This window comes from Pseudomonas sp. FG35, from assembly GCF_057809295.1.
Map to the genome: position 1 here is coordinate 805,541 of NZ_JBMDJR010000001.1, position 53,959 is coordinate 859,499.

Sequence of the window (53,959 nt, forward strand, 5' to 3'; positions counted from 1 at the left end):
GATACAACGCCAGCATCCCGTCGAGCTTCAACGGATCGACCCCGCTCAACTCGGCAATCCGCTCCATCCGGTAACGCAGACTGTTGCGGTGAATCCCCAAGGCATCGGCGCAGGCCTGGCTCTGCCCGTCGTGATCGCACCAGCTGCGCAAGGTCGCGAGCAACTGGCCGTTGCTGTCCTTGGCGATCACTTTGCGTAACGGTTTGAGCAGTTCATCCAGCGCATCGTCGTTGCGATGGCGCCAGAGCATCACCGGCAAGCGATAGCGATTGAGGGTCAGCAGCCGTGAGCGCGGCAGCACTTCGCGGCCATAGGCGAGCAGATCGCCGACCCGTCGATAACAACGGCGCAGCCCGGCCAGCCCATCGGCCTGCCCGCCGACCGCAATGCGCAGGATGTTCCAGCCCAGGCCATCGAGTTTTTCCAGCAGTCGATCATGCTCGACGTTCTGACTCGCCGGCCGGCACCACAGCAGTGACGACTTGGCCGAACTCACGCACCAACTGTCCGGATAACGCGACATCAGCCAGGCACTCAGCGCCTCGACGGTTTGCCCCGGCCCATGTTCCAGGCCCAACTCGAACAGATACGGCACCCGCGTCAGTTGCGGTTTGAGCCCGAGTTGCTGGGCCTCATCGACCAGCCTTGGCGAATCCCCCGCCTCGCTCAGCAGCAAGGCCAGCAAATCATCGCAACGCTGCCGCCGCCATTGCTGTTCGGATTGCTGGTTGCGCTGGCCGACCAGCATTTCAGCCGTCATGCGCACCAGTTCGGCGTAAGTGCGCAATTGCTCCGGCTCGCCGGTGATACCGAGTACACCGATCAAACGCTGATCGAGCAATAGCGGCAGGTTGATCCCCGGTTGCACGCCTTTCAAATGCACGGCGGTCTGCGCATCTATCTCCACCACCCTTCCGTTGGCCAGCACCAGTTGCGCGCCTTCATGGCGGGTGTTGATCCGCTCCGGCTCGCCACTGCCGAGGATCAACCCCTGGCTGTCCATGACGTTGACGTTGTACGGCAAAATGGCCATGGCCCGGTCGACGATGTCCTGGGCGAGGTCGTGATCGAGTTCGAACATAAGGGCTGGAATCCTTGAAAACAGGCGCGGACGGTTGTTCACCCGCACAGGGTCTGGCAGCAAACCCTGTGCTCAGGCACAAAGACAATCCGGCCAAAGGTGGCCGAGACTCTCAGGGCGATCAACGTTACCCTTTGCATCGCAAAAAATCATAATAAAGAGAGAGCCGCCATGTCGCAGAGCGCCGCTGCCGCCCAGACCATCGCTGACGATAAAAATGCCGTCTACAAACGCATCACCCTGCGTTTGATCCCCTTCATCTTCATCTGCTACCTGTTCAACTACCTCGACCGGGTCAACGTTGGATTCGCCAAACTGCAGATGCTCGACGCGCTGAAATTCAGCGAAACCGTGTACGGCCTCGGTGCCGGGATCTTCTTCATCGGCTACGTGCTGTGCGGCGTACCGAGCAACCTGGCGCTGACCAAATTCGGTCCGCGGCGCTGGATCGCGCTGATGATGATCACCTGGGGCACGCTGTCGACCTGCCTGCTGTTCGTCACCACGCCAACCCAGTTCTACACTCTGCGCCTGTTCACCGGCGCCGCCGAAGCCGGATTCTTCCCAGGTGTTGTGCTGTATCTCTCGCAGTGGTTCCCGACCTTCCGCCGTGGCCGGATCATGGCGTTGTTCATGTCGGCGATTCCGGTGTCGGGCCTGCTCGGCAGCCCGTTTTCCGGCTGGATCCTCAATCACTTCGCCGCCGGCCAGGGTGGTCTGGCCGGTTGGCAGTGGATGTTCCTGCTGCAAGGCATTCCAACCGTGGTGCTGGGCGCACTCGCCTACTTCCTGTTGAGCGACAACTTCGCCGCTGCCAAATGGCTGACCCCGCACGAGCGTTCGGTGCTGGAAGCCGATCAGGCAGAGGACCTGGCGAACAAACCGAAAACCACTTCCGATTCGCTGATTGCCGTATTCAAGAACCCGGCCATCTGGGCCTTCGGCCTGATCTACTTCTGCATCCAGAGCGGCGTGTACGCGATCAACTTCTGGCTGCCGTCGATCATCAAGAACCTCGGCTTCAGCGACAACCTGGTGATTGGCTGGTTGAGTGCGATTCCGTATCTGCTGGCGGCGGTGTTCATGCTGGTAGTTGGTCGCTCGGCGGACTTGCGCAAAGAGCGTCGCTGGCATTTGGTGGTGCCGATGTTGATGGGCGCTGTCGGCCTGCTGATCGCGGTGAACTTCGCGGCGAATCCGGCGATTGCGATTCTCGGTCTGACCATTGCGACCATGGGCGCGCTGACCGGTCTGCCGATGTTCTGGCCGGTGCCGACTGCCATGTTGAGCGCGGGTGCTGCGGCGGGTGGGCTGGCGTTGATCAACTCCATGGGACAGATGGCCGGGTTCCTCAGCCCTTACCTCGTGGGTTGGGTGAAGGACAGCACCGGGTCGACCGACGCGGCGCTTTATCTGCTGGCGGGTGTGATTGTTGGCGGGAGTCTGCTGGCGTTGCGGATGACGCGGACGTTGCGGGCTTAAGCCTTAGTCGAAATACAGAAACGGCCCTTTTCGGGCCGTTTTTTTTTGGATCTAGCTACAGCGGTGCTTCAGTCTTGAGTTCCAGATTATCCAGCGCCCGGTTCACCGCCAGTTCACTCAGCATGATCAGTTGCGCAATGCCCAGCAGCACATGCCTCTGCGAGCCGTCCACCAGTCCGGCGAAGTCGGTCGCCATGACTTTGGCAGAGGTCAGCGTCTCGCAGGCATCGGCCAGCAGTTCTTCGCTGTCGATGCCGGGGGCGATGAGGTAGCGGGCGTTGGGTTTGAGCAGCGGTTTTCTGGGGAGCAGCGGATTGAGGTAGTGATCGAGGGCGCGTTCGGCGGCTTCGTGGAATTTCTTTGAATCGAGGGTTTCGTAGGGAGACGTTGAATCGGCTTCGGGTGGGTTGGGTGTTGGTTTGATCACGTTTGAATCTCCAAATCAGAAAAATGGAGCCATCAAACTTCGCTACCAAACGAAGAGGTGGTGGCCATGCACGGGTTGGTAGACCGGTGACTTGGAGAACCGGCGCGCTCGAAAGCGCCCCACGCATGGCCACCATAAAAGCACGAACGGATAAGCGTCCGAATACGGTGAATTGCGCAACAAGTCAGAACCGGGCTACCAAACCCCATCGCTGTTTTTCAGCGACGGGACAACGATAAAACCCGGCCCCCAAGCGCACAAGCCGGCGGATTCTGGCGCAGTCGTAGGCAACGGCGCAAGGTTGTGTAGCCTGGGGTGCGTGTCTGAACGTGTCCTTTAAACGCCACGATTAAACACTCACAAAATCCCCGTTTTTGCATCCAGCTCAAGCACCAACCCGCCCGGCATCTGCACAAAAATCTGCCAGATCCCGTCCTCCGGCACCTGCGCCACCTGATACGGCAACCCACTGCCCTGCACCCGCTTCAAAACCACCGCCGCGTCTTCATCCGTACGAAACGCAATATGACTCAAACCAGCGTCCTCAAACGAAGGCTGCTCAATCACATGCACCAACGCCTCCCCATTCTGATACAACCACCGCCCGGGAAACGGAAACGGCGGCCGCCGCCCCGGCGTCAATCCCAGCAATACATTGAAGGCGTCCTGAATCGGCTGCCCGTCCGGCGCATTGAACGCCAGGTGATCGAAGTGCCAGGTCATAACAATCCACCTCCGTCGACATCGATGATGCTGCCGCTGATAAAGCCGTTTTCCATGACCAGCATAAAAGCGGCGGCCAGGTCCTGCGGCTTGCCGACCCGACCCACCGGCAGCGCCGCCGAGGTACGGACGAACATTGCATTGCGCTGACTTTCGTCCATGCCTGCGTAAGCGTCGGTGTCAGTCACACCGGGGCTGATCACGTTGACCCGGCGCGGCGCCAACTCCTTCGCCAGTTGTTTGGCGAGCGATTCAAGCGCGGCGTTCAAAGTGGTCTTGATGAACTGCCCAGCGACAAATTTGCGCGACAACAAACCCGACGTCAGGGTGATGCTGCCCCGCTCGCTCAGGTACGGCAGCGCCGCTTGAATCGCGCGCAAGGTGCCCCAGAATTTCACGTCGAAGGCCTGCTGCGCCTGAAGCAGATCGCTGTCGGCCAACAGCTTGGCGCTGACGCTCGGCCCGGCGGTAATCACCAGATGATCGAGGGCGCCAATGCGTTCGAACAGTTGACGCAGCGAGGCGTCATCGGTGACATCGGCGGATTCGTGGCGGACACCGTCATGGGTTTCTGACGTTTCAACACGGCGCCCAACCGAATAAACACGGGCGCCTCGTTCAGCGGCGTTCGACGCGACGGCGGCGCCAATGCCGCTGCTGCCGCCGATGACCACAACAGTCTGGTTGTCGAATGGTTTCATGAGAGTTCTCCGGTGGGCTTGAGGAGATTGCATCTTCCCCGGTTGCCAATCGCAGAAAAATCCCGGTAAATCGGAAGGATCTTTAAAGGATTTTTACCAATGAGCTCGATTCTCGATCTTGAGATCTTCGTCCGTACCGCCGACTCCGGCAGCATTTCCGCCGCCGCCCGGGCGCTGGAGTTGACACCGGCCGCCGCCAGCATCGCGCTGAAACGCCTGGAAACCCGCCTCGGCATTCGCCTGTTCGCCCGCTCGACGCGCAGCATGCGCCTGACCGAAGAAGGTCGGCGCTATCTGGAAAGCGTGCGCCTGGCACTGGCCACATTGGCCGAGGGCGAACAGGCGCTGAAGCAACAGACCGAAGGCCTGAGCGGCGTGTTGCAACTGGCGGCGCCGTCGGACTTCGGGCGCAACGTGCTGCTGCCGTGGCTGGACGATTTCAAGCGCGAGCACCCGCACATTCAACTGCAATTGCTGCTCAACGACCGGCATGCGGATCTGTTTCGCGAGACGGTGGATGTGGCGCTGCGCTTTGGCGTGCCGAGTGATTCGACGCTGGTGGCGTTGCCGATTCTGCCTGAGCATCGCCGCGTGGCCTGCGCCAGTCCTGCGTATCTGGAACGCCACGGTACACCGCAAAATCCTGCCGAATTGAGCGAGCACAGTGCCCTGCTCTACCTACGTAACGGTCGGCCCTATAACACCTGGCGCTTCCATCGCGAGGACGAAACGGTCGAGGTCGAAGTGCGCGGCGACTACCTCAGCGACGACGGCGAAGTCGCCCGCCGCTGGGCGCTGGCCGGGCACGGCATCGCCTACAAGGCCTGGCTCGACGTGGCCGAAGACGTGCGTGCCGGGCGGCTGCTGACGCTATTCGATGACTGGCTGGGCGAGAGCGTGCCGTTCAATCTGCTGTGCCCGCACCGGGTGCAGGTGTCGGAGCGGGTCAAGGTGTTGCAGGCGTTTTTGCGCGAGCGCTGCGAGGCGTTGCGGCGATAAATTCACTTTGCCGCGCCGGGCGCTTCTGGTATTTGATGGAAGCTTTCCCACCGACAAAAGGATTTCGGCATGAGCTATCGCACACTGGGTCACTCGGGGTTGCAAGTGTCCACCCTCACCCTCGGCACGATGATGTTCGGCGAACAGACCAGCGCGGAAGACTCGCTGCGCATCATCGACAAGGCCTGGGATCAGGGCATCAACTTCATCGACACCGCCGACGTCTATACCAACGGCCGCTCGGAAGAGATCGTCGGCGAAGCCATCGCCCGTCATCGGCATGAATGGGTGCTGGCGACCAAAGTCGGTTTCGGCCCCGTGGATGGCGTGCCGAACCGCAGCGGCTTGAGCCGCAAGCACATCTTCAATGGTCTGGAGGCCAGCCTGACCCGGCTCGGCACCGACTACCTCGACATCTATTACCTGCACCGCGAAGACCACAACACCCCGCTGGAAGTGACGATCTCGGCGATTGGCGATCTGATTCGCCAGGGCAAGATCCGTTATTGGGGCCTGTCGAACTATCGCGGCTGGCGGATTGCCGAGGTGATCCGCGTGGCGGACAAACTCGGCGTCGATCGCCCGGTGATCAGCCAGCCGCTGTACAACATCGTCAACCGTCAGGCCGAGACCGAGCAGATCACCGCCGCCCAGACTTACGGCCTCGGCGTCGTGCCTTACAGCCCGCTGGCCCGTGGCGTGCTCAGCGGCAAGTACGCACCGGACGTGACCCCGGACGCCAACAGCCGGGCTGGGCGCCAGGACAAACGGATTCTGGAGACTGAATGGCGCGTGGAATCGTTGCGCATTGCCCAGCAGATTCAGCAATACACCCGGGAGCGTGGGGTCGGGATTGTCGAGTTTGCGATTGCCTGGGTGCTGAACAACGGCGCGGTGACCTCGGCGATTGTCGGGCCGCGTACGGAAGAACAGTGGGATGCGTACACCAAGGCGCAGGCGGTGAAGATTACGGCGGAGGATGAGGCGTTTATCGATTCGCTGGTGACGCCGGGGCATGCGTCTACGCCGGGGTTTAATGATGTGAGCCATTTTGTGTCGGGCCGCAAACCGCGTTCGGCTTGAGACCGCTGCCCTCACCCTAGCCCTCTCCCGGAGGGAGAGGGAACCGATTGGGGGATATTGAAGCTAAGCTTTTGCCTGAAGCTCTCGTGGTGAATCCACAATCGACTCGGACTTTCACGTCGCTGAAACTCCTGAGACACCTCGGTCAGTCCCCTCTCCCTTCGGGAGAGGGTTAGGGTGAGGGGCTTTTGGATCTGTTGAAAATAATGACCATCTGGCCAATATTCACCACAAAAACCACGTATCCTGCGCGCCCCGTTTCACCATCCCCCCCCGCGAGGACAGTTTGTCTAAAGGCATTGCTCTATCGGTGACAGCATCGACGCTGTTTGCCGTCATGTATTACTACACCTCGCTGCTCACCCCTTTGAGCGGCGTGGAAATCTTCGGTTGGCGGATGCTGCTGACCGTGCCCTGCATGACCGTGTTCATGCTGGTTTCCGGCGAATGGCGGCGGGTGCTGGAGCTGCTGCGCGGGCTCCCTGCACTGCCGAAGTTGATCGGTGGTCTGATCCTCTCGTCAGCGTTGCTCGGCGTGCAGTTGTGGCTGTTCATGTGGGCGCCGCTCAACGGCTACAGCCTCGATGTGTCGCTGGGCTACTTCCTGCTACCGTTGTCCATGGTCCTGACCGGACGCATCGCTTATGGCGAAAACCTGTCATACCTGCAAAAAGTCGCGGTGTTTTTTGCCAGCCTCGGGGTGTTGAACGAGTTGTATCAGGTCGGCGGGTTTTCCTGGGCGACGCTGGTGGTGGTCGTCGGTTACCCGTTGTATTTCGTGCTGCGCAAATACCTCAAGACCGACAACCTCAGCGGTTTGTGGGTCGACATGACTTTGATGCTGCCGGTGGCGTACTGGTTTGTGCGCGGCGGCGAACAGGGTTTCGGCGTGTTCGATCAGTACCCGGCGCTGACGTGGCTGATTCCGCTGCTCGGCCTGATCAGTGCGTCGGCGCTGGTGGTGTACATCATTGCCAGCCGCTTGCTGCCGTTCAGCCTGTTCGGTTTGTTGAGTTACGTGGAACCGGTGTTGCTGCTCGGTGTGGCGCTGCTGCTCGGCGAGAGCATCAAACCCGGCGAATGGCTGACCTACATCCCGATCTGGCTCGCGGTGGTGGTGCTGGTGTTTGAAGGGTTCAAGCATTTGATGCGCCAACGGCGCCCTTAAGACGCGCAATAAAAAGCCCGGCCTGCATTTCTGCAGGCCGGGCTTTTTTACATCTGATGCGGATTACTCGGTAGCGAGAACGCCACGACGCACCTGGTCACGCTCGATCGATTCGAACAGAGCCTTGAAGTTGCCTTCGCCGAAACCATCGTCGCCTTTGCGCTGGATGAATTCGAAGAACACCGGCCCCATCAGGGTTTCCGAGAAGATCTGCAGCAGCAGACGCTTGTCTTCCTTATCCGACGCACCATCCAGCAGGATGCCGCGCGATTGCAACTGATCGACCGGCTCGCCGTGGTTCGGCAGGCGGCCTTCGAGCATTTCGTAGTAGGTATCCGGCGGCGCGGTCATGAAGCGCATGCCGATCTTCTTCAGCTGATCCCAGGTCTTGACCAGGTCGTCAGTGAGGAACGCCACGTGCTGGATGCCTTCGCCATTGAACTGCATCAGGAACTCTTCGATCTGCCCGGCGCCCTTCGATGATTCCTCGTTGAGCGGGATGCGGATCATGCCGTCCGGCGCGGTCATCGCTTTCGAGGTCAGGCCGGTGTATTCGCCCTTGATGTCGAAGTAACGGATTTCGCGGAAGTTGAACAGTTTCTCGTAGAAGTTCGCCCAGTAGGCCATGCGACCGCGATACACGTTGTGGGTCAAGTGATCGATGATCTTCAGGCCGGCACCGACCGGGTTGCGATCAACGCCTTCGAGGAACACGAAGTCGATGTCATAGATCGAGCTGCCTTCACCAAAACGGTCGATCAGGTACAGCGGCGCGCCGCCAATGCCTTTGATCGCCGGCAGGTTCAGTTCCATCGGGCCGGTTTCGATGTGGATTGGCTGGGCACCGAGTTCCAACGCGCGTTTGTAAGCCTTCTGCGAATCCTTGACCCGGAACGCCATGCCGCAAACGGATGGACCGTGCTCGGCCGCGAAGTACGAGGCCACGCTGTGGGGTTCGTTGTTGAGGATCAGGTTGATCGCGCCCTGGCGGTACAGGTGCACGTTCTTGGAACGGTGTGTCGCGACCTTGGTGAAGCCCATGATCTCGAAGATCGGCTCCAGGGTGCCAGGTGTGGGCGATGCGAACTCGATGAACTCGAAGCCCATCAGGCCCATTGGGTTTTCGTATAAATCTGCCATGGTTGGCGCCTCATCATTCTTATCAATTAACCAGAGTTATTTGTCAGTAATGCTGAGACCGGTGGGTGGCGCACAGGAGATGCCACGCACACTGCGGGCGAGGAAGTCACCGTAGATCAGTTGAAACCCGAATATCTTCATTGTCGACCCAAGGCTCTTGCGGGCGAGGCTTCTGCTGCCAGAAGACGATTATTATTGTATGCGTAACCCGATTCTACACAGCGTAAATAGGGTTGTCTGCTCTCTCTATAAAATCCGCTTTTTTCCGGCTGGTGCAAGGGGTTTGTTGCACAGCCAGATGCCCGTCAGAATCAGCGCGCCGCCCAGGCACATGGCCAGCGTCAGCTGTTCGCCCAGCAGGATTGCGCCGGCCAGCACGGCGGTCAGCGGGTTGAGCGCAATGAACACACCAGAGCGCGTGGCGCCGATTTTACGGATGCCATCGTAGTAACCGATGTAAGCCAGCGCCGAGCCGAGTACGCCCAGATAGGCCAGGCTCAGCCATTGGCGCGAGCCAAGTGCGGCCAGCGCCGCAACGTCGACTTCGCCACGGCTCAGGGCCAACGCCCACAACATCAAGGTGCCCAGCAGAATCGAAAAGGTCACGGTCTGCACCGGGCCGATGCTCTGGTTGAGGCTGCGGGAGAACAGCGAATAGACGCCCCAGCTCAGCACACAGCCGAGGATCAGCAGGTCGCCAATCCACGCGTCCGGCGTTTCGCTCAACAACTGCGGGTGGCGACTGACGATCACCACACCTGCCCCACCGATGCAGATTACGATGCCGATGACCTTCAGCCGGCTCAGCCGCTCCTTGAACAGCAGCCACGATGCCAGACCGATCACCGCCGGATTCAGCGCCACGATCAACGAGGCCCGGGAAGCGTTGATGTATTGCAACCCGTAAAAGAAGCACAGGTTGTAGAAGAAGATCCCGAAGAACCCCAGCAGCGCCAGTTGCAGCCATTGGCGGGGCGTGGGCCGCGCCAGCGCAATCCGCGCCAGTCGCAGAAACCCGAGCAACGCCAAACTGGCCAGCAGAAATCGCAAGCTGGCGGCGAAGACCGGACTCAGGCTGCCGGCCAGAAACCGCCCGGCCACCCACGTTCCGCCCCAGATCATGGTGACCAGGGCCAGGTTCAAATAGACGGGCATGTCCGAGGCGGCCGGACGGACAGGTTCATGACAACTCATAACGCTCCCAACGATGAGACTGACGGATGACGTATCATTCGATTGATTCCTCATCATCGTAAAATGAGTCTTTACTCATGACCCTGACCCAACTCGAAATCTTCTCGCTGGTGGCCGAACTGCGAGGTTTTACTCTCGCCGCCCATCGCCTCGGGATTTCCCAGTCAGCGGTGTCTCACGCCTTGAAGTCGCTGGAACAGGAACTGGGCGTCGAACTGCTGCGCCGGCACCAATCGCAAGTGGAACTGAGCGACATCGGCGAGCAATTGCTGCTGCGGGCCCGGGCGATGCTTGGGCTGGCCAATACCCTACGCCAAGAGGCGGCGGATGCGCGCGGCATGAAGCGCGGCACATTGCGCATCGGTTCGTTCGGGCCGACATCGTCGATCAAGTTGTTGCCCAGGATTCTGCAGCAGTATCGCGAGGCGCATCCGGGGATCGAAGTGCACATCGATGAAGGCCCGGATCGGCAGGTCATCCAGTGGCTGGAGGAGCGACGGATCGACATCGGCTTTGTGGTGCTGCCCGAGGAACGCTTCGACACGTTTACCTTGATCGAAGATCAGATGGTCGCCCTGCTCCCGCTCGGTCACCCGTTGGCGGCGCACGAATCAGTGACGCTGAAAGACTTATGCAACGATCCGTTCGTGCTGACCGAGGCCGGTTCGTCGGAGCTGGTATCGCGCCTGTTCAACACGGCGCGGTTGAACCCGAACATCCGCTATCGCTGCTCGCAGCTGCTCAGCACGCTCGACACCGTGGGCCGGGGCGATGCAATGACTGTGGTGGCGGAAGGCTCGTTGCCCTTCGATTCCGACCCGCGCTATGTAAAACGGACATTGTCACCGCCCGTCAAACGGCAGGTCGGACTGGCGGTACTGGATCAGCGCCAGGCATCGCCCGCCACGCTGGCATTCATTCAACTGGCAACACGGCTGGATTACCGTTGAGCAGCGCAGGCGTCATTGGCCATCTATCATGGGCTCAGACCCTGGGCTTTGCGCGCACGCTTCGCCTGCCATCTAGAGCCCCACTCCATTGCGACAGGATGCGCCCATGCCACTGACTGTCAGGCCCCGCCGCAAGCGCAGCACCCGGATAATAATGACTTTGCTGTGCGGCTTGCTGCCGATCGTACTCGGCAGTGTGATTCTCTATATGCAGGCCGGACGCGCCCTTCAGCAGAGTTCGCAACACACCGCCGAAGAAGCCCTGCGTCAGTTCGAACTGATGCTCGACAACACTGCCCAGGCCGCCCGCGAACTGTTGCCTTTGGCCGGCCAGACCTGCGAGACCGTCAAACTCGCCTTGCGCGAACAAGTCACCCGCCGCCCGTTCGTGCGCTCGACCAATCTGGTGTGGGACGACAATCTCTATTGCAGCTCCTTGTTCGGCGATTTCAAGGAAGCCGTCAATCCAGGCGACTACGCCCAAGGCAAGTTGTGGCTCATGAACGGCAACCCGGTGACGCCTGACACCGCGCTGCTGGTGTACCGCCTCAGCGAAGGCCGTGGTGGCGCACTGACCACGCTGGACGGCTATCACCTGAGCAACATCCTGCGCCTGATCGGCCGGCACACATTGTTGTTGCTGCAAGTCGGCAACAACTGGCTCTGCGCCGACGGCAAAGTGCATCAAGGCGCCTTGCCCGCGTTGCCGGTGGCGCAAAGTACCTTGCACTCGTCGCACTATGCGTTCTCGGTGACAGCCGCTTTTCCAGAAGGCGAAACCTGGCGCTACATGAAAGATGAATACCCGCCGCTGTTCAGCCTGCTGATGTTCTTCGGTGCAGTATCGGGAGCAATCGGTTACATCGTGCAAAAACGATCCACATCGCCCAGCCATGAAATGCTTCGGGCGCTGGAGGCGGGAGAGTTCATTCCCTACTTTCAACCGGTGGTGCACGGCGACAGTAAACAGTGGTCGGGCACGGAAGTGCTGATGCGCTGGAACCATCCCAAGGAGGGGCTGGTGCGTCCGGACCTGTTCATCCCGTTTGCCGAACACTCCGGACTGATCGTGCCGATGACTCGGGCCTTGATGCAGCAGACGGCTGTCGTGCTGGGGCCGCTGTCATCGACCTTTACCGCGCCGTTCCACATTGGCATCAACATCACCGCCAGCCATTGCAACGATCTGGAGCTGGTTGAGGATTGCCGTGAATTTTTGTCAGCTTTTCCGCCGGGCAGCATCAGCCTGGTTCTGGAACTCACCGAACGTGAGCTGATCGAGCCGTCCGACATTACCCATCAACTGTTCGCGCAGCTGCGTGCAATGGGCGTGAAGATCGCGATTGATGACTTTGGCACCGGCCATTCAAGCCTCGGTTACTTGAGGACGTTCAATGTCGACTTCCTCAAGATCGATCAGACATTTGTCGCCATGATCGATAAAGATGCGCTGTCACGGCATATTCTGGACAGCATCATCGAGCTCTCGACCAAGCTGGATCTGGGCATCGTGGCCGAAGGTGTGGAGACGCAAGCCCAGTGTGATTATCTGGCCGCCCACCATGTCAACTTTCTGCAGGGCTACCTTTTCGGCAAACCGATGCCGGCTGCGGACTTCATCGAAGCATTAACTCATCATTAACTTCTCTGGATAAATCCGGACTCGCCGACAGCCCGCACCAAATTGATACAAAACAGCGTTGTTGTTACATGAAGAAAAAGTCAGGATTTACTCTTGCCGCATTAACTACTACAATTTTTCTTACCTGTTGCAAGATGGGCAGGTGAGCCATTATCACCGAGTCGCTTCAAGGCTCTTGGCTTATAGCTTTGTTTGCGGTTGGTATCAGCCAAACACACTATTGGAGTAAAGATATTGTCCAGACTCGCTGAATTTCGTGCAGCTGAAAAGGCCCTTCAGGAACAGCTCAAGCAGCTGGAATCGCTGAAGAATGATGCCGGGCTCAAGAAAGAAATCGAATTCGAAGAAAAGCTCCAGGGGCTGATGAAAACATACGGCAAAGGCCTGAAAGACATCATCGCCATTCTCGATCCGAACCCGGCGAAATCCGGTCTGCAATCGACCGCCGCACCTAAAACCCGCCGCGCTCGCGTGGTCAAGGTCTATCAGAACCCGCACACCGGCGAGCTGATCGAGACCAAAGGTGGCAATCACCGCGGCCTGAAGGCCTGGAAGGAACAATACGGTGCAGCCACCGTTGATTCCTGGTTGCGCGGTTAATCCCTCGCAAACATGAAAGCCCTGCATATGCAGGGCTTTTTTTCGGACAATATTTAACAAATGCAACGATTTTTCTGGCGGGCAAGTTGAGTTTCAAATCGCTCTCGCGCTGAAACTATGCTTCCGAGTGTTGCCCCGTTAGCCGGAATTAACTTTATGTTTAATCATTTCCGGTATCTAACACCAGACTGCCCCCGAACAGACGACTAGAATTTCAAGCTGTTTCGCGCAGCCACTATGTCGTCGCCGCTGGCCTTATAAACCTCCGCCTGCCCTGCATACGAAAGTACATAGGCCTTATCCGCCTCGACCGCTGCAACCAATGTTTGCGACAACACATGACGGCCGTTTTCAGTCACCGTACAAGTGGTCTCAAGCGCTGTCAGCGAGCCCAGCGTACTCGCGTGAACCTTGTTGCAGACACTCTGATAACCGCTCTGGAAAAAGTCTTTCTGCACCGACTTGCGCATCTCAAGCAACACGCCTTGCAAGTTGACCTGATGACCACTTTCCACACGGGTCATCGTCAACTCCATCACCATCACCTGATTGCCATCGGCGTCAGTTTTCACTGCGCGCTGACGCGAGACTTCAGGCGAGGTTTCGGGCAGCGCCTCGACCTCCCAGCCGGCAGGCCAGGTGATGCTCGGCGCCTCGGCAAAAGCCGGTAGCGCCAGAAGAGAAAAACCCAGGAAAACGAACAGCGATTTGAACGGTCGGATCATTACCAGAGGCACTCGCGGATTGAGCCGTAAAGTCTGAGGCTCGCCCGCTTGCAGGGCAAGCCCGCGCTTTCGGTTTGGCGATGCCGCAAGGCATGCGTATCATTGCGCCCATTCACTCGCCCCAATTTGTTACGGAGGGCCCATGAGCCTGCAAGAACTGAACACCTTCCCTGGCGTCACCGCCATCCCGGACAGCGCAACCCGTCACTTCGTGTTCAACCACACCATGCTGCGCGTAAAGGACATTACCAAGTCCCTGGACTTCTACACCCGCGTGCTGGGTTTCTCGCTGGTAGAGAAGCGTGATTTCCCGGAAGCGGAATTCAGCCTGTACTTCCTCGCCTTGGTGGACAAATCGCAGATCCCGGCCGACGCCGCTGCTCGCACCGAGTGGATGAAGTCGATTCCCGGCATTCTGGAACTGACCCACAACCATGGCACCGAGAACGACGCAGACTTCGCCTACCACAACGGCAACACCGACCCGCGCGGTTTCGGCCACATCTGCATTTCGGTACCGGACATCGTCGCTGCCTGCGCGCGCTTTGAAGAGCTGGGCTGCGACTTCCAGAAGCGTCTGACCGATGGCCGCATGAAGAGCCTGGCGTTCATCAAGGATCCGGATGGCTACTGGGTCGAGATCATCCAGCCGGCGCCGCTGTAAAGCTGAACGCAGGTAGAAAGCATCACGCAAAGAAAAACCCCCATCATCACTGATGGGGGTTTTCTTTTTCAGACCCTGGATTTACGCCGGAGCCGACGTGCGGATCAGGTGATCGAAAGCACTGAGGGAAGCCTTGGCACCCTCGCCCACCGCGATCACGATCTGCTTGTACGGCACGGTGGTCACGTCACCGGCGGCGAAGATGCCGGGGATCGAGGTTTCGCCGCGGTTGTCGACGATGATCTCGCCGCGCGGCGACAGCTCGATGGTGCCTTTGAGCCAGTCGGTGTTGGGCAGCAGACCGATCTGCACGAAAATCCCTTCCAGTTCGACAGTGCGCAGCTCGTCAGTATTGCGATCCTTGTAGCGCAGGCCGTTGACCTTCTGCCCGTCGCCAGTGACTTCAGTGGTCAGCGCACTGGTGATCACGGTGACGTTCGGCAGGCTGTGCAGCTTGCGTTGCAATACGGCGTCGGCGCGCAACTGAACGTCGAACTCCAGCAGAGTCACGTGGGAGACGATACCGGCCAGGTCAATGGCCGCTTCGACGCCGGAGTTACCGCCGCCAATCACCGCCACACGCTTGCCTTTGAACAGCGGGCCGTCGCAGTGTGGGCAGTACGCCACGCCTTTGTTACGGTATTCCTGTTCGCCCGGCACGTTCATTTCACGCCACCGCGCACCGGTGGCCAGAATCACGCTCTTGGCCTTGAGGGTCGCGCCGCTGGCGAAGCGAACTTCATGCAGCTCGCCATTCTTGCCCGGGATCAGCTTGTCGGCGCGTTGCAGGTTCATGATGTCGACGTCGTACTGCTTGACGTGCTCTTCCAGCGCGGTCGCCAGTTTCGGGCCTTCGGTTTCCTGCACGGAAATGAAGTTCTCGATGGCCATGGTGTCCAGCACCTGACCGCCGAAGCGCTCGGCCGCCACACCGGTGCGAATGCCTTTACGTGCGGCATAGATCGCCGCCGAAGCACCGGCCGGGCCACCGCCAACCACCAGCACATCGAAGGCTTGCTTGGCGCTGATTTTCTCCGCCTGACGCTCGATGGCGCCAGTGTCGAGTTTGGCGAGGATTTCTTCCAGGCCCATACGGCCCTGGCCGAAGTTTTCGCCGTTCAGGTAAATGCTCGGCACAGCCATGATCTTGCGATCGTTGACTTCGTCCTGGAACAGCGCGCCGTCGATGGCGACGTGGCGGATATTCGGGTTCAGCACGGCCATCAGGTTCAATGCCTGAACAACGTCCGGGCAGTTCTGGCAGGACAGCGAGAAGTACGTCTCGAAGTTGAACTCGCCCTTGAGCGAGCGGATCTGTTCGATCACTTCGACACTGGCCTTCGAAGGGTGGCCGCCGACTTGCAGCAGGGCCAGCACCAGCGAAGTGAATTCATGGCCCATCGGGATGCCGGCGAAACGCAGGCTGATATCGGCCCCGGGGCGGTTGATCGAGAACGACGGTTTGCGTGCATCGTCGCCGCTGTCGATCAAGGTAATCTGATGCGAAAGACTGGCAATGTCTTTCAGCAGGTCGAGCATTTCACGGGATTTCGCACCGTCGTCGAGTGAAGCAACGATCTCGATCGGCTGGGTGACCCGTTCCAGGTACGATTTCAACTGGGCTTTAAGATTGGCGTCCAACATACGGGCGATCTCCTGACTTTATTTGAGGCGAAAAAAAGCCCGAGCGAATCTCGCCCGGGCTTTTCTATTGGGCGGTGCAGCTTACTTGAGTAGGTGCGGAGTCCCGCCCTGTATTGCGTGTGTCACAGACTTAGATCTTGCCGACCAGGTCCAGGGACGGAGCCAGCGTGGCCTCGCCTTCTTTCCACTTGGCCGGGCAAACTTCGCCTGGGTGAGCAGCAACGTACTGAGCAGCCTTGATTTTGCGCAGCAGCTCGGAAGCGTCACGGCCAACACCGCCATCGTTCAGTTCAACGATTTTGATCTGGCCTTCAGGGTTGATCACGAAGGTGCCACGGTCAGCCAGGCCAGCTTCTTCGATCAGCACGTCGAAGTTGCGGGAGATGACCTGAGTCGGGTCGCCAATCATGGTGTACTGGATTTTGCCGATGGCTGGCGAAGTGTTGTGCCAGGCAGCGTGGGCAAAGTGGGTGTCGGTCGAAACGCTGTAGATCTCTACGCCCAGTTTCTGGAAGGCGGCGTAGTTGTCAGCCAGGTCTTCGAGTTCGGTTGGGCAAACGAAAGTGAAGTCGGCCGGGTAGAAAAACACTACGGACCATTTGCCTTTCAGGTCAGCGTCCGAGACTTGTACGAAGTCGCCGTTTTTGAATGCGGTAGCTTTGAACGGTTTTACTTGGCTGTTGATGATAGGCATTGATGACTCTCCGTCAGGGTTGTGAATTCGATGGGTTAATCCTACCCAGTCACTCGACGGATGGCTCATTGGCAAACCTGATGCTGCTGATTTGTTTTCGCTATTAGCTGAAGGTATTAATAGAAGAAAACGATATCTACGGCGACAGCGGCTTATCCGTAATCCGGGCCATCCCGTGAAAGGGGCTCGCTTCAACATAGCGCATGGCGGACTTCATATCCTTCCAGCCCACGTAACTCATCAATGATTTAAGATCCCAGCCGCTTTGATGGGCCCATGTTGCGAAGCCACGACGCAGGGAGTGGCTGGTGTAGCGCTCGGCGGAGATCCCGGCCCGCTCCAGGGCCTGACGCAGCAACGGAATCACGCTGTTGGCGTGCAACCCCTCTTCGCTCAGGTTGCCCCAGCGGTCGACGGCGCGAAACACCGGTCCTCGCACCAGTGCTGCCTCGGTGATCCACTCGATATAAGCCTGCACCGGACACAACTTCAGCAGCGCCGGGGCCTGATAGGTCTGCCCGAGGTTTTCCCGATCGCCCTTGCTGCGCGGCAGGTACAAGGTGATGCCGTTGCCGGCGTGCGCCTGCACATGCTCGATCTGCACCCGACACAGCTCATCGCTGCGGAAGCCGCGCCAGAAGCCCAGCAGGATCAACGCCCGATCACGGCAAGCTCGGAGCAGCAGCGGCCGGTCCTGTTGTTCCCGGGCGTCTTTCATTTCCTGCTCAAGCCAGGCGACGGTCTGCTCAAGATCGCGCAGTTGGAGTGGCTCGGCCTGTTTTTCCTGCGCGGGATGCAGGGCGCGAATGCCCTTGAACACCTTGCGCACCACCGGCGACTTGGTGGGATCGGCGAAGCCCTGGCTGTTGTGCCACTGCGCCAGTGCCGACAGACGCAACTTCAGCGTGTTAACCGACAGCACGCCCGCATGCGCCACCAGATACCGCGCGACGCTGTCCGCTGTGGCCGGCAGGAACCCTCCCCACGCGGATTCGAAGTGCTCGATGGCCGCGCGATAACTGCGGCGGGTGTTGTCGCGGGTGGCGGCTTGCAGATAGCGATCGATATCGCTCATGGGCTGATTTTCTCGTGGCGTACTGAGGGTTCGTGCAGAAACGGATTTTATGGGTTTCACATGGGGTAATACCAGTATATCCCGTCCGTTTGTCGGCGCTTATTTCACTTTATTTTCAACATGGTACACTGCGTACTTTAGTGGCATGTACCACAGTACGAAATGGTAGGAGCAGATATGGCCCGTGGCGGCGTTAACAAAGCAGTAGTCCAGATCGCGCGCGCAGCGATCCTCGCCCGTGGCGAACACCCCAGTATCGATGCAGTACGCATCGAGCTGGGCAATACGGGCTCAAAAACCACGATTCATCGCTATCTAAAAGAACTGGATGACGGCAGCGAGCCAGCGGATCCGTCGGCAGAACCCATCGATGACGAACTGCTGGCGCTCGTCACCCGCCTTGCACAACGCCTGAAAGAACAGGCGCAAGAGCCGATTGATCAGGCACGCGAGCAGTACGAGCAACAGCGTCAGGCACTGGAGGACGAACTGAATCAGCTTCGTCAGGATCATGCGCAACTGGAGAAGAAACACGACATTCAAACTGCCGCGCTGGCCAAGGAATCCGAAGCACTGAGTGATACACGCTCAATGCTGCAGACCGAGCAGACGCGCAACGCCGGGTTGAATCAGGCACTGGCGGATTTTGAATTGCGCCTGCAGGACAAGGACGAGCAGATCCGCTCGCTGGAAGAGAAGCACCTGCACGCCCGCGATGCACTTGAGCACTATCGCAACGCCATCAAGGAGCAGCGCGAGCAGGAGCAAAGCCGCCATGAAAACCAGGTGCAACAATTGCAGATGGAGTTGCGTCAGGCGCAACAAAGCGCCCTGGTGCGCCAGGACGAAATCACCCAGCTGCACCGCGACAACGAACGCCTGCTGACCGAGAATCGCGGCACCGTGCGCGAACTGAGTCTGATGCAGGATCAGCTCAAGCACAGCAATCAGCGTCAGGATCAACTGCTGGAGCAAGCGTCGCGCGTCGACAGCGAACGCACCCTCCTCCAGGAACGCCTGCGCGTGGCCCTGCTGGAAAGTCAGACGCTTAAACAGAACGTCGACGAGCAGTCGCAGCTCAATCAGTCATTGGAGAAGGAATTGACTAAGATTCAAGCCAGCTTGCGCCTGGCCACTGCCGTTGTGGCAGCGCCAGACGCAGCAGAACCGGAAAAGACTTAAGCGCCGACCGGCGTACGCATGGTGACAAACTCTTCGGCCGCCGTCGGGTGCACCCCGATGGTGTCGTCGAAGTCACGCTTGGTGGCGCCAGCCTTCAGCGCGATCGCCAGACCCTGCACGATCTCGCCGGCATCCGGCCCGACCATGTGACAGCCCAACACCTTGTCAGATTTGCCATCGACCACCAGCTTCATCAGCGTGCGCTCCTGGCAATCCGTCAGAGTCAGCTTCATTGGACGGAAGCGGCTTTCGTAGATCACGACGTCGTGACCCGCTTCCCGCGCCTCTTCTTCGGTCAGGCCGACGGTGCCGATATTCGGCAGACTGAACACCGCCGTCGGGATCATCTTGTAATCCACCGGACGATATTGCTCAGGCTTGAACAGACGTCGCGCCACCGCCATGCCTTCGGCCAGTGCCACTGGCGTCAGCTGCACACGACCGATGACATCGCCCAGCGCCAGGATTGATGGCTCGGTGGTCTGGTATTGCTCATCGACCTTGATGAAGCCTTTGTCGTCGAGCTGCACATCAATGTTCTCCAGCCCCAGGTTGTCCAGCATCGGACGTCGGCCGGTGGCGTAGAACACACAATCCGCCTCCAGTACGCGACCATCCTTGAGGGTCGCTTTCAGGCTGCCATCCGACTGCTTGTCGATACGGGCAATGTCGGCATTGAATTGCAGATCCATCCCGCGTTTGGTCAGCTCTTCTTTCAAATGGTTACGCACTGAACCATCGAAACCACGGAGGAACAGATCCCCGCGATACAACAACGTCGTGTTGGCGCCCAGGCCATGGAAAATCCCGGCAAATTCGACGGCGATGTAACCGCCGCCGACGACCAGCACGCGCTTGGGCAGCTCTTTCAGGAAGAACGCCTGGTTCGAGCTGATCGCATGCTCATGCCCCGGAATCTCGGGGATCTGCGGCCAGCCTCCGGTGGCGATCAGAATATTCTTCGCGGTGTATCGCTCACCGTTGACCTCGACTTCGTGCGGACCAACGATTTTCGCGTGAGCCTCATGCAGGGTCACGCCGCTGTTGACCAGCAGATTGCGATAAATGCCGTTCAGACGATTGATCTCGCGATCCTTGTTGGCAATCAGCGTGGCCCAGTCGAAATCCGCCTCACCCAGATTCCACCCGAAACCCGAAGACTGCTCGAAGTCTTCGGCAAAATGGGCGCCGTACACCAACAGTTTTTTCGGTACGCAACCGACGTTGACGCAGGTTCCGCCAAGATAACGGCTCTCGGCCACCGCCACTTTCGCACCGAACCCGGCAGCAAAACGCGCAGCCCGCACACCGCCGGAACCGGCGCCAATCACATAAAGGTCAAAATCGTAGGCCATTTCTATCTCCTCGGCAGGCGATCAGCATACCCGCCGTCGTCCGTTGGGCAAGCACTCCTGCCGATATAGGGGCAGAAAATGAAAAAGCCACCCGAAGGTGGCTTTTTCGTACAGGCAGATCAGGCCTTATCAGTAAGCCTTGCCAGTCTTGTAGAAGTTCTCGAAGCAGAAGTTGGTTGCTTCGATGTAGCCTTCAGCACCACCGCAGTCGAAACGCTTGCCCTTGAACTTGTAGGCCATCACGCAGCCGTTCTGGGCTTGCTTCATCAGGGCGTCGGTGATCTGGATTTCACCTCCCTTGCCTGGCTCGGTCTGTTCGATCAGGTCGAAGATGTCCGGGGTCAGGATGTAACGGCCGATGATCGCCAGGTTCGACGGTGCGTCTTCCGGCTTTGGCTTCTCGACCATGCTGTGTACGCGGTAGATGTCGTCGCGGATCATTTCGCCAGCGATCACGCCGTACTTGCTGGTTTCCTGCGGATCGACTTCCTGGATGGCAATGATCGAGCAGCGGAACTGCTTGTACAGCTTGACCATCTGGGTCAGCACGCCGTCGCCTTCAAGGTTGACGCACAGGTCGTCCGCCAGCACCACGGCGAACGGCTCGTCACCGATCAGCGGGCGGCCGGTCAGGATCGCGTGGCCCAGGCCTTTCATTTCGGTCTGACGGGTGTAGGAGAACGAGCACTCGTCCAGCAGCTTGCGGATACCGACCAGGTATTTTTCCTTGTCGGTGCCTTTGATCTGGTTTTCCAGCTCATAGCTGATATCGAAGTGGTCTTCCAGGGCGCGCTTGCCACGGCCGGTCACGATGGAGATTTCGTTCAGGCCAGCATCCAGAGCTTCTTCGACGCCGTACTGGATCAGTGGCTTGTTTACCACCGGCAGCATTTCTTTGGGCATGGCCTTAGTCGCTGGGAGGAAGCGAGTACCGTAACCGGCTGCTGGGAACAAGCATTTCTTGATCATATAAGTCCTTGAAAGGGCTGTGTGTACGAGTTTCGGCGCAGTCTAATCAGGCGGCGTGCACCTTACAATGCCCCGCACTGGCTAACCGATGTCAACATAGAGAAATAATCTGGCGGATAGTTCAATCCGCACACAGAGGCTGCGCAATCAGCGTAGCCCAAAGATCTCGGAACAGCTCATCGACCTGCGCCCGTTCGCCGATTTACCGTTATCATGGGACCTTTGAACCAGCCAACGAGGCCGTTAGATGTCCGCAGCAAAAATCATCAATGGGTACACCGTCGCCAAGGCGAAAGATGGTCAGTGGCATATCACTGCCGCCAACGGCGAAGATGTATCCGGCCCGTTGCCCACTGAAGCAATGGCGATTGAAGTGGCCGCGGTGCTTGATTACACGCCTGCCGCACCGAAGCGTCGCGGCAAGAATCAAGACTGATCGGCGACTGCAAATCCCGGCCCTGCCTTCGCGCAGGGCTTTTTTTGGGCTGCGCACAAAGAAGTGGCCAATCGCTATAACCTTTTCATGCCAGCGCTGTCATAGCGTCTAGCCCCTCCTCCTCGAAGACGACATTGCCATGATCAACCGCCCCATCATCAGCTTCCTGCCCCTTATTGCGCTCGCGGCCCTGGCCGGCTGCGCCACCTCGCAGACCACCTACCTGAACAACGGCGAACAAGGGCTTAGCATCGACTGCTCCGGCGAAGCCAATTCCTGGGCCAGCTGTTATGAAAAGGCCGACGCGTCCTGTGCCGGAACCGGTTATCGGATCGTCGGGACTGACGGCACACCGGCGCCCAAGGAAGACGACAAGACGCTGGGCGTTGACGTCGGCAACTACAAAAACCGCAGCGTAGTGGTGGTGTGTAAATAGCCTTACATGTGAATTTCGGCGAACTTGATCCCCAGCCCGCGCACGACCTCGATCAGGTCGTCGAGTCGGTTGAAGGACTCGACTTCGTCGTTATCGTCGACCAGGAAGTAGCTGCGACCGGCGCTTTTCTTGAAAAACACGATCCACTCCCCTGGATTCGCCGGGTTCTGGATTACATGGGTCGCCGCAATGAGCCCTTCCTTGTGTCGCTCCCGCACCTGCTCTCTCTTCATTCACCACTCCAGAAATGACAATGCCGCCACAGCAACGCTGTGACGGCATCAATGCTGACTGTTGACAGTCTATCAGCCGGAAATACAGGCCGTGGCCGCCTTGCGCACATCCCATGGACGCAGCGGTACATTGGACATCCGCTCGTGCAGCTTGATGCTGCTGCCACCCGAACGATCCTCGATGTCGAATACCGCTGCCGGCCCCGATCCCAGCTTGCCCGGAACGATGACCCGAACGTCGTCCTTGTGCCGCTCTACCTGCAAGGCGCCTCGGCTGTCGGACAGCTTTTCGGTCAGGCACTGAGCATACTCATGGGGTTTCTTGCCGGAAATAACGACCATGGTGGGCAGCGTTTCATTGATTTCCGAAACGCTTGCGCAACCGCCCATTGCCAATGCCAACGGCAGAATCACCACACCCCACTTCATACAAAACCTCCGATAAAGACCCTCCGACAGCACGAATGCCGTTTTTCTCCGAGGCCTGCTGCATTTAACCCACATGGAAACGTGAATATCTGTTTTAAATTGTCAAAGCGGTGCCCGACGGCCGGATAATAACCTGTCCGGGCTGATAAACTGCGCCAATCGACAATGCTATCGTTTTGATTTTGTAGAAAAAGCCCTTCTGGAGGCGCCCATGAAATTCATTCACCAGCGCGAGCACCTCAACGAAGACGACATCGTCGTCATTCAATGCTCGCAAACCTGCAACATCCGCTTGATGAACGACGCCAACTTCCGCAGCTTCAAGAATGGCGGCCGACACACCTATCACGGCGGTGCTTTCGACACGTTCCCGGCCCGTATCACCGCGCCGAGCACCGGTTTCTGGAACATTACCATCGACACCGTCAACCGCCGCGCGATCAGCGTGACCCGCAAGCCGACCCTGACGCATTCGATCAAGATCATTCGCCGCTCGAGCTCCAAACTCAGCTGAGCGGTTCCGCCAACGCAGACAGGTAAGCATCAACGTGGCCCAAACGACCAAATACGTGATCAAGTACAAACTCAACGGTGAACGCCGCTTCGAGTTCGCCCAACTGGAAAACGGCACGCCGGAAGAAGCCAAGGCAGCACTGGATGCCCTGCACGGCCAGAGCGACGATGTGATCAGCGACATCAGCGTCAGCAAGGCCCTGTAAAACTCGGGTGACAATTCAACCGCAAGCGGCGGAGTGTTGCAGCCGGGTGGACGGCTCAGACTGATACCTGAATGTGAGCCAAGGAATCAGCATGTCACCCTCACCCGCCTCCCCGCTCGATGCGCTCGACTGGATCGGCCTGGAGCAGCAACTGGATCAGGACGGCTGTGCCGTCATTCGCACGCTGCTGCGCCCGGACACCTGTGATCGATTGAGTGCGCTTTACCCGCAAAGTGAACCGTTTCGATCCCAGGTCATCATGGCCCGCCACGGTTTCGGGCGCGGAGAATACAAATACCTGCGCTATCCGCTTCCCCCCGTGGTGGAACGCCTGCGCAGCGCGCTTTACCCGCGACTCGTGCCTCTGGCCAACCGCTGGCATGAACGAATGGGCCTGCCAGCGCGCTTTCCAGAGCAACACAGCGAATTTCTCGCGCGCTGTCACGCCGCCGGTCAACTGCGACCTACCCCGCTCTTGCTGCAATACGGCCCGCAGGACTACAACTGCCTGCATCAGGACCTGTACGGTGAACATGTCTTTCCACTGCAAGTGGCGATTCTTCTGTCAGAACCTGGCGAAGACTTCACCGGCGGTGAGTTCGTTTTGACTGAACAGCGTCCGAGAATGCAGTCCCGCCCACTGGTGATGGACCTGAGAAAAGGCGACGCGCTGATCTTTGCCGTCAACCAGCGCCCGGTCAAAGGCGTGCGCGGCGACTATCGGGTGACCATGCGCCACGGCGTCAGCCGACTGCACAGCGGAACACGGCATACTCTGGGCATCATTTTCCACGACGCGACCTGACGATCATGCAAACCACCTTCGACCTGTTCGCCGACACAGAATCCGAACAACCTCGGCGCGCCGAACAGATCGGCGAGCAATCCTGGGTGCTGCGCGGCTTTGCCCTGCCGCAAATCGAGCAGCTATTGCCGGCCCTGGAATCGATCATCGCCAGCGCTCCGTTGCGCCACATGATGACACCCGGAGGCTTCAGCATGTCGGTGGCCACCAGCAGTTGCGGCGCATTGGGCTGGATCACCGATCGAAGCGGCTACCGCTATTCCTCCGAGGATCCCGTAAGCCATCGCCCCTGGCCGGCCATGCCCGAGGTGTTTCGCGAGCTGGCCCAGGCAGCAGCGAAACGCGCCGGATTTGCCGACTTCATGCCGGACTCCTGCCTGATCAATCGCTATGTCCCAGGCGCGAAGATGTCGTTGCATCAGGACAAAGACGAAAACGCCTACGAAGCCCCGATCGTTTCGCTGTCATTGGGCCTGCCGGCAACGTTCCTGTTCGGCGGTTTCGCGCGCGGCGACAGGAGCCAGAAAATATCGCTGCTGCACGGCGACATGGTGATCTGGGGTGGCGTTGACCGGCTGCGCTATCACGGCATCCTGCCGATCAAGCCTGGCCGGCACCCGCGCCTTGGCGAACAGCGTTTCAACCTGACGTTTCGCACCGCTGGATAATCCTGCAAAGTTTGACCGCAAGGGTCGGAGTGTTCCGGCCGGTGGCACTGGTTAACCTGACATTCAACAGGTCAACGGACTCTCCATCATGAAAACGCTTTCAACCTCGCTGAGCACTGAAGACGATCCACGCTGGGCGGCTGTCGTGGCACGCGACCCTCGGGCGGACGGCCAGTTTGTCTATGCCGTGAAAACCACCGGCATCTATTGCCGCCCCAGCAGTCTGGCGCGCTTGCCGAAACCGCAGAACGTCGAGTTCTTCGATACCGCCGAGGACGCCGAAGCCGCGGGCTATCGCCCCAGCAAACGGGCGAGCAAGGATCAGACCGAAGTCGCAGCGCAGCACGCCGCTACCGTTGCGGCAGCCTGTCGCCAGATCGAAGCGTCGGACAGCCTGCCGGCGCTCAACGATCTCGCCGAGACCGCCGGCCTGAGCGCCTTCCATTTTCACCGGGTCTTCAAAGCCGCAACGGGCCTGACGCCCAAAGGCTATGCCGCCGCGCATCGCTCGCGTCGGGTTCGCCAGCGTCTGGCGGACGGTAGCTCAGTGACGGAGGCGCTGTATGACGCCGGTTTCAATTCCAACAGCCGGTTCTACGAGGCGGCCGATCAGGTGCTGGGCATGAAACCCGGCGACTTCCGATCCGCCGGGCAGAACAACGACATCCGCTTCGCCGTCGGCCAGTGCTCGCTCGGCGCCATTCTGGTGGCGCAGAGCGAGCGCGGGATCTGCGCGATTCTGCTGGGGGACGATCCGCACCAATTGGTGTGCGACCTGCAGGACCAGTTTCGCCGGGCCAACCTGATCGGCGCCGACACCGAGTTCGAACAACTGATCGCGCGCGTCGTCGGCTTCATCGAAGCGCCTGCCATCGGCCTGGATTTGCCGCTGGATGTGCGCGGCACGGCGTTTCAGGAACGGGTGTGGCAGGCACTGCGCGAAATACCGGTCGGCAGCACCGCCAGCTACGCGGACATCGCCTTGCGTATCGGCTCACCAAAAGCCGTACGCGCAGTGGCCCAGGCTTGCGGCGCCAACAGCCTGGCGGTAGCGATCCCCTGTCATCGCGTTGTGCGCAGTGACGGCAATCTGTCGGGCTACCGCTGGGGCGTGGAGCGCAAGCGCGAATTGCTCGAGCGTGAAGGCAAACCACGGCAGTAATCAGCGATTCACATCAACTACAACTCGCCCCCGGAGTTGCCCCGCCAGCAACTTCGGGGCCGCTTCGAGGGCTTCGCCGAGGCCGATTTCATGGCTGATCAGCGGCAACAGCGCGAAATCCAGATCCTTTGTCAGACGATCCCAAGCCTCGATGCGGCGGGCGTTGGGCTGGGTCACGCTGTTGATTCCGGCCAGCGTCACGCCACGCAGAATGAACGGCGCCACAGACGCCGGGAAATCCATGCCCTGAGCCAGACCGCACGCAGCCACGGTGCCTTCGGCCCGGGTGCTGGCACAGGCATTGGCGAGCGTGTGGCTGCCGACCGAATCGATAACGCCCGCCCAGCGCTCCTTGGCCAGCGGCTTGCCGGGTTCGGACAGGGTGGCGCGATCAATAATTTCACTGGCACCCAGTTGTTTCAGGTATTCGTGTTCCGACACCCGACCGGTCGAAGCGACCACGCGGTAGCCCAGCTTGCTCAGCAATGCGATGGCAAAACTGCCGACGCCACCGTTGGCACCGGTCACCAGCACTTCGCCCTGTTGCGGGGTCACGCCGTTGCGCTCCAGCGCCATGACGCACAGCATCGCCGTATAGCCGGCCGTGCCGATGGCCATGGCTTGCGCGGCGGTGAATGCCTTGGGCAGCGGAATCAGCCAGTCACCGTTCAGACGCGCCTTCTGCGCCAGTCCGCCCCAGTGGCTTTCACCGACGCCCCAGCCATTGAGCAGCACGGCATCGCCAACCTTGTAATCCGGGTGCGAGCTGACTTCGACAGTGCCCGCCAGATCGATCCCCGGCACCATCGGAAACTTGCGCACCACCGGGCTATTGCCGGTAATCGCCAGGCCGTCCTTGAAGTTCAGCGTGCTGTACGCGACCCGAACCGTCACATCGCCGTCCGGCAGTTGCTCATCACTGATCTCTTGCAGGTTGGCGCGATAACCGCTGTCGTCTTTGTCGATCAAAATGCCTTTGAACATGACTGCCTCTCACGGGTGGAATTCAGGATATCGAGGGATTGAAATAGCACATTGCAACATTTTGCCCCACTCGACCTTTAGCCAATCGCGCCCCAACGCCGAGCCAGCGTCGACTGTTCAAGCTACAAAATCTGTGCTGGTCATGAAGTTGGCTTTGCGTTAAAAAAACCGGCTGCTACCGTCCCTGCCCTGTTTCGTCGTCGGAGAAGCTATTCCATGAGCCAATGGCCTGATACCCGAATTCTTGACCTGTTCGGCATCGAACTGCCGATCATCCAGGGCCCCATGGCAGGTGCCACCAACTCATCCATGGTCATTGCAGCGTGCAACGCCGGCGGCCTCGGTTCGATGCCGGCCGCGATGCTGACCATCGAGCAACTGCGCGAAGAACTGAAGACCATTCGCCAGGGCACGAACAAGCCGTTCAACGTCAACTTCTTCTGCCATCAGCCGCCGGCCGCCGATGAGCAAAAGGCGCGTGACTGGAAAAACCTGCTGGAACCCTACTATCGCGAACTGGGCGTGGATTTCGATGCACCGACGCCGGTGTCCAACCGCGCGCCTTTCGATGCGACCGCCTGCGAAGTACTGGAAGAATTTCGCCCTGAAGTGGTGAGTTTTCACTTCGGCCTGCCGGAAAAAACCTTGCTGGATCGGGTGAAAGCGACCGGCGCGAAAATCATCTCGTCGGCAACCACCGTCGACGAAGCGATCTGGCTGGAGCAAAACGGCTGCGACGCGATCATCGCCATGGGTTATGAGGCCGGCGGCCATCGCGGGATGTTTCTCAGCGACGACCTGAGCAGCCAGGTCGGTACGTTTGCCCTGGTGCCGCAAGTGGTCGACGCCGTGAGTGTGCCGGTGATTGCCGCCGGTGCGATTGCCGATGCGCGCGGCGTGGCGGCAGCGTTCCTGCTCGGTGCTTCGGCGGTTCAGGTCGGCACGGCGTATCTGTTTACTCCGGAAGCGAAAGTCAGTGCGTCGCACCACAAGGCCTTGCGCACCGCCAAGGAAAGCGAAACGGCGGTGACCAATCTGTTTACCGGGCGCCCGGCGCGGGGGATTCTCAATCGAGTGATGCGCGAGCTGGGCCCGATGTCTGACAAGGCTCCTGCCTTTCCGCTGGCGGGTGGGGCCTTGATGCCGCTGCGCGCGAAGGGCGAAGCCGAATTCAGCAACCTCTGGGCCGGCCAGGCTTTCACGCTCGGCAAAGACCTCGGCACCGCCGAATTGACCCGGCAACTGGCTGAAGGCGCTCTGGCAAAACTGACCCGGTGATGAACCTGAACGGGTGAGGAGCGTGGCGCCCTCGCCCGGTTTTAATCCAGTGCTTCCCGTTTGACGGCATTTCGCTATATATTTCGATATATAGCGTTTCACTCCCTCGCATCGGCGCAGTCTTCCCTTCCAATAACAACTGCCCACTGCACTTGCCACCCACGGAGCCGTTACATGATCAATCGTGCCTCACGTTTTGCCCCTGCCCTGCTCGCGTTATTCGCCATCGGCGCGGCACAGGCCGATGAAGTGCAAGTCGCTGTCGCGGCCAACTTCACCGCACCGATCCAGGCGATTGCCGCCGATTTCGAAAAAGACACCGGGCACAAACTGGTCGCAGCCTATGGCGCCACCGGCCAGTTCTACACCCAGATCAAAAACGGCGCGCCGTTTGAAGTGTTCCTCTCGGCCGATGACTCCACCCCTGAAAAACTCGAAAAAGAAGGCGACACCGTCAAAGGTTCGCGCTTCACCTACGCCATCGGCACCCTGGCACTGTGGTCGGCCAAGGAAGGTTACGTCGACGCCAAAGGCGACGTCCTGAAGAAAAACCAGTACCAGCACCTGTCCATCGCCAATCCGAAAGCCGCCCCTTATGGCCTGGCCGCCACTCAGGTGCTGGAAAAATTGAATCTGACTGAAGCCACCAAAGCCAAGATCGTTGAAGGCCAGAACATCACCCAGGCCTACCAGTTCGTATCCACCGGTAACGCCGAGCTGGGCTTCGTTGCCCTGTCGCAGATTTACAAGGACGGCAAGGTCAGCAGCGGCTCGGCGTGGATCGTTCCGGCGAGCATGCACGACCCGATCAAGCAAGACGCGGTGATCCTCAACAAAGGCAAGGACAACGCCGCTGCCAAGGCGCTGGTTGATTACCTCAAAGGCCCAAAAGCCGCTGCGGTCATCAAGTCCTACGGTTACCAGCTGTAAATGTCGCTGACGAGTGCCGATTTCGCGGCGATCTGGCTGACCCTGAAACTGGCGTCCCTGACCACCGCAATCCTGCTGGTCGTCGGCACTCCGATTGCCCTGTGGTTGTCGCGCAGCCATTCCTGGCTACGCGGCCCCATCGGCGCGATTGTTGCGTTGCCGCTGGTGCTGCCACCTACGGTCATTGGCTTCTATCTGTTGCTGGCGCTCGGTCCCAATGGCTTCATTGGCCAGTTCACCCAGTGGCTGGGGCTTGGCACCTTGACCTTCAGCTTTACCGGCCTTGTGATCGGCTCGGTGCTCTATTCCATGCCGTTCGTGGTGCAGCCGTTGCAAAACGCCTTCTCCGCGATCGGCACTCGTCCTCTGGAAGTGGCCGCGACCCTGCGCGCCAATCCCTGGGACACCTTCTTCAGCGTGATCCTGCCTTTGGCCCGTCCCGGTTTCATCACTGCGGCAATCCTCGGCTTCGCCCACACCGTCGGCGAATTCGGCGTAGTGCTGATGATCGGCGGGAATATTCCAGACAAAACCCGGGTGGTTTCCGTACAAATCTACGACCACGTCGAAGCCATGGAATACGCGCAGGCGCACTGGCTGGCCGGGGCGATGCTGGTGTTTTCGTTTCTGGTGTTGCTGGCGCTGTATTCCAGCCGCAAAACCCGCACGGGCTGGAGCTGATCGGTGATTAATGCACGCCTGAAACTGGCCTGGTCGGGCTTCAGCCTCGACGTTGATCTGCAGCTGCCCGGTCGCGGTGTGACGGCGCTGTTCGGTCAATCCGGCTCGGGCAAGACCACGTGCCTGCGCTGCATCGCCGGGCTCGAACGCGCGTCGCAGGCCTTTATCCGCATCAATGACGAGGTCTGGCAGGACAGCGAGAAAGGCATTTTCGTGCCGCCGCACAAACGCGCGCTCGGCTATGTGTTTCAGGAAGCCAGCCTGTTTGAGCATCTGTCGGTGCTGGCCAATCTGCAATTCGGCCTCAAGCGCATTCCCAAGGCGCAGCGCCGGGTCGACATGACTCAAGCCACAGAATTGTTGGGGATCGGCCACTTGCTCGATCGCCACCCGCAGCACTTGTCCGGCGGTGAGCGTCAGCGTGTCGGCATCGCCCGCGCGCTGTTGACCAGCCCCAGATTACTGCTGATGGATGAGCCTTTGGCAGCCCTCGACAGTCAGCGCAAAAGCGAAATCCTGCCCTACCTGCAACGCCTGCACGACGAACTGGAAATCCCGGTGCTGTATGTCAGCCACGCTCAGGACGAAGTGGCCAGGCTCGCCGACCATCTGGTGCTGCTCAGCGACGGCAAAGCGCTGGCCAGCGGACCGATTGGCGAAACCCTGGCGCGACTCGACCTGCCCCTGGCCATGGACAACGACGCCGGGGTGATCATCGAAGGCCTGGTCAGCGGCTACGATGCCGACTATCAATTGCTCACCCTGCAGCTGCCGGACTCGTCACTGAACATCCGCGTGACCCACGCGCCGATGACGACCGGCCAGAGACTGCGTTGCAAGGTTCACGCGCGCGACATCAGCCTGAGCCTGCAAAACAGCGAATTCAGCAGCATCCTCAATCGCCTGCCGGTCACGGTCGTCAGCGAACAGCCGGCCGATAACGCCGCCCACGTGCTCATCCGCCTCGATGCCGGCGGAACGCCGCTGCTGGCGCGCATCACTCGCTATTCACGGGATCAGCTTGGCGTGCATCCGGGCCAGTCGTTGTGGGCCCAGATCAAGGCTGTCGCGGTACTGGCGTAAATCCGCGGGCACGACCGTCATGGTGTGCGGTCAATGGCTTTAACAGCCTGATTTGCCGCGAAGGAAGTCCGCCATGCCCGATACTGCGCTCACCGAAGTGTTGCCTTCGGACCTGCATTACGTCGATGACACGCAGCCCGGTATCACCCGCAAAAAACTGCGCGGAAAATTTGCCTACTTCGACCCGGCAGGCCAGCGCATCACCGATCCTGACGAGATCAAACGCATCAACGCACTGGCCGTTCCACCAGCCTACGTCGACGTTTGGATCTGCGCCGACCCGCGCGGCCATCTGCAAGCCACCGGCCGCGATGCCCGTGGGCGCAAGCAATATCGCTATCACGCTCGCTGGCGCGAGGTGCGCGACGCGGACAAGTATTCGCGTCTTCGTGAATTTGGTCTGGCGCTGCCCAAACTGCGTAAACAGCTGGAAGCGCTGCTGGCCTCACCGGGCTTCAGTCGCGACAAAGTCATGGCGACGGTCATCACGCTGCTCGACGCTACGCTGATCCGCGTCGGCAACACGCAATACGCGCGGGACAATCGCTCCTACGGCCTGACCACACTGCGCAGCCGGCATGTCGAGGTCAACGGCAGCGCTATTCTGTTCCAGTTTCGCGGCAAGAGCGGCATCGAACATCAAATCACGGTGAAGGACCGGCGTCTGGCGCGGATCATCAAGCGCTGCCTGGAAATTCCCGGGCAGAACCTGTTTCAGTATCTGGATGAAAACGGCGAGCGGCACACCGTCAGTTCCTCCGACGTCAACGCCTACCTGCAAAACCTGACCGGTGCGGACTTCACTGCCAAGGATTACCGGACCTGGGCCGGCAGCGCCCTCGCTTTGGCGGTTCTGCGGGAGCTGCAATGGGAGTCCGAAACCGAGGCCAAGCGGCATGTGGTCGAGATGGTGAAAGGCGTCGCCCGCCAACTGGGCAACACGCCGGCGGTCTGTCGAAAGTGCTACATCCACCCGGCGGTGGTCGAGCATTTCATGCTCGGCGCCTTGGCCGAGTTGCCGAAACCGCGCATCCGCAAGGGCCTGCGCAAGGAAGAAGTCGCACTGGCGCTGTTTCTTGAACGGATGGTCGAGCAGGCAGACACGCCTTGAAGCCTTCGGCCGTCTCGACTAGGCTACGCCTTCCTACCTCCTCGGGATGACCGCAGAAGTGAACAACTAAGCCTTCAAAAATGTAATCGCGACACGCCGCTCATGGCGCTTGTCAGTGTTCACGACATTTTTTGGAGGTGCCGATGACTCACGTCTCGCGTACGCCTGCTCTCGTCTCCCTGAATCAACTGGGTTTTCAGTTCGCCAATGGCGAGACGATTTTCACTGCACTCAATCTGAAATTCGATCACACCCCGACCGCCATTGTCGGGCGCAACGGCGTTGGCAAAAGCATTTTGGCGCGTCTGATCGCCGGAGTATGGCAACCCACCAGCGGCAGCGTGACGCGTACCGTGGCGACAACCTACGTGGCGCAAACCTTTGTCGCGACACCCGGCGAGACGGTCGCCGAGTCCACCGGCAGCGCCGCGATTCTTCAGGCGCTGGAGCGAATGAACCGGGGTTGCGGATCAGTCGAGGATTTCGATCTCATTGGCGAGCAATGGGATCTGGCGGACCGACTGCGCCGCCTGCTCGATGACGCCGGGCTGACAGAGATTTCTTTCACCGACGAGACTGGCAAACTCAGTGGCGGCCAGCAAGCACGTGTTGCCCTGATTGGGGCATTGTTGAGTCGTGCGTCGTTACTGATTCTGGATGAACCGACCAACCATCTGGATACATCAGGACGGAAATGGCTGATGAACTCATTGGAACGCTGGCACACCGGTTTGATCGTCGTCAGCCATGATCGGCAATTGCTCGACCGGATGCAGCGGATCGTCGAGTTGAGCGCATCGGGTGCAATAGAATTCGGCGGCAATTACTCGGCATTCCGCGAACATCAGCGAATTCATCAAGCCGCGGCGCAAGCACGTCTCGACCACGCCAGAAGCGAACGTCAGCGCGAGCGGATTCGGCTACGACGCGAGCACGACACGATACAGCGACACGCTGCCAACTCTCGACGCAACGCCGAAACCGCCAACATTGCCAGTTTCGAATACGTGGCGATCAAGGGCGCCGCCCGGGAGATCATGGGGCATGTCCGTCGGGGTCATCAGGCCCGCAAGTCCGAACTGGATGCCCAGGTGCGCGAAGCTTACGCCAAGGTGCAGCCCGAGGACGGCGTGCTGATTAACTTGCCTGCCAGCGCGGTGCCGAACAACCGCCAGATCTGTACGTTGATTGACGCTCGGCTGCCCTGGCTGTCGAGCGATGCACTGAATCTGACGATCCATGGCCCGATGCGGATCGCTGTCAGCGGGCCCAACGGCTGCGGCAAATCAACGCTGTTGAAAGTGCTCGCCGGGGAACTGATGCCCGTCGATGGAACCGCCGCGACTCACGTGCCCTTCGCATTCCTGGATCAGCAACTGGCCCAACTAAACGATCAGCGCTCCATTACCGAACAGCTGATGATGCAAGGTACTGCACTGACCGAGGGCACCCTGCGCAGCTATCTCGCGCACTTGCAGCTGGATGCGAGCCGCGCCACGGCCCCTTGCGCTTCGTTGAGCGGTGGCGAGCGCCTGAAAGCCGCACTGGCGCTGGCTTTGTGGCGAACGGATCCTGCGCAGCTGTTGCTGCTGGATGAGCCGACCAACCATCTGGATCTGCCGTCGGTGGAAGCGTTCGAACGGGCATTACAGACATTTCCGGGCGCCATAATCGCCGTTTCCCACGATCAGGACTTCCTTGAGGCATTGAATCCGACCCACCACCTGCGCCGGCCCCCATCAGGCTGGCAACTGCACCCGACGAACTGACTTGGCTATTTTTTGCACGATTGCTCAGGGCTTCTATAGTTGATCTGGTACGAATCAGCCGCGGTGACGCCATGGAAGACATATTCGTCGTGAAGCGCTGCAACAAGATCGTCATCCACGGCCGGCGCGCCGGAGAAACACTGCATGAGCCCGCCGAAGCCCTGGGCTGGTATCGCATCTGCGACACACGAACCGGCGGTTTCATTGGCGATGGCTACGATCGGGAAGAGGACGCCCGCAAGGAAAGCCATCGGCTCAACGCCGCCAGCTCGCGAGTGACCGCCCCCGAGTCGTCGGGCTGATAGCTGTCATTTACGGGTCTATACTCAAACCAGCTGAAGGAGCAGCGCCCCAACGGCAGAAAGCTCGCCCTTCGCGGGCTTTTTGCTGCCACCGAGCGGATTAATGAACGGAGGTGTTCCATGTCCGAAAGAGAGTCCATCACCACTCTCCTCACCTTGCTCGATGCCCGCGAAGCACGCCTCGCCGCGGCCTGCAAAGAGATCGCCGACTGGGTCGACCATCAAGGCGGGCACCCCACCGCCCTGCGCATCCGCGACCGGCTGAACGATATCGAAAAAGATACCCCGCTGATTCGCAGCACCCTGTCATCGCTCAAACCGATCGACCGGCCGTTGCCACGTTTCAGGTAGGTCATCGATCCACGGTGCACGAAAAAAGAACGCCCTTGGTCGTGAGAGGTCAATACCTTTACACGTCACCAAGGAGGCGTCTTATGGTCATTCATTTCAAAGTCGACGGGCACCTGGCCTGCGGGCACAAGGGCAACAACCTCTCCGCCAGCAGCGAACTCAATCGAGTGAAGTGCCGCAGTTGCCGCAATACTGACGCGTTCAAGGATGCGCGCAAAGACCAGCGCAACGCAGCGCGGCGCGCGGCTCGCCATTCAAAGGATGCGCACACGGCGTCCGACTGGCGTTCCGAGTGGATCGAGCGGTTGACCGCGATGGCCGGACTTCAGCGTTTGCCTAGAGGATTTACCGGGCAAGCCTTCGTCTGAACAAAAAAAGGGCCGATTGAATCGGCCTTTTTTTTGCTGTTCGCTGAATGCCGTTACGATTCAGGCCCCGACATGGAATAACCCGGCTTACTTGTTTTATTTCACCTGGCAAACCCCACAGGATGTACGGCATGGCAGAAGAGCTCGAAGACTTCGCCGGGGGCATCAGCAACAAATACCAGTAACCTCTTGCCTTTTAAGGTCAACCACCAAGAAAGCGAACCAGAGGTGCCAGGAAGCTCACCTTTGCTAGAGCACTTACAAGGCGCACAAAGGCTTCTTCGCTGAGGATAAGCGCGGGTATGAAGAAAACGCTCGAGACCAGGAGTATCAAAGATGCACTCATCCAGTCAGCCGTAAAAATAACCACAACCGCTACTACCAGCATCAGAATCCACAGCGAAAAAAACAGCCTCCTACCCAGCTTTTGATTTGGATATTTGCTGAACATGATTCGTTGGCTCCGGCAGCTTTCAATCACGGTAGTTCCTGAATGGACTGCTGTCGATACAGATCCGCCTAGGGCTTCTTCCTCTCTTGAATTTGATAGCCGCTATAACCGTAAGAACCCCATATGCTCGATGCAAAAATTCACCATTCACTGAACACGCTCATGGCCAAGTTGCTGGTGATGCATCACGAAATCGATGCTTTCAGCTATAAGTACGAAAGCCTACGCACGCGCCAAATGGGTAATTGGTGAGCTGAAAGTTTTGAATGTTCGAATCATGGCCCGGAAGGCTGGGCACAAGGTCCGTTCGAAACGGCTGATCGTGTCGGAAGGTGGCACTCCGAGATGGAGGCGATGTTACGGAGGAGCTTTGATGTGGCCCGCGATGCCGCTGGAGTTGAAAAGGTCGAGTTCCAAATGCGTGACCTGCGCACCTAGGCTGGCACTGACAAGGCGGAATCGAGTGGCGATATCATGCAGACCAAAGATCAATTTGGACATACCACCGTTGTGGTGACCGAGTAGTACATCCGGAATCGCGAGGGCAAGAAAGTGATGCCAACGAAGCGAATTGCGGACCGCTGTCAAAATTGCGACCCGGAAACAAACAAGGGTTTGCATCAGCTTTCGCTCGCAAACCCTTGATTTGAGATGGTGCCCGAAGCCGGAATCGAACCGGCACGCCCTTACGAGCGGGGGATTTTAAGTCCGAGAATTTTACCTTACAAATCAATATTTTATATCTGATTTCGCTACGCAACCAGATGTAAACGACACCTTTGAAAGCCTTTATATTCAAGCACCGTAAAAATTTTGCGGTGCAGATTTTTGCGCTTCACTTCCCTCCTTTGGCGCCCAGCCAACTCATAACCAACCACCACTGCTACGCTGGTTTCATCCACGGAGGAAACCAAAATGCCGAACTCTGATCTGCTCCCTTCCCTGCTCTACAAAATCAACGAAAACCAGCTCGCTCTTGAGGCAGCCATCATGGAGCTCACGCTCTGGGTTGAGAAACGTGGAGCTACGGAGATCGGCGAGAATGTTCGTAGCTCCCTCACTGCGATCGACAGAAATGAAGAATTCATCAAGATGACCCTAGCGGTTTTGATGGCGCCGGAATGATTGCAGTCGATCAAAAGCGTCGCGCTGGATCGTACCAAGGCATAACGAGCTCAGCTTCGCGCCCCACCATGCCAAGGTGACTACTCAAATCTTCAATTCTGGCCTGTCATGACCCTGGCAGTCTTTTGGAGACTCGTGGCGCGCTTTGTCACACCATCCATGCATTTATCCATTTCCGCCTGGGGAAGCCTCAGGCATGAATAGGCATCCTGTTCAATGTCCTTGGACGCCGTAAAAAATGAATATCCCATTCCGACAACTCCTAGGGTGAAGATGAAATAAACCCCGTACAACGCTTTTGCCATCGCCAAGACTCCTCTTTTGGTTTTGATTTCTCGAGGCTATCGCAAAGAATGGCCAATTGCAGCCAAACTGATAGCACTTCCTTACTCCGGCGTTCTGCCAACCGAACACCATTCAAAATCCAACAGCTCGTCGCATCACCCTCGCCCACGCTTCGCCCCTCGATTACTGTACATACATACAGCACTTATACAGCGAATCGTTTACATGAATTTCCACCAAGCCAAATCATTTCGTCTCCAGCGATGGCGCGCCACTCTCGCCGATCAGGACTTTCGAATGCAGAACCCGGAAGGCCACCGGGAAAGTCTCCATGAGATGGCCGAAGCGCTGCATGCAGAGGGTTTGATCGATCCGCTTGAGCTGTTCGACATGAACGAGATGGCAGACGCTGCCTATTGGCACGCCGTTGAAGAGCTGCAGAACTCGCCAGGCCACTACCGCGGAGCATCGACTTACGACGTCGTGCACGTCGACGATGGGAAGCTGCTGGCGACGATCAACCGCTCGATCTTCAACTTCGTGACCGAAAAGCCGCGTGGTGCGTCCCGAACCTATGACGGGAAGGTGTATTCAGGGCCGCAAGGAATACACCTGAACTTGGGAATCTCTCGGAATGTCGGCACCATCTCAGGGTTGATTCTGGAAATGCGGGGGCAGCGTTACCAATTGCTCGAGACTGAACGGGTAATCGGAGGCATCGACTTCCGGCCCATCGATGACCCTGACACCTACCGTGCGCTGGTGGATGCTGCTCAAGTCGCACAGGAGGAACGTGATCTGCATGCGTTTGAAAAGGTGCGGCCACATATCGAATCAGCGGCGTTCTGCACCTGCCCTGTGTGTCTGGATCGATTTGGCGCGCGCGATGACTGCCAGACCTGCGCCGGAAAAGGTTTTGTGACAAAGCCGGCACCAGCGGGTCTACGCTGAAAGCTCATGCGAGGATCTGACAATGTGCGGACGACTCTCCCAGTACAGCGGCATCCACGACTTTGTAGCAGCGCTCAGCATGCCGAATGCCTTGATCAACTCGACCGGTGATCAACCGTTCGAGCGATACAACGCCGCACCGACCGCCCAGCTTGCACTCTTCCATCAGGAGGGTCAGTTCCTGCACGCCGACATGGTCCGCTGGGGATGGCGCCCGCATTGGGCGAAAGACCGCGCCGCACCGATCAACGCCAAGGTCGAAAAAGTCGCCCACGGTCCATTCTTCCGCGCGATCTGGCCGCACCGGGCGATCATTGCGATCAACAACTGGTTCGAATGGGTCGACGAAGGCGGCCCGAAAAAGCAGCCCTACCTCATAAGACACCGGGACCAATCGCCAATCCTCTGTGCCGTCATCGGCCAATACCCGAACGATGAGCATGGCCCCGGCGAGCATGACGGCTTTGTGACCATCACCGCCGACAGCGCCGGCGGCATGGTCGATATCCACGATCGCCGGCCGGTAGTGTTGCCGCCTGAACTCGCCCGGGAATGGCTGGACCCGGCCACGCCGAAAGAGCGCGCCGAGCAGATGGCCCTCCACCAAGGCGAGCCGACAGAGGTGTTCGAGTGGTTCAAGGTCAGCCCGGCAGTGAACAATGCCCGAAATCAGGGTGCGGACTTATTATTGATCTTAGAAACACCATCATAAATTGCTTCACAAGCCTGCCCGGCTATTCTAGAACGGTCCAGAGCATCTGATAAGTTTATGTTTCTTTCCACCGACTTTTCGAACAGATTGGAGAAGAGAGCAACAGTAGCTACAGCTGCCTCTCGATTATTGCCCTCGGGTACCCCCTCTCGATTTACTATTTGTTTGCGCCAATTTTCCATTTCAACATTCAAAGTGCTTGAACATGTCGGGACGCAGAAGGGGTCTGGGGCGGGCTGTCTCGCTATTGCAGGCAGATCAGGGGTGTGGGGCAAAATAAATAGACCTCGCTCTAGCCCTTTCTTTGCTCCCTCCGAAAACTCAACAGGGGAGTATTTAGTTAACACCTTTACAGCCCACTCTCTGAATGCGGGCTCTTGCTGATCCGATTTCTCCCGCAAAATCGCAGTCGCTATTGATACATAATCTTTTTTTAATCCGTCATCAGCGATCTGTCGCTGTACGAAATACCCAGCCAACGCAAGGACAATAGGGATAGCTATGGAGGAGGCGATGGACGCAATTGACTGGATCTGTTCCAGGCGTGTTTGTTTACTGAGCAATAGAAATTCTCCAAAGGGAGTCAAAAGCCTATTTGTATGTACCTGCTACTGCAAGGAGTTCGTATACATACCCGGCTCGATGCCTGCGCTCAATCAGTTGCGTCCTCAACTTCACCTCCAATTTATCCAACTCTTCAGGCCTGCAAATCTCATAATCCCAACGATTGCGAAGACGTGGACCATAACTGCTCACACTCAACGTGCTACCTCCCGAACGTATGCTTGGCAAGCCGCCAGCGCTATTAGTCCTTGGTCACCGGCGTCGGTGATGGCGACAATTCGTTGAGCATGCGCCGGGTCAAGTCGGGCTCGTACGGGGCCATGATCCACGCCGCCGGCGCGGGCGGTGGCAGGCACTGAACAGCCACCGGCTGAACCCGCATCGATGAGGACTGACAGCCGCAAATCAGAAGTGGCAAGGCGATCGCGCAGAAGAGCCTGATCTTTTTGAGCATTGGTCATTTTCTCGGAGTGGGTTTTGTCACTGGCCGCCAGCCGCTGCTCGAGCGCCAGCCGCTTGTCCTGCTCGGCCTGCTGCGCGGTGGCGGCTGCCAGGGTCAGCTGATTCAGGGTTTCGGTGTGCAGCCTGGACTGCTCGGCCAGATGCCCTTCGTAGCGCCAGTCCTGAACCTGCCAAGCCAAGGCAGCGCCGGCGAGCGCCAGCACCACCGCGCCGACAACTCGCCACGGCACGACCATCACGGCACATCCTTGAAAAATACGTGGCCGCCCAGTTTCAAGGTCTGCTTGGCCTTCGCCGCCCAGCCGGGCGCCGTCCTCATGCTGAGCGCGTAGTAGTGCGTGGCGCCGCCGGTAGGATCCGACACCTTGCCGTCGATTACCTGGTCAGCCGCAATCCGACACTGCGCCAGCTCGCGGAACGGGATCTCCCGCGCGCCACTCAGAAATGGATAGTTCGGGTCACCCTTGTTCCAGCAGCTGAACTGGTAGGGCTTCTGGCACACACCGGCGTACCCCTCCCCCCACCATGAATTGTTCTTGCCGTCGAACACGCGGTTGCGAATCGTCCAGGCCACGGCAATCTTTCCGGCCAGACTCTCGCCGCGCGCCTCGCCCCACAGGGTGCGAGCAAGAACGTCGCGGTCTTTTTCAGTGACGGTCATAGTTTTTCTCCAGGCAAAAAATACCCGCTCGACGGCGGGTTGACGTGGTTCAGCTGATTACGCCGGGCGGGATGGCCTGGCCGATGGTTCCGGGAATCCCGGCGCCCCGTCCTTCCATCCTCGGACGGCGATGCGGTACTCGCGCCATTGCTGAACCGTTCCGGGCATGGCCGATGGGTCGCCGTCCTCAAGCGCAATGAGCTGATCGGTGATGAAAGCCACCTCGGCGGCGCGCCAAGCGTCCTCTCCCGCTATTTCGCTGAGTCGGTCCCAGTGCGCCTGATCTTCGGGAGTCTGGCTTTCAGGCGGCTGTGGCGCCGGACTGGTACTGAACACGCCACCCTCTACGGAGACGAACAGGAAATTGCCGGCCTCGATACTGGCCACGGCCTCGGTGTATTGCTCTTCGGTGATCTCGATCCCGCCCTCAATGGGCGCCGTGCTGATCTGGTTGGTTGCTGCGTATGGCATCTGAACCTCGATTAGAACCAGCGTCCGACGGACGAGAACCAGAACAGATAGCTCTGTGCAGTCGTCGAGCCAAGCGCAAGGTTTGGGGTCTCTGTTGCTGGAGATCGTCCCATGTTGATGAACGCCCCCAAATACAGGTTGGTTGAAGATGTCAGCGACTGACGTGTTGCGTAGAGCTGGTTCCCAGTTGCGGATCCGCCAGTGAAAAACGCAAGGTCGCTGGACGACGATACGTTTCCAACAAATTCCGCCGGGCGGGCAATCGCTGGTGCAATAAATGCTCCGGGGCCCACCGCCACGTTTGCCTGCCGAGTGCCGTCAAAGGTCATCTGCCCATTGGCATACAGCGTTTTCCTGTCGCCGGTGGTGGTGTCGATGGAATAGCTCATCACGGCACCGGTCGGCACGCCCGCCGCTTGACTGACCGGACCCACAATATCTGCCACCGCCGCTGACTTGAGCCCGAGCCCAGTTCGGGCCGTGGCCTGTGTGGTGCCGCCCGTGCCGCCTTCGGCTACCGCGATTGCGCCGCCGATCGGCCGGGTAACGAACTGGCGCCAAGCCCCGAAATTCCCATTGTTCTGGACGCGGGTGTAACAGTTGTCGGTAAGCAATCCAGTCGCAAATTGCTTGGAATAACCGGCGGCCGCGTGGTTGATCACGTCCAGGTAAGCGGACTCCGGCACGTTGATGCCGCCGCCGTTGAATACATAGCTGGCTGGCACTGGGAGTGCGTTTGCATCGACGCTTGCGGCTTGAACGATGTTCGCCCCGCCGTTACGTCCGTAGTCGCCGACCTTCGTCATGCGACCTGCTGTGGTGTCGAGACGAGTGGATGTTGGCACCAGCCCCAGAGCAGTTTGTGCAGCTGCCTGCGTCGTCGCCCCGGTGCCACCTTTGCTAAGCGGCAGCGTGTCGTAGTTGCCGGTCGTGCCCAGCGCCGCCAGCTTGGCACCGTACTGATTGACCAGCGCCCGGAGCGCGTCCGCCGAGTCCTTGACGTAGCCCTGCATCGGAGCCAAGGCGTATGCGCCAGCAGCATTGGTTGCGCCCTGGTAGTTGGGCGAGATCGACATCGCGGTATCGCTGGCGATGTTGATCACCTCATACCAACCACCGTCAGGCCCACGGAAGGCATCACCAACCCGGGCGTTCGAAATGAAAGCCGTGCCGGTACCGATAACCGCGTTTGAATTTTGGACGACAGAAACCGTCCCGGTTTTGTACCAGGGCATCGATTATCTCCAGAATGGTTTGAGATCAGGCCAGCAATTTGGCGCAGAGAAATGGCCTGTGGCCTTGGTCAGTCCAGGCGGTGAACGCGAGGCTGTACATCAAGACTCGGCCGCCAGCGTAGTCGACGCCAAGGGCGCAACCACCGCCAGACCCTGCGGACTGGCAGTTCATCGTGAACGGGTTCAGCGATACGTACTCACCGGGCCCGAGGCTTTTGCCTATGCCCCAGATGTAGCGGCGACTGACGCCCAGCTGTTCCATACCGAGGTATGTCCAGTTGCCAGCCGCAAACGTCACCACCACGGCCGGGGCGCCGCTGTCGTAGACAAGCGCACCATCAGCCCCCCAAAGGCGCATGCCGTATGCGGCCGTCCCCATAGATGCCCAGGCAGCGACGAAGTAGGACCCGCTCAAAGTCCCGTCGACAACTGAAGCGGCCATTGAGAAACCAGTCCAATTTCCCGGCCCGCCGGTGAACCAGACCGATATCGGCACCTGAATCGATCCCGTCTGGTTCGGACGGATAAAGACCATTGGCGGATCCTGGCTCGTCACCGCCCGGGCGAATGCACCCGAGGCGGTTCCGTTTCCGGAGTACGTCCCTTTGGTGAGGACGCATAGCCTGGGCGCCTCGGAGTCGATTTGAACAAAGGAGTTGTCATTGATGCTCTGAAATCCATAGCTCATGTTCCGTACCTGATTGCGTATCCCTTTGCCACGACGCTTGTGCCGATGTCGGTAGCGCTCGCTGATGGATTTCGGAACCGGACCACAACCTGACCTACCGACACAGTCACGTATGGGTAGGACTTGCTGTTGGCCTGGCCATCCGTTTCCGACGTCTGCACGTCCTGTGCTCGCGTCGGGATGATCATGAACACGCAGTTCGCCGGGTTGAACCCAGGAATGTTCAACGTGTAACTGGCCGTCGGAACGCTGAAATCGAGAACGCCCTGCCACAACACCTGGTAGGTGAAGCTGTTGGTGTCCATGGCGAGCTGACCGCTCTCATCAAACACACGCAAGCCAAATGAAGCCATTGATCACCCCAGGTACCCGAGACGGACGCGCAACACATTGTTCGCGTCGTAAACCGAGACGTTCAGCGAGTTGATCACCAGCCGTCCCTGACCTGGGACGATGCCGTTGATCTCCAGCGTTCCGTCTTTGTTGAGAATCCAGCCTTGCTGGCCGGCGATGTAGTTGGTGGAGCTGATGTAGCTGCCAATCTTGGCGTTGGTGATCGTGCCATCGGCGATGAACGCCGAGTTCATGAACACCTGGCCACCTTGAACCGCGAACGGCACCGACACCGCGCCGCCTGCAATCGAGTTGACGATGGCGAACCGGTCGGCACTGACAAGGAACTGGCTTTGCAATCCGGCCGGGCCGTTTTCAATGCCAAGGCCGATCCCGGCAGCGATGTACTGCCCTGTGCCGGAGTTGTATTGCATCTTCACAGACCAGCTCGCAGAGATTTTCCCGTTCACGTCATTGACGATCGACGTGTTCTGCTCGATCGCCGTTTGTTGCTCGCCGACCTTCGTCGTCAGCTGGGTGATCGACTGCGCGGTAGCCTGCTGGTTGGTCGCCACGACCAGATCGAGCGTCGTGATGTTGGCCGCGTTTTCGCCAACCTTGGCGTCAAGCGTGGTGGTGCGCTGGGCGAGCGCTTCATTATCCGAAGCCCGAACTTTTTCCTCTGTGGCAATGGCGGCCGTGCTACTCCAACCCTTCAGCGCATCCGCGAGATCGCCCTCCCCGTTATCGTCCCGCGAAGAAGCGCGCAGCGCTTGGAGGGCTGTCGCCTGCGCCGTGACCACACCGTCGAGCTCGTTGATCTCGGCGGTGTTGGTCGCAACCTGCTGGGCCAGGCCATTTGCCGTCTCCACGGTTTGGCCTACGTCCAGCCAGTACGCCGGGTTCGGCGGCGGCATGTTGATCGGTACCGGACCGGTCGCCTGATAGATTCGCTTGCCGACCACCACCAGGTCGTACTCTTCGTAGGTGGCATCCGGGTCGTAACCCTTCAGGCCGTCGAGCGCATCGATCTGCGCTTGCAGGCCGGGGATCTTGTCGATTTCGTCGAGGATGTCCTGGCCAAGCTCAGTGCGGCCGATCTCACCGGCGATCATTTCCAGAATCGCCGCCGCGTCCGCACTCGACTGCCCCTGCACCCCGGTGCCGATCGGCAACCACGGACCGATGTTGCCGATCTTGTCGACGATCCGGCCCCAGAAATAGAACGTCACGCCAGCCTTCAGACCCAGCATCGAAAAATCGCTTTGCGGGTACGCAAGATCGGTCAGTTTTGTGGCAGCCTCCAGACTGGTGGTCGGCCCGTACCAGATCTCCGTCCGCTGACTATCCTCGGCGCCAGCCGGGAAACCCCACTTCAGGTAGATGCCGAACAGAAGCGGCGTGGCCGTCAGGAAGCTCAGCGCTGGCGGCAGCCCCTGCTTACCGCTGAGGTTGGTCAGGATCGAGTTGCGCCAGGTCGAAGTGATGTCGTACGCACTCACCGCGCGAACGCGAGCCACGTAGGCGCCGGCGTAAATGCCGACCACGTCCACGTTGGTCATCCCGGTGCGCTGCACCTTGATCCAGTTGCCGCTGTCCTTGCGCCACTCCACGTCATAGCCGACGGCGCCGTCCACGGCGGGCCAACTGATGGTCATGGTGGCCACGGCCAGTCCCTGCACCACCGACGACGTCGACGCCAGGGTGACGCTAGCCGGCGGCGGAACCACGGTGATCGGGATAACGCTGATCGGCCGCTCTTCCAGGCGTGCGCCGGTGTCGATGTGCGCGAACTTGCTCGGTTCGAACTGCAAGGCGCTGATTTCGTAGTCGCCCTCGGTCGTGCGCTTGGTTCGCAGGACGCGATACAGCGGGATTGCCAAGTCATCGGCATCGAGCGCCCATTGCAGCTGCACCACCGGCGGCTCGCTGTAGGCGACCGTTACAGTGACGGCGCGGCCATTGACGCTTTGCACGGTGCGACCTTCAGCGCGCCCGCCGGGCAGGTTGATGATCAGCCGGTCACCGGCCTTGGCCTGGGTATCCCGATCAAGCGTGATGACGCGCCCCGCCACTGCCGAGATCCGTCCGCCAACTTCACGGCCCGCCAGCACCGAGTCCGCCACTGGGATGATGTGGCCGGGCAGCGGAATGACGCCCTCCATGCCGGTCTTGAACGACACGGTGCGGTCCTGGTTGTTGCTGAGGATCGCCCATTTGCCACGGCGCTGCGCCTCGGAGGCGCGGGTGCAGCCAATCGCGCTGAGCTCAGTCGGCCGGTCGCCGTAACGGCGCTGCAGATCCAGGTCGGCAAACGGAATGACGTCGGTGTCGTAGTTGTTCGCCGGGTTGTCGTAGCTGACCAAGGCCCGGGTGTATCGGGTTTTCGCCGAGGCACTGCCGTACGAGAACTTCCCGTCTATGACGTTGGCCCGGGTGAAGACATAGTCGAAGTCCTGCGCGCGCGGCATGTCGGCCTGCATCACCAACTGCCCCTGTGCCCAATAGGTCATGCCCCGGTAAATCGCCGAGATGTCGCGCAGCAGCGACCAGGCGTCAGCCTTGCCCTGCAGGTTCATGTCGCAGAGGAAGCGCGGTTCCTGGCCGCCGAGCCCGTTCGGCACCAACTGGTCGCAATACTGGGCGATCCGGTACAGCTCCCATTTGTCGACCATGAACGGCTTGATGCGCTTGCCCAGGCCGAAACGCTCTTCAGTGCAGATACCGTAGGTGATCCACGCCGGGTTGTTGGTCCAGGCCGACTTCATCGAGCCATCCCACGTCCCGGTGTACGTGCGCAGGATCGGGTCGTAGTTGCTCGGCACCATCCAGCGCCGGGCCTTGCACTTCACAGTCACGGCCGGGATGTTGGTGAACTGCTCGGCGTCGAACTCGATATAGAGCAGCGCGGTGTTCGGGTAGCGCAGCTTGGCGTCGATCACCTCGGTATAGCCGGCGATCACCATCTTGTCTGCGATCTTGTTACCGCCTTGATTTGGTGTCAGACGGCGTACGCGAATTTGCCAACCCATGGTGGCCGGGGGTAAATCCACGCGGCGCGAGCGCTCATAGCGCGTCGTGCTTTTGCCATCCACGGCATCCACCAGCATTTGTTGATAAGCGCCGCCGTCGGTGGCCACATCAATCGCGTACTCGATTCGATAGCCGCCGACATTGTTTTCATCGTCTACACGCTGCAGGGCCTCCCAAGCAAAGCGCATGCGAACGGCGGATAGCTGAATGTTGGTGATTGATCGTATCCACGGTTCGTCACTGCGAAGCTCGACATTCAGAGAGGTCTCGTTCTCAACGGACGGGATGCCCGGGATGTAGGTCTGATCCACGGAGCCCGGGCGCCAGTCCCACTTCACGCCTGGGAAATTGTAATTGCCGCTGGCATCACGAATTGGCGTGTTGTCCAGGTAGATGTCGTACTCGGTCGGTACGGCGTCGAACTCACCCTCGCCCACGGCGATCAGCAGCTTTGCCAAGTTGGTCGAGCGCAGGCTGTCGCTGGCTTCGACCGGCGACTTCGGCTTGCTGCTGCCGCCCTTCTCGCCGTAGATCTCGATCTGTTCCGCTGCGCCCATGCTTTCCTCCAGGCATAAAAAAACCGCCTCACGGGCGGTTGGTGTGCTGCTGTCCTGCTTACACTTTGTCTTCAGCCAGAATCGAGGCCGAGATGATCATCCCGCCCCACCTCCGTTCGCCGATACAAATCGGAACTGGGTTGCCGCTGGCCGTGGTGTTCTTGGCGCTGCCGAAGGCGTAGGACGGTGCGTTTTCGGGGGATGCGCTTTGCTTCAATCCTGAGGCTTGGGGGCTGAGCATCTGAATGACGCCGCCGGCGGTCATTGCGAGGCCGGCCGAGAACAACGAAGGGCCGGCCCCCCCAGCAAAGAAAGAGGCCGCAATCAGCACAACGCCGATAATTGTTTGAAGCACGCCCGCGCGCTTGCTACCAGATATCACCGGGACGATGCGAATTTCCTGAGCGCCTCCAAGTGCAAAATCTTTTTCACCCACATTTTTCCGGTTGCGGAAGATTGCGAACCGCATGCCCCGTCGATCCAGATCCTTGATTGCCCCTTCAAACCCTTCGATTGTGCACTTCAGTGCCTGGAACGCCTCACCGACCGATTTACTGCCGAGCTCTCGGTAGTGCACGCGCCCAAATAGGCGCGCCAGCGGGCCGGAAAGCAGAATGGTGGTCATTGTTGGTATTGAAATCGCCGCAGCCATCACGGATTTTCTCCTGACGAAAAAAAACCGCCAATTGGCGGTTTTGATTAATTTGATCGTGTCACAAACACTCGCGGACAGCGGCTTCTAACGCGCCTCGGCCCCACATCTTGGACCATGGCATCCGCTGGTATAAGGCGACCTTACTTCCGGATCCGGAGCCGGTAACCTCGAGAACCTCATCGGTCATCATGTCAGTAGCGATCACCAAGCGATATCCGTTCTCGGTTTCAGACATTGTCGCCGTCGAGCGCTGCTCTTGCCATTTTGGGAAAACGCACAACGCGTATTTCTTGGCCGACTTGGCAGTTGATGTGCTGATTGTCGGGTCATTCTTCTTCACGTCGCCGGGCGACGCACATCCCGCCAACAGCGCTAACGCCAGCGCTCCTAACATTAGTTTCATGCGGGTCACTCCTTTAGAAAAGCATGCAATATAGCTCCACACTGACTAGGCATCCAGCATGTATGAAACCTCAGTATCGCTCCAAACCAAGTTGATAGTAATCTGCCATCAATATTTTTATCGCTTAATTCTTATCCAAACCACAAGAAGTAGGCGCTCAAAAACTCAATAAACAATAAAATCATGAAAAACAAAAAACGTAAACCGCCTAAAAAACACATTGTAAAACCTGGACTCTACAAAGAACTAAAAAAGCATCTATCTCATGTCGACATATATAAACTGCAAGAAAAGATAAGCAACTTTAGAAAGCTTTCCTTCAAGACGCTTTCAAGACAAGAACTTGCCGCCGAAATTTCAAATGTTCTCTGCTTCACCACGCCGCGGGGGCCCGTTTCCGTTTTAGCACCGATGACCTCACGATACCCATCAGGCACTAAATTTTTCAGAGTAAGAGCGTTAGACAAGGATGACTTAAATATTCCACTGCGTGGCATGCGAACTGAGCAGGATGCATGGAACCCTCCAAGCAAATTCGTTCGACAAGGCCGACTGAATCAAGAAGGAGAGTCTTTTCTCTACGTAACTCCAGTGACTCCCAACGTCGCAATTGAAGAGCTGAAGATATGTGACGGCGATGTATTTTCGTTAATAGTTTATGAAGCTATAGATAACATAAACGTTACTTGCATCGGCTTTCCACCAAACATACCAGAACTCACTAAGGAAGAGGACTTCAAATTAAAGATGCTGAGTGAGTTTCTCGCAAATGAGTTCACTCGCGACGTAGGAATCGGAACAGAGTTTTTGTACAAGATTTCTGAAATTATTGCCAAAGACTATTTCGATCTACCACCCCCCATTCACGACGCATGGTGTTACCCGTCGATCGCCGAGAGAGCCGCCGTAAATGTATGCTTCCGGCCCAGTGTAGCGAGACAGAAACTCAAATTAGTTGGCGTCTGTATCTCCACCTGTCAACGAGGAGAAGGGCAAATGCGAATCAATGTACAAAAAATAGCATCTGGGTTCGACACAGAAGGCATATTTCAGTACCACTCAATTGGTAGTGAAGAACAACTTCGTATTTTTCCAGAAATTGGAAACAATACAAATTCCGCTCATAGCTAAGGATTAAATAAGTCTATTCATAACTAGCCCTTTCCTGCAGGCCCAAGGACTGGGATTGCGCCAATTTCGGCGCGTTAATGACCTGGAGGTCAATGTGGAAACGCAACAATATCGTGAGATCCAAAAGGTTGTGAACTCTCATGCCGCTGATATTCAAGCTCTCACGGCCATGGTCTATGGCTTGCTCGCGCAAGTCCACTCCTCTCAGGGCGAGGAAGGCATAGCGGCAGCCGAAGCGCGTGCGATGACGATATCGAAATCACTGGGATCGGCTTTCGGTGCCCGGCCAAATGCCAACCTGATATCTCAGCTTTTCAAGTCGGCGCGCCAGCCTAGCTGAGTGGAGCAAGTCCAAGCTCTTTTTCCAAACGAACAAGCCGACGCTCCAGCAGGTCGGCTTTCTCTTGCGCCACTTCTGCAAAGTCGGACGGCAGTGAAACTCCGACAGCCGATACGATTGCTTGGGATTTCAATACCGCATCGCTGATAAATACGCTTCCATCTTCAGTTCGCGCAAACGGCTGATTCATACATATCTCCTGCGGCCATGCCGCGTCATGTGAGTGGCTGTGCATCTTTGTGCCTGAGAATCAGGCGTGTTCTGTCGAGCCAGGGCCCGCCGAAGACAATGACCTCCGACGGCCTGCCGTACAGGTGGTGCAGTAGGAACGGGCCGGGGCCGAAGGTTGCTGCATCCTCACCGGGCAGTGTCGGATCGGTGCCGAGGAAGATCCCGGCATGATTCGGATAAACCGTCCGCCCCACTTCCATCACGATCATGTCGCCGCGCTGCGGCTGGTCGACGCGGTAGAAGCCGGCGGCCTCGTAGTTCGCTTCGTAAAGGCTGGTGTTGTCCTTGCTCTCCCACCAACCATCGGCGCGTTTGAAGGCTTCGAACTCCAACCCCCATTCGCGCTTGTACCAGTCAGCACAGACTTGCCAGCAGTCCCAAGCACCGTGGACGAATGGCCGCTTGAGCAGCGGCACCTCGCCGGTAGGCATCACGGTACGCAGGTCGCCCTCGGGCCAGCTCAGGATGTGCCAGGGCAACGCGGTCGCCTCGCACATGGCCAGGTCGCGCGGTGACGGTCGGCTGGTGGCGTCCGGATGCGAGTGCACGACGCCGATAACTTCGCCTATGTCCTCCGCCGCCGCGTATTCCTCCGGGGCGATTCGAAATTCCTCGTTCGGCTCGGTAGAGATGTTGTGGCACGGGTAATACTGCTGCTTGCGACCGACGCCCAGAAGCAGACCGCAGCACTCTTTCGGGTACTCGGCGGCCGCATGCATCTGGATCGCGTTCAAAATGTGTTTGCGCATGTCAGCTCCGTGCGATCAGCGAGACGGCCGGGAAGCCGCCGAACGGCAGCGGATTGCCCTCGCCGAAGCGTGGGATGCATCCCTTGCCCAAGGTGGCATCACACTCGTCCAGTTCAGGGTTGTCCGTGACGACGCCGTCCTTGGTCACGTAAGGGCCGGTGTAGCCACAGTTCGGCCCTCGGTAGCCGCCGGTGAGGCACCAGTGACAAAGCGTCGTAGCCTGCCGGCCGATGGACTCGTTACCGACATCGCCAGGACTGGCCAACTCCCAACTGACATTCTCTCCGTCCTCGTTCGTTTTCTGGTCGATGTACCAGACCTCGATTGTCTCCTGGGTCGGATCTGCCGTTGGGTTGCCGGCCGGGAAGTTCGCCGCGTCCAAGTACGTGCCCAGCGTATGGCGCATGGTCAGCTTGAACTCGAGCAGATCCTCGAACGCCAGACACAGCGCGGTAATACGTCCGTTGACGTTGCCGACCGAAAGAGTGGGCCGCACTGCCGTGCCATCGCCGTTCGCCTCGATGCCGTCGATCTGCATCGGCCAGGCGCTGTACTCGTTGCCCTGCCAGTAGATCGACTTCGCCGGCAACTGGTCCGCATCGTCGCCGGCGGCGATCAACTCGGCAGCCGTGTGCGGTATCGCGTGCCCGTGGAAGCGCAGAACATCCGCGCCGTAGTCCGTGCCGTCCAATTCAAAGAGCAGCACTTCGCTGCCAGGCTCAAGCACCTGGATGTCACTGATCAGCGGCATGATTGCCCCTTATGGATGGAATGCACGCTCGAACGTGGCGGTGAGTTTGAAAACGCCGCCGCCCATTGGTGTGGGAGCGGGATTTTTGCAGGTGAATAGGCCGAGCTCCCCGAGCGGTGTTGTCCAGAGAAACGCTTTCGCACCGGCGTGTCGGTCGAGGAACGCCATAATCTCCAGCACCTTGGCCTTCTGGCCGGCAAAGGTGATCGGGTAGGAGTCCTCTTTGTTATTCGGGCCGTCGCCGACGTTCTGCGCGTAGCCATTGCCGAACTTCGAGGAACGCACCCGATAGTTGATATCGGGCGTTTCCCCGCGCTCGGTTGGCCAGGTGAATTTCTCGATGGCCATCAGCCCCTCCCATTTGTCAGGCGCCAGATCGAACCGCCCGGCTGCAACGCTCTGGCAATCGCGGTTTCCGCTTCGGTTTTGGCTGCCTGCTGGATGCTCTTGCCAAGCTGGTTGGTTGTCTCTTGCGAAACACCCGCCCCGTCGCCCCCAGATGTCTGCACCGAGACCGCCACCGGAAAGTTGTACGTGTTGCCCCCACCACCGGACATTGCGGCCAGTGCAGGCCCGCCACCGGCAGTCAACGGCGTGACGCTACCGCCGTTGGCACCGGTCATGAGGAACGATCGGCCGCCCTCGTTATAGAGCTCCGGCCCCAGTTCGTTAACTTCGTACAGAGAGTTCGGCGCGACAGGTCCGCCAGCCGCTCGGTATCCAGAAAAATCGATACCGGAATATCCAGCCTGCGAAGCTCCAAGATCTGACGAAACAGCACCGGCAGAACCAGCCGCGAGGCCATTCCCGCCACTACCGAAGTAGGAGCCAGCCGCGGATGCGGCAATACCGAACAGCGCGCTGAGCCCTTGTGAAGTTGCCTGTCGGGTAGCGATCTTCGCCATATCCGCCAACACCGACTTGGTGAAATCAGAAAACGAGAATTTGCCGTTGATGGCGAAACTGGCTACAGCATCCTCTGCCGAACTGAACGCATTGGTGAGCAGGCTTTTCGTCTGCCCCGCGGCGTTCTGCGCTGACTCGAGATAGTTCTGCCATGCCGACGAGGCTCCGGCACTCCAGTCGCCCTGGGCTGCTGTCATCTCGTCGTAGTTGGCTTGAACCGTATCGTGCAGGTCCTGCTGAGTGGCCTTCAATGCCGCCAGCTTCTGCGTGTACTCGGCGAGGCTCATGCCGCGCGAGCCATCGCCGTACTGATTCGCCAGATCCAGCTTCTGCTGATTGAAGCGATCGTCGATGCCGTTCTGCTGGCTCATCAGATCGCGCTGACGATCTCCTAGGCCGATGCCCGCCGCCGCGCGCTGGCCCTGCTCACGCAGAGTTTTGACTTGTTGCTGTAGCGCGCTGCTATAGGTGTTGACGGCCTCAGTCTGTTTCTTCAGCCGGCCCTCTTCGTTCTTCGCCAGCACGCTCAGTTCGGTGTCAGCATCCTGCTGCACCTTGACCATGGCGGCCCGGGCGTCGGCGATTTTCTGGTCAAGCTGTATGCGCTGCGCGGCCGGTGTGCCGGCTTTGCTCTTCGCCGCTTCCAGTGCGGCGATCTCAGCCTCATACGCGGCAGTAACTTCGTCGCGCTCGTTGCCGATCATGGCTTCACGCGCTTGCAAATAATCAGCCTGCGAGATCAGACCGGCCTTTTGCGAAGCGTCCAGGTCCTTCTGAGCATTTTTGTACTCGGCAAGCACAGCATTGAGCGCGTTTTTCGAGTCATTGAAACCGGTTAGATCGACGCTACCCGCGGCTGCTTTTGGGTCCTTTTTCTGCTCGTCGATTGCCTTGCGCAACTGGTCGTAGGCGCCACCGGAAAACTTCTTCCCGTCAAACTGAACACCATCCAGCAGCGCCGACTTCTTGCCAGTTTTTTCCGCATTCTGATAGAGCTTGGTGAACTGGTCGTCGAGTTTCTTGTACGCGTCCCGCCGCTTCGCGAGCGGATTCAGGTTGTCCATTTGCTTGTCCAGTTCCTTCTGGACAGCGATCAATTCCTTGTTCGCCCGCGTCTCCTCGCCCGCGGCGGCAGTGTTGCTTTCGCTTGTTGAAAGACGCGCCTTCAGCCCTGCAAGCTTGGCTTCCAAGGCCGGAGTTGAGTCGTCATTATCCCCGTCATCCAGCCCCAACGAAGAGTTCAGCCAGCTGAGCCCGTTGGATAGCGCACCGGCAACACCACCACCCTTTCGGGTATCCAGCACGCGCTGGGTGATTTCGATCTGCTTGGCCAGGTCGGGAAAAATCTCAGACCGGACTTCAGCATAGGCACCCTTGATGGCCACTTTCACCCGATCCCAGTCACGCTCGATGTCGGACAGGGATTCGCGGTAGTTCTTCAGACGCTCCAGGGCCGACTGATTGAGATCTTCACTGAGGACGTCCAGTGCTCGCTGATGGTCTCCCTGATCATCAATCGCCTTTATCGTCTGGTACTGCTCGTAGGTAAGCAGCCCATACTGGTCGCTGATCTTCTCGGCGGCTTCTGTAGCGGTGTCACCGGCATTCGCGAGCGATTTGGCTATGTCTCCAGCGCCCTTCCCTGTCACTTCACCTATTGCTGCGGCGGCCTGAGCCAGGTTCTGCATTTGGACGCCGCTGGTAGCGGCACCGGAAGCCAGTGCAATCACCGCCTCGCGAGCGCCCGCAAAGTTCTCAGTGATCGCCCCAGCGGATTCAGCCATAACCTTGAGGCTGGCAATGCTCTGCCCGGCATCGTTCGATCCGCCATTGATGGCAACGTTGAACTCGCGGGCCTGCTTCTGTGCGTCGAAGTAGGCATAGCCCAGCGCGCCGAGGACACCAGCCAGCAAACCGGCCGGAACCAATGCTGCGGCCAGGCTCTTGGCAGAGGCGCCCGCACCGGCGCCGAGCTGTGCAACCGCCCGTGCACCACTACCCCAATCCCCAGACTGCAGGGCG

The 53,959-nt window shown here is 59.0% G+C and carries 62 protein-coding genes and 1 pseudogene (2 of these 63 cut by a window edge); 31 read left to right on the top strand and 32 right to left on the bottom strand.

Features of this window, described 5'->3' with window-relative positions:
- Positions 1-1,081, bottom strand: partial view of a sugar diacid recognition domain-containing protein gene (locus ACODTD_RS03500; protein ID WP_039768706.1) — the 5' portion only. 44 nt of this gene lie to the left of the window's left edge; only the first 1,081 of its 1,125 coding nucleotides appear in the window; its start codon is at positions 1,079-1,081; its stop codon lies off the left edge, out of view.
- A 171-nt stretch (positions 1,082-1,252) separates the two neighbouring features.
- Between ACODTD_RS03500 and ACODTD_RS03505 the strand changes: the two genes are divergently transcribed.
- The gene (locus ACODTD_RS03505) at positions 1,253-2,563 is read left to right on the top strand and encodes an MFS transporter (protein ID WP_201818477.1); all 1,311 of its coding nucleotides are present in this window, start codon (positions 1,253-1,255) and stop codon (positions 2,561-2,563) included.
- 55 nt (positions 2,564-2,618) lie between these two features.
- Here ACODTD_RS03505 and ACODTD_RS03510 read toward each other — a convergent pair whose 3' ends face one another.
- The 3 genes from ACODTD_RS03510 to ACODTD_RS03520 form a co-directional block, all read right to left on the bottom strand.
- Positions 2,619-2,990, bottom strand: coding sequence for a DUF6124 family protein (locus ACODTD_RS03510; RefSeq protein WP_011334319.1), 372 nt, complete (start codon positions 2,988-2,990; stop codon positions 2,619-2,621).
- A 357-nt stretch (positions 2,991-3,347) separates the two neighbouring features.
- Positions 3,348-3,713: a VOC family protein gene (locus ACODTD_RS03515; RefSeq protein WP_285356024.1), complete on the bottom strand. Its 366-nt coding sequence runs from the start codon at positions 3,711-3,713 to the stop codon at positions 3,348-3,350.
- Entirely contained in the window at positions 3,710-4,414 is a 705-nt protein-coding gene (locus tag ACODTD_RS03520; RefSeq protein ID WP_221614585.1) for an SDR family oxidoreductase, read from the bottom strand. The genes ACODTD_RS03515 and ACODTD_RS03520 overlap by 4 nt, the downstream gene beginning before the upstream one ends.
- 99 nt (positions 4,415-4,513) lie before the next feature.
- On the opposite strand from ACODTD_RS03520, the gene ACODTD_RS03525 reads away from it, so the two are divergent.
- From ACODTD_RS03525 to rarD, 3 genes are all read left to right on the top strand, one after another.
- Positions 4,514-5,413 carry a LysR family transcriptional regulator gene (locus ACODTD_RS03525; protein ID WP_489104436.1) on the top strand — a complete coding sequence of 300 codons (900 nt, stop codon included), beginning with the start codon at positions 4,514-4,516 and terminating at the stop codon, positions 5,411-5,413.
- A gap of 69 nt (positions 5,414-5,482) precedes the next feature.
- On the top strand, positions 5,483-6,496 hold the full coding sequence (locus ACODTD_RS03530; RefSeq protein ID WP_201818473.1) for an aldo/keto reductase: 1,014 nt from the start codon (positions 5,483-5,485) through the stop codon (positions 6,494-6,496).
- A 286-nt stretch (positions 6,497-6,782) separates the two neighbouring features.
- Positions 6,783-7,664, top strand: coding sequence for an EamA family transporter RarD (rarD, locus tag ACODTD_RS03535; RefSeq protein WP_489104437.1), 882 nt, complete (start codon positions 6,783-6,785; stop codon positions 7,662-7,664).
- 63 nt (positions 7,665-7,727) lie between these two features.
- Here rarD and hppD read toward each other — a convergent pair whose 3' ends face one another.
- Together hppD and ACODTD_RS03545 are read right to left on the bottom strand one after the other, a co-directional pair.
- The gene (hppD, locus tag ACODTD_RS03540; RefSeq protein WP_011334325.1) at positions 7,728-8,804 is read right to left on the bottom strand and encodes a 4-hydroxyphenylpyruvate dioxygenase; all 1,077 of its coding nucleotides are present in this window, start codon (positions 8,802-8,804) and stop codon (positions 7,728-7,730) included.
- Positions 8,805-9,050: 246 nt separating this feature from the next.
- A complete protein-coding gene (locus ACODTD_RS03545; RefSeq protein ID WP_489104438.1) occupies positions 9,051-9,998 on the bottom strand; it encodes a DMT family transporter in 948 nt (315 codons plus the stop codon).
- 77 nt (positions 9,999-10,075) lie between these two features.
- Here ACODTD_RS03545 and ACODTD_RS03550 point away from each other — a divergent pair, with 77 nt between their 5' ends.
- The 3 genes from ACODTD_RS03550 (at position 10,076) to ACODTD_RS03560 (ending at position 13,190) form a co-directional block, all read left to right on the top strand.
- Positions 10,076-10,948, top strand: coding sequence for a LysR family transcriptional regulator (locus ACODTD_RS03550; RefSeq protein ID WP_201818468.1), 873 nt, complete (start codon positions 10,076-10,078; stop codon positions 10,946-10,948).
- 106 nt (positions 10,949-11,054) lie between these two features.
- A complete protein-coding gene (locus tag ACODTD_RS03555) occupies positions 11,055-12,590 on the top strand; it encodes an EAL domain-containing protein (RefSeq protein WP_489104439.1) in 1,536 nt (511 codons plus the stop codon).
- Between the two features lie 234 nt (positions 12,591-12,824).
- A complete protein-coding gene (locus ACODTD_RS03560; RefSeq protein WP_011334329.1) occupies positions 12,825-13,190 on the top strand; it encodes a histone-like nucleoid-structuring protein, MvaT/MvaU family in 366 nt (121 codons plus the stop codon).
- A gap of 206 nt (positions 13,191-13,396) precedes the next feature.
- Here ACODTD_RS03560 and ACODTD_RS03565 read toward each other — a convergent pair whose 3' ends face one another.
- Complete coding sequence (locus tag ACODTD_RS03565; RefSeq protein ID WP_007958947.1) at positions 13,397-13,915, bottom strand: DUF4946 domain-containing protein; 519 nt, start codon at positions 13,913-13,915, stop codon at positions 13,397-13,399.
- Between the two features lie 142 nt (positions 13,916-14,057).
- Between ACODTD_RS03565 and gloA the strand changes: the two genes are divergently transcribed.
- On the top strand, positions 14,058-14,579 hold the full coding sequence (gene gloA, locus ACODTD_RS03570; protein WP_011334330.1) for a lactoylglutathione lyase: 522 nt from the start codon (positions 14,058-14,060) through the stop codon (positions 14,577-14,579).
- A gap of 81 nt (positions 14,580-14,660) precedes the next feature.
- Here gloA and ahpF read toward each other — a convergent pair whose 3' ends face one another.
- From ahpF to ACODTD_RS03585, 3 genes are all read right to left on the bottom strand, one after another.
- Positions 14,661-16,223, bottom strand: a complete 1,563-nt coding sequence (ahpF, locus tag ACODTD_RS03575) for an alkyl hydroperoxide reductase subunit F (RefSeq protein ID WP_011334331.1) — start codon at positions 16,221-16,223, stop codon at positions 14,661-14,663.
- Between the two features lie 130 nt (positions 16,224-16,353).
- Entirely contained in the window at positions 16,354-16,917 is a 564-nt protein-coding gene (gene ahpC / locus ACODTD_RS03580; protein WP_007958941.1) for an alkyl hydroperoxide reductase subunit C, read from the bottom strand.
- Between the two features lie 136 nt (positions 16,918-17,053).
- A complete protein-coding gene (locus ACODTD_RS03585) occupies positions 17,054-17,992 on the bottom strand; it encodes a site-specific integrase (protein WP_011334332.1) in 939 nt (312 codons plus the stop codon).
- Positions 17,993-18,169: 177 nt separating this feature from the next.
- On the opposite strand from ACODTD_RS03585, the gene ACODTD_RS03590 reads away from it, so the two are divergent.
- Entirely contained in the window at positions 18,170-19,174 is a 1,005-nt protein-coding gene (locus ACODTD_RS03590; RefSeq protein WP_011334333.1) for a DNA-binding protein, read from the top strand.
- Here ACODTD_RS03590 and gorA read toward each other — a convergent pair.
- Together gorA and galU are read right to left on the bottom strand one after the other, a co-directional pair.
- Entirely contained in the window at positions 19,171-20,529 is a 1,359-nt protein-coding gene (gene gorA, locus ACODTD_RS03595; protein WP_011334334.1) for a glutathione-disulfide reductase, read from the bottom strand. The two genes, ACODTD_RS03590 and gorA, sit on opposite strands and share 4 nt — an antisense overlap.
- A 129-nt stretch (positions 20,530-20,658) precedes the next feature.
- A complete protein-coding gene (gene galU, locus ACODTD_RS03600) occupies positions 20,659-21,498 on the bottom strand; it encodes a UTP--glucose-1-phosphate uridylyltransferase GalU (RefSeq protein WP_007958937.1) in 840 nt (279 codons plus the stop codon).
- A gap of 247 nt (positions 21,499-21,745) precedes the next feature.
- On the opposite strand from galU, the gene ACODTD_RS03605 reads away from it, so the two are divergent.
- Both ACODTD_RS03605 and ACODTD_RS03610 read left to right on the top strand, forming a co-directional pair.
- Positions 21,746-21,934 (top strand): hypothetical protein, encoded by a 189-nt coding sequence (locus tag ACODTD_RS03605; protein ID WP_285356051.1) that lies wholly within the window; start codon positions 21,746-21,748, stop codon positions 21,932-21,934.
- Positions 21,935-22,073: 139 nt separating this feature from the next.
- On the top strand, positions 22,074-22,370 hold the full coding sequence (locus ACODTD_RS03610) for a hypothetical protein (RefSeq protein WP_011334336.1): 297 nt from the start codon (positions 22,074-22,076) through the stop codon (positions 22,368-22,370).
- A gap of 2 nt (positions 22,371-22,372) precedes the next feature.
- On the opposite strand, the gene ACODTD_RS03615 is transcribed toward ACODTD_RS03610, so the two are convergent.
- Positions 22,373-22,603 (bottom strand): hypothetical protein, encoded by a 231-nt coding sequence (locus ACODTD_RS03615; RefSeq protein ID WP_011334337.1) that lies wholly within the window; start codon positions 22,601-22,603, stop codon positions 22,373-22,375.
- 72 nt (positions 22,604-22,675) lie between these two features.
- Positions 22,676-23,032: a hypothetical protein gene (locus ACODTD_RS03620; RefSeq protein WP_011334338.1), complete on the bottom strand. Its 357-nt coding sequence runs from the start codon at positions 23,030-23,032 to the stop codon at positions 22,676-22,678.
- Between the two features lie 211 nt (positions 23,033-23,243).
- On the opposite strand from ACODTD_RS03620, the gene ACODTD_RS03625 reads away from it, so the two are divergent.
- The 5 genes from ACODTD_RS03625 (at position 23,244) to ada (ending at position 26,386) form a co-directional block, all read left to right on the top strand.
- The gene (locus ACODTD_RS03625) at positions 23,244-23,546 is read left to right on the top strand and encodes a DUF1883 domain-containing protein (protein WP_007958929.1); all 303 of its coding nucleotides are present in this window, start codon (positions 23,244-23,246) and stop codon (positions 23,544-23,546) included.
- A gap of 34 nt (positions 23,547-23,580) precedes the next feature.
- The gene (locus tag ACODTD_RS03630; protein ID WP_007958927.1) at positions 23,581-23,751 is read left to right on the top strand and encodes a hypothetical protein; all 171 of its coding nucleotides are present in this window, start codon (positions 23,581-23,583) and stop codon (positions 23,749-23,751) included.
- A gap of 91 nt (positions 23,752-23,842) precedes the next feature.
- Positions 23,843-24,556, top strand: coding sequence for a 2OG-Fe(II) oxygenase (locus tag ACODTD_RS03635; protein ID WP_011334339.1), 714 nt, complete (start codon positions 23,843-23,845; stop codon positions 24,554-24,556).
- A 5-nt stretch (positions 24,557-24,561) separates the two neighbouring features.
- Positions 24,562-25,224 (top strand): DNA oxidative demethylase AlkB, encoded by a 663-nt coding sequence (gene alkB, locus ACODTD_RS03640; protein WP_201818461.1) that lies wholly within the window; start codon positions 24,562-24,564, stop codon positions 25,222-25,224.
- Positions 25,225-25,312: 88 nt separating this feature from the next.
- Entirely contained in the window at positions 25,313-26,386 is a 1,074-nt protein-coding gene (ada, locus tag ACODTD_RS03645) for a bifunctional DNA-binding transcriptional regulator/O6-methylguanine-DNA methyltransferase Ada (RefSeq protein WP_011334341.1), read from the top strand.
- On the opposite strand, the gene acuI is transcribed toward ada, so the two are convergent.
- A complete protein-coding gene (gene acuI / locus ACODTD_RS03650) occupies positions 26,387-27,370 on the bottom strand; it encodes an acrylyl-CoA reductase (NADPH) (RefSeq protein WP_489104440.1) in 984 nt (327 codons plus the stop codon).
- A 216-nt stretch (positions 27,371-27,586) separates the two neighbouring features.
- On the opposite strand from acuI, the gene ACODTD_RS03655 reads away from it, so the two are divergent.
- From ACODTD_RS03655 to ACODTD_RS03695, 9 genes are all read left to right on the top strand, one after another.
- A complete protein-coding gene (locus ACODTD_RS03655; protein ID WP_489104441.1) occupies positions 27,587-28,648 on the top strand; it encodes an NAD(P)H-dependent flavin oxidoreductase in 1,062 nt (353 codons plus the stop codon).
- Between the two features lie 174 nt (positions 28,649-28,822).
- The gene (gene modA / locus ACODTD_RS03660) at positions 28,823-29,578 is read left to right on the top strand and encodes a molybdate ABC transporter substrate-binding protein (protein ID WP_489104442.1); all 756 of its coding nucleotides are present in this window, start codon (positions 28,823-28,825) and stop codon (positions 29,576-29,578) included.
- Entirely contained in the window at positions 29,579-30,259 is a 681-nt protein-coding gene (gene modB, locus ACODTD_RS03665) for a molybdate ABC transporter permease subunit (protein WP_489104443.1), read from the top strand. It begins immediately after the preceding gene.
- Positions 30,260-30,262: 3 nt separating this feature from the next.
- A complete protein-coding gene (modC, locus tag ACODTD_RS03670) occupies positions 30,263-31,342 on the top strand; it encodes a molybdenum ABC transporter ATP-binding protein (protein WP_489104444.1) in 1,080 nt (359 codons plus the stop codon).
- Positions 31,343-31,415: 73 nt separating this feature from the next.
- The gene (locus ACODTD_RS03675) at positions 31,416-32,453 is read left to right on the top strand and encodes a DNA topoisomerase IB (RefSeq protein WP_285356067.1); all 1,038 of its coding nucleotides are present in this window, start codon (positions 31,416-31,418) and stop codon (positions 32,451-32,453) included.
- Positions 32,454-32,596: 143 nt separating this feature from the next.
- Positions 32,597-34,222, top strand: coding sequence for an ABC-F family ATP-binding cassette domain-containing protein (locus ACODTD_RS03680; protein ID WP_489104445.1), 1,626 nt, complete (start codon positions 32,597-32,599; stop codon positions 34,220-34,222).
- 71 nt (positions 34,223-34,293) lie between these two features.
- Positions 34,294-34,524, top strand: coding sequence for a hypothetical protein (locus ACODTD_RS03685; protein ID WP_221614574.1), 231 nt, complete (start codon positions 34,294-34,296; stop codon positions 34,522-34,524).
- Between the two features lie 120 nt (positions 34,525-34,644).
- Positions 34,645-34,875 (top strand): hypothetical protein, encoded by a 231-nt coding sequence (locus tag ACODTD_RS03690; protein WP_007958902.1) that lies wholly within the window; start codon positions 34,645-34,647, stop codon positions 34,873-34,875.
- Positions 34,876-34,958: 83 nt separating this feature from the next.
- Positions 34,959-35,243, top strand: a complete 285-nt coding sequence (locus ACODTD_RS03695; protein WP_201818446.1) for a hypothetical protein — start codon at positions 34,959-34,961, stop codon at positions 35,241-35,243.
- Between the two features lie 202 nt (positions 35,244-35,445).
- On the opposite strand, the gene ACODTD_RS03700 is transcribed toward ACODTD_RS03695, so the two are convergent.
- Positions 35,446-35,694 (bottom strand): hypothetical protein, encoded by a 249-nt coding sequence (locus tag ACODTD_RS03700; protein WP_489104446.1) that lies wholly within the window; start codon positions 35,692-35,694, stop codon positions 35,446-35,448.
- A 241-nt stretch (positions 35,695-35,935) separates the two neighbouring features.
- Between ACODTD_RS03700 and ACODTD_RS03705 the strand changes: the two are divergent.
- Together ACODTD_RS03705 and ACODTD_RS03710 are read left to right on the top strand one after the other, a co-directional pair.
- Positions 35,936-36,219 (top strand): annotated as a pseudogene (locus ACODTD_RS03705) (site-specific integrase); the annotation flags it as partial.
- 390 nt (positions 36,220-36,609) lie between these two features.
- Entirely contained in the window at positions 36,610-36,819 is a 210-nt protein-coding gene (locus ACODTD_RS03710) for a hypothetical protein (protein WP_489104447.1), read from the top strand.
- A gap of 92 nt (positions 36,820-36,911) precedes the next feature.
- Here the strand turns inward: ACODTD_RS03710 and ACODTD_RS03715 are convergent, their stop codons facing one another.
- Positions 36,912-37,124 (bottom strand): hypothetical protein, encoded by a 213-nt coding sequence (locus ACODTD_RS03715; protein ID WP_085646703.1) that lies wholly within the window; start codon positions 37,122-37,124, stop codon positions 36,912-36,914.
- A gap of 205 nt (positions 37,125-37,329) precedes the next feature.
- Here ACODTD_RS03715 and ACODTD_RS03720 point away from each other — a divergent pair, with 205 nt between their 5' ends.
- Together ACODTD_RS03720 and ACODTD_RS03725 are read left to right on the top strand one after the other, a co-directional pair.
- On the top strand, positions 37,330-38,055 hold the full coding sequence (locus tag ACODTD_RS03720; RefSeq protein ID WP_489104448.1) for a hypothetical protein: 726 nt from the start codon (positions 37,330-37,332) through the stop codon (positions 38,053-38,055).
- Between the two features lie 22 nt (positions 38,056-38,077).
- Complete coding sequence (locus ACODTD_RS03725) at positions 38,078-38,767, top strand: SOS response-associated peptidase (RefSeq protein WP_489104449.1); 690 nt, start codon at positions 38,078-38,080, stop codon at positions 38,765-38,767.
- Here ACODTD_RS03725 and ACODTD_RS03730 read toward each other — a convergent pair.
- From ACODTD_RS03730 to ACODTD_RS03775, 10 genes are all read right to left on the bottom strand, one after another.
- On the bottom strand, positions 38,725-39,330 hold the full coding sequence (locus ACODTD_RS03730) for a DUF2514 family protein (protein ID WP_489104450.1): 606 nt from the start codon (positions 39,328-39,330) through the stop codon (positions 38,725-38,727). The two genes, ACODTD_RS03725 and ACODTD_RS03730, sit on opposite strands and share 43 nt — an antisense overlap.
- Positions 39,331-39,525: 195 nt before the next feature.
- Positions 39,526-40,029, bottom strand: a complete 504-nt coding sequence (locus tag ACODTD_RS03735; protein WP_489104451.1) for a lysis system i-spanin subunit Rz — start codon at positions 40,027-40,029, stop codon at positions 39,526-39,528.
- Positions 40,029-40,454 carry a cell wall hydrolase gene (locus ACODTD_RS03740; RefSeq protein ID WP_489104452.1) on the bottom strand — a complete coding sequence of 142 codons (426 nt, stop codon included), beginning with the start codon at positions 40,452-40,454 and terminating at the stop codon, positions 40,029-40,031. Before ACODTD_RS03740 ends, ACODTD_RS03735 begins: the two co-directional genes overlap by 1 nt.
- 57 nt (positions 40,455-40,511) lie before the next feature.
- Entirely contained in the window at positions 40,512-40,925 is a 414-nt protein-coding gene (locus tag ACODTD_RS03745) for a hypothetical protein (protein WP_489104453.1), read from the bottom strand.
- Between the two features lie 11 nt (positions 40,926-40,936).
- Positions 40,937-42,160 carry a pyocin knob domain-containing protein gene (locus tag ACODTD_RS03750; RefSeq protein WP_489104454.1) on the bottom strand — a complete coding sequence of 408 codons (1,224 nt, stop codon included), beginning with the start codon at positions 42,158-42,160 and terminating at the stop codon, positions 40,937-40,939.
- Positions 42,161-42,185: 25 nt separating this feature from the next.
- On the bottom strand, positions 42,186-42,848 hold the full coding sequence (locus tag ACODTD_RS03755; RefSeq protein WP_489104455.1) for a hypothetical protein: 663 nt from the start codon (positions 42,846-42,848) through the stop codon (positions 42,186-42,188).
- Positions 42,845-43,201: a hypothetical protein gene (locus ACODTD_RS03760; RefSeq protein WP_489104456.1), complete on the bottom strand. Its 357-nt coding sequence runs from the start codon at positions 43,199-43,201 to the stop codon at positions 42,845-42,847. The genes ACODTD_RS03755 and ACODTD_RS03760 overlap by 4 nt, the downstream gene beginning before the upstream one ends.
- Positions 43,202-43,204: 3 nt before the next feature.
- Positions 43,205-46,771, bottom strand: coding sequence for a TipJ family phage tail tip protein (locus ACODTD_RS03765; protein ID WP_489104457.1), 3,567 nt, complete (start codon positions 46,769-46,771; stop codon positions 43,205-43,207).
- Between the two features lie 58 nt (positions 46,772-46,829).
- Entirely contained in the window at positions 46,830-47,423 is a 594-nt protein-coding gene (locus ACODTD_RS03770) for a tail assembly protein (RefSeq protein ID WP_489104458.1), read from the bottom strand.
- A 61-nt stretch (positions 47,424-47,484) separates the two neighbouring features.
- Positions 47,485-47,829, bottom strand: coding sequence for a hypothetical protein (locus ACODTD_RS03775; protein ID WP_489104459.1), 345 nt, complete (start codon positions 47,827-47,829; stop codon positions 47,485-47,487).
- A gap of 183 nt (positions 47,830-48,012) precedes the next feature.
- Between ACODTD_RS03775 and ACODTD_RS03780 the strand changes: the two genes are divergently transcribed.
- A complete protein-coding gene (locus ACODTD_RS03780) occupies positions 48,013-48,960 on the top strand; it encodes a hypothetical protein (RefSeq protein WP_489104460.1) in 948 nt (315 codons plus the stop codon).
- 94 nt (positions 48,961-49,054) lie between these two features.
- Positions 49,055-49,300, top strand: a complete 246-nt coding sequence (locus tag ACODTD_RS03785; RefSeq protein WP_489104461.1) for a hypothetical protein — start codon at positions 49,055-49,057, stop codon at positions 49,298-49,300.
- Here the strand turns inward: ACODTD_RS03785 and ACODTD_RS03790 are convergent.
- The 5 genes in view from ACODTD_RS03790 to ACODTD_RS03810 are tightly spaced (at most 25 nt apart) and all read right to left on the bottom strand, a layout consistent with a single transcriptional unit that may run on beyond the window.
- The gene (locus tag ACODTD_RS03790; RefSeq protein ID WP_489104462.1) at positions 49,293-49,490 is read right to left on the bottom strand and encodes a hypothetical protein; all 198 of its coding nucleotides are present in this window, start codon (positions 49,488-49,490) and stop codon (positions 49,293-49,295) included. The two genes, ACODTD_RS03785 and ACODTD_RS03790, sit on opposite strands and share 8 nt — an antisense overlap.
- 25 nt (positions 49,491-49,515) lie before the next feature.
- On the bottom strand, positions 49,516-50,280 hold the full coding sequence (locus tag ACODTD_RS03795) for a C40 family peptidase (protein WP_489104463.1): 765 nt from the start codon (positions 50,278-50,280) through the stop codon (positions 49,516-49,518).
- A gap of 1 nt (position 50,281) precedes the next feature.
- Complete coding sequence (locus ACODTD_RS03800; RefSeq protein ID WP_489104464.1) at positions 50,282-51,031, bottom strand: phage minor tail protein L; 750 nt, start codon at positions 51,029-51,031, stop codon at positions 50,282-50,284.
- Between the two features lie 9 nt (positions 51,032-51,040).
- Positions 51,041-51,379 (bottom strand): phage tail protein, encoded by a 339-nt coding sequence (locus tag ACODTD_RS03805; protein ID WP_489104465.1) that lies wholly within the window; start codon positions 51,377-51,379, stop codon positions 51,041-51,043.
- A protein-coding gene (locus tag ACODTD_RS03810; protein WP_489104466.1) for a phage tail tape measure protein crosses the window boundary here: on the bottom strand, positions 51,379-53,959 show its 3' portion. The gene runs 746 nt beyond the window's last position; 2,581 of the gene's 3,327 nt are visible here — the last part of the coding sequence; its start codon lies beyond the right edge, outside the window — the gene reads right to left on this strand; its stop codon occupies positions 51,379-51,381. Before ACODTD_RS03810 ends, ACODTD_RS03805 begins: the two co-directional genes overlap by 1 nt.

Bases quoted from the DNA above. Each gene is read 5' to 3' on its own strand.
- ACODTD_RS03675 (WP_285356067.1), top strand. From the start codon at position 31,416: ATGCCCGATACTGCGCTCACCGAAGTGTTGCCTTCGGACCTGCATTAC.
- ACODTD_RS03565 (WP_007958947.1), bottom strand. From the start codon at position 13,915: ATGATCCGACCGTTCAAATCGCTGTTCGTTTTCCTGGGTTTTTCTCTT.
- ACODTD_RS03610 (WP_011334336.1), top strand. From the start codon at position 22,074: ATGATCAACCGCCCCATCATCAGCTTCCTGCCCCTTATTGCGCTCGCG.
- gorA (WP_011334334.1), bottom strand. From the start codon at position 20,529: ATGGCCTACGATTTTGACCTTTATGTGATTGGCGCCGGTTCCGGCGGT.
- ACODTD_RS03625 (WP_007958929.1), top strand. From the start codon at position 23,244: ATGAAATTCATTCACCAGCGCGAGCACCTCAACGAAGACGACATCGTC.
- ahpF (WP_011334331.1), bottom strand. From the start codon at position 16,223: ATGTTGGACGCCAATCTTAAAGCCCAGTTGAAATCGTACCTGGAACGG.
- ACODTD_RS03680 (WP_489104445.1), top strand. From the start codon at position 32,597: ATGACTCACGTCTCGCGTACGCCTGCTCTCGTCTCCCTGAATCAACTG.
- ACODTD_RS03530 (WP_201818473.1), top strand. From the start codon at position 5,483: ATGAGCTATCGCACACTGGGTCACTCGGGGTTGCAAGTGTCCACCCTC.
- ACODTD_RS03685 (WP_221614574.1), top strand. From the start codon at position 34,294: ATGGAAGACATATTCGTCGTGAAGCGCTGCAACAAGATCGTCATCCAC.
- acuI (WP_489104440.1), bottom strand. From the start codon at position 27,370: ATGTTCAAAGGCATTTTGATCGACAAAGACGACAGCGGTTATCGCGCC.
- ada (WP_011334341.1), top strand. From the start codon at position 25,313: ATGAAAACGCTTTCAACCTCGCTGAGCACTGAAGACGATCCACGCTGG.
- ACODTD_RS03520 (WP_221614585.1), bottom strand. From the start codon at position 4,414: ATGAAACCATTCGACAACCAGACTGTTGTGGTCATCGGCGGCAGCAGC.
- ACODTD_RS03505 (WP_201818477.1), top strand. From the start codon at position 1,253: ATGTCGCAGAGCGCCGCTGCCGCCCAGACCATCGCTGACGATAAAAAT.
- galU (WP_007958937.1), bottom strand. From the start codon at position 21,498: ATGATCAAGAAATGCTTGTTCCCAGCAGCCGGTTACGGTACTCGCTTC.
- ACODTD_RS03605 (WP_285356051.1), top strand. From the start codon at position 21,746: ATGTCCGCAGCAAAAATCATCAATGGGTACACCGTCGCCAAGGCGAAA.
- ACODTD_RS03765 (WP_489104457.1), bottom strand. From the start codon at position 46,771: ATGGGCGCAGCGGAACAGATCGAGATCTACGGCGAGAAGGGCGGCAGC.
- ACODTD_RS03735 (WP_489104451.1), bottom strand. From the start codon at position 40,029: ATGGTCGTGCCGTGGCGAGTTGTCGGCGCGGTGGTGCTGGCGCTCGCC.
- ahpC (WP_007958941.1), bottom strand. From the start codon at position 16,917: ATGCCTATCATCAACAGCCAAGTAAAACCGTTCAAAGCTACCGCATTC.
- ACODTD_RS03635 (WP_011334339.1), top strand. From the start codon at position 23,843: ATGTCACCCTCACCCGCCTCCCCGCTCGATGCGCTCGACTGGATCGGC.
- ACODTD_RS03805 (WP_489104465.1), bottom strand. From the start codon at position 51,379: ATGGCCATCGAGAAATTCACCTGGCCAACCGAGCGCGGGGAAACGCCC.
- ACODTD_RS03515 (WP_285356024.1), bottom strand. From the start codon at position 3,713: ATGACCTGGCACTTCGATCACCTGGCGTTCAATGCGCCGGACGGGCAG.
- ACODTD_RS03585 (WP_011334332.1), bottom strand. From the start codon at position 17,992: ATGAGCGATATCGATCGCTATCTGCAAGCCGCCACCCGCGACAACACC.
- ACODTD_RS03760 (WP_489104456.1), bottom strand. From the start codon at position 43,201: ATGGCTTCATTTGGCTTGCGTGTGTTTGATGAGAGCGGTCAGCTCGCC.
- ACODTD_RS03700 (WP_489104446.1), bottom strand. From the start codon at position 35,694: ATGTTCAGCAAATATCCAAATCAAAAGCTGGGTAGGAGGCTGTTTTTT.
- hppD (WP_011334325.1), bottom strand. From the start codon at position 8,804: ATGGCAGATTTATACGAAAACCCAATGGGCCTGATGGGCTTCGAGTTC.
- ACODTD_RS03790 (WP_489104462.1), bottom strand. From the start codon at position 49,490: ATGAATCAGCCGTTTGCGCGAACTGAAGATGGAAGCGTATTTATCAGC.
- ACODTD_RS03720 (WP_489104448.1), top strand. From the start codon at position 37,330: ATGAATTTCCACCAAGCCAAATCATTTCGTCTCCAGCGATGGCGCGCC.
- ACODTD_RS03695 (WP_201818446.1), top strand. From the start codon at position 34,959: ATGGTCATTCATTTCAAAGTCGACGGGCACCTGGCCTGCGGGCACAAG.
- ACODTD_RS03750 (WP_489104454.1), bottom strand. From the start codon at position 42,160: ATGCCCTGGTACAAAACCGGGACGGTTTCTGTCGTCCAAAATTCAAAC.
- alkB (WP_201818461.1), top strand. From the start codon at position 24,562: ATGCAAACCACCTTCGACCTGTTCGCCGACACAGAATCCGAACAACCT.
- ACODTD_RS03740 (WP_489104452.1), bottom strand. From the start codon at position 40,454: ATGACCGTCACTGAAAAAGACCGCGACGTTCTTGCTCGCACCCTGTGG.
- ACODTD_RS03550 (WP_201818468.1), top strand. From the start codon at position 10,076: ATGACCCTGACCCAACTCGAAATCTTCTCGCTGGTGGCCGAACTGCGA.
- ACODTD_RS03525 (WP_489104436.1), top strand. From the start codon at position 4,514: ATGAGCTCGATTCTCGATCTTGAGATCTTCGTCCGTACCGCCGACTCC.
- modA (WP_489104442.1), top strand. From the start codon at position 28,823: ATGATCAATCGTGCCTCACGTTTTGCCCCTGCCCTGCTCGCGTTATTC.
- ACODTD_RS03555 (WP_489104439.1), top strand. From the start codon at position 11,055: ATGCCACTGACTGTCAGGCCCCGCCGCAAGCGCAGCACCCGGATAATA.
- ACODTD_RS03795 (WP_489104463.1), bottom strand. From the start codon at position 50,280: ATGCGCAAACACATTTTGAACGCGATCCAGATGCATGCGGCCGCCGAG.
- ACODTD_RS03725 (WP_489104449.1), top strand. From the start codon at position 38,078: ATGTGCGGACGACTCTCCCAGTACAGCGGCATCCACGACTTTGTAGCA.
- ACODTD_RS03770 (WP_489104458.1), bottom strand. From the start codon at position 47,423: ATGGCTGCGGCGATTTCAATACCAACAATGACCACCATTCTGCTTTCC.
- ACODTD_RS03780 (WP_489104460.1), top strand. From the start codon at position 48,013: ATGAAAAACAAAAAACGTAAACCGCCTAAAAAACACATTGTAAAACCT.
- ACODTD_RS03655 (WP_489104441.1), top strand. From the start codon at position 27,587: ATGAGCCAATGGCCTGATACCCGAATTCTTGACCTGTTCGGCATCGAA.
- ACODTD_RS03545 (WP_489104438.1), bottom strand. From the start codon at position 9,998: ATGAGTTGTCATGAACCTGTCCGTCCGGCCGCCTCGGACATGCCCGTC.
- ACODTD_RS03590 (WP_011334333.1), top strand. From the start codon at position 18,170: ATGGCCCGTGGCGGCGTTAACAAAGCAGTAGTCCAGATCGCGCGCGCA.
- ACODTD_RS03710 (WP_489104447.1), top strand. From the start codon at position 36,610: ATGCCGAACTCTGATCTGCTCCCTTCCCTGCTCTACAAAATCAACGAA.
- ACODTD_RS03615 (WP_011334337.1), bottom strand. From the start codon at position 22,603: ATGAAGAGAGAGCAGGTGCGGGAGCGACACAAGGAAGGGCTCATTGCG.
- ACODTD_RS03745 (WP_489104453.1), bottom strand. From the start codon at position 40,925: ATGCCATACGCAGCAACCAACCAGATCAGCACGGCGCCCATTGAGGGC.
- ACODTD_RS03755 (WP_489104455.1), bottom strand. From the start codon at position 42,848: ATGAGCTATGGATTTCAGAGCATCAATGACAACTCCTTTGTTCAAATC.
- modB (WP_489104443.1), top strand. From the start codon at position 29,579: ATGTCGCTGACGAGTGCCGATTTCGCGGCGATCTGGCTGACCCTGAAA.
- ACODTD_RS03690 (WP_007958902.1), top strand. From the start codon at position 34,645: ATGTCCGAAAGAGAGTCCATCACCACTCTCCTCACCTTGCTCGATGCC.
- ACODTD_RS03715 (WP_085646703.1), bottom strand. From the start codon at position 37,124: ATGGCAAAAGCGTTGTACGGGGTTTATTTCATCTTCACCCTAGGAGTT.
- ACODTD_RS03620 (WP_011334338.1), bottom strand. From the start codon at position 23,032: ATGAAGTGGGGTGTGGTGATTCTGCCGTTGGCATTGGCAATGGGCGGT.
- ACODTD_RS03800 (WP_489104464.1), bottom strand. From the start codon at position 51,031: ATGCCGCTGATCAGTGACATCCAGGTGCTTGAGCCTGGCAGCGAAGTG.
- gloA (WP_011334330.1), top strand. From the start codon at position 14,058: ATGAGCCTGCAAGAACTGAACACCTTCCCTGGCGTCACCGCCATCCCG.
- ACODTD_RS03775 (WP_489104459.1), bottom strand. From the start codon at position 47,829: ATGAAACTAATGTTAGGAGCGCTGGCGTTAGCGCTGTTGGCGGGATGT.